This window comes from Paenibacillus sp. J22P169 (genome assembly GCF_059691995.1).
Window position 1 is genome coordinate 1,211,101 of sequence record NZ_JCAUAO010000001.1, and the last position, 57,671, is coordinate 1,268,771.

The window sequence follows — 57,671 nt, forward strand, 5'->3', positions numbered from 1 at the left end:
ATGATAGCCGCTAATGCTTACTGAATAGTAGTTCCGCACTTGATGATCAATGAAGTATTGCTGCATGTCGCCCATCATTTTCAGTGCAAATTCGGTTGAAAATAGGCAAGTATTCTGACCTTGATCTTCTTTTAAAATGTCCGCTTGAACGGTACCCCTTACCGTTTGAAGTGTCCAAGCTTTTATGCGCTCAAACTCCTCGTCAGAAGGTTGGCTACCGTTGCTCTGGACAAATTTCTCCACTTGCTGCTGAATCGCCGTGTTCAGGAACATCGCCAAAATCATAGGTGCCGGTCCATTAATTGTCATCGATACGCTAGTAGTAGGATGGCACAAATCAAATCCATCGAACAGCTTTTTCATATCGCTCAATGTGCATACATTCACACCGCTGTTTCCTATTTTCCCATAGATATCAGGTCGGTAGTCAGGATCATGCCCGTATAAGGTAACACTGTCAAAAGCTGTCGACAATCGCTTCGCCTCATCATTTTGGCATAAATAGTGGAATCGACGGTTCGTGCGCTCAGGCGTTCCTTCTCCGGCAAATTGCCGTTTAGGATCTTCACCTGTCCTTTTAAATGGAAATACGCCCGCTGTATAAGGAAAGTAGCCTGGCAGATTCTCCATCAACAGCCAACGAAGGATATCACCCTCATCTTCATACCTAGGCAAACTGACCTTCGGAATCTTCGTTCCAGAGAGTGACTCCGTGTACATCGCTGTTTTCAACTCTCGGTCGCGAGCCTTGCTGACAAGTTCAGCTTGTTTGTAGGATTGACGAATTTGCGGCCATTCTTGTATCAACGTCCTGCAAACTGGATCCAGCATGGTTGTATAATGAGCAATGCGTTCATTCAACATAGCCATGACAACATGCGAATCCCCTTCAATTTCCTGGTGATCTGTCAACAATATCTCTCTCGTTCCACGCAGTTGGTAAAGCTTTCGCGCTACTTTCACCTGCTCATTTGTAAACTTCTTGTATTGTCGAATCGTTTGTACAATTTCGCTGAGATAACCAGTGCGATCTGGTGGAATGATCACATTTTTTGTTGTAACAGGTTGCGTGTTTGCGATCTCGTCCATAGGCCAATCACTGCCTGTTTTGTCCGTAATGAGCTTCATGACTTTGGCAAATAGCACATTGGTGCCATGATCATTAAATTGACTAGCGATCGTGCCAAAGACAGGCAGTTCCTGCGCAGGTGTATCAAATAAGCCACGACTTCGCTGAAATTGTTTACGTACATCGCGTAATGCATCCTCTGAGCCGCGACGTTCAAACTTATTGATAACGATGATATCCGCATAATCAATCATATCAATTTTTTCCAGCTGCGTTGCAGCTCCAAATTCACTCGTCATCACATACATCGATACATCGCATAGCTCTACTATAGCGGAGTCCCCTTGTCCGATCCCGCTTGTTTCCACAATCACCATATGGTATCCAGCAGCTTGGAGGATTTGTATGGCCTCCTTCGTTGCGAGACTCAATTCCGACTTTGCTCGCCTAGTTGCTAAGCTGCGCATATAGACCCTAGGACTATTAACAGCATTCATGCGTATCCGGTCACCTAAGAGGGCACCGCCTGTTTTCATTTTGGAGGGATCGATAGAGATTATCGCGATGCTTCTATTCGGATATTGCTGGAGAAAACGCCTAACTATTTCATCTGTTAATGTACTTTTCCCAGCTCCTCCTGTTCCGGTAATTCCAAGCACCGGTGCGCTTGCAACAGTTGTTTGTACGTTTTGTAAAATAGGTAAAGACTGTGCCATCTGTCTGCTCCCAGCGGCTTCTTCAGCAGCAGTTATGGAGCTGGCAATGACTGCCCATAGGCTTTCTAGTGATAAGGGTAGTTGCTCTGCAAGCTTCCTTGGCGTTGGCTTGTCAACTTCTCGAATCATGTAATTAATCATGCCTTGCAGACCCAATTCTCGCCCATCATCAGGCGAAAAAATTTTAGCAATCCCATATTGCTGTAAGTGTTCAATCTCCGAAGGGACGATGACGCCGCCACCGCCAGCGAAAATCCGAATATGTCCAGCACCATTTTGCTGAAGAAGATCATACATATACGTCAAATATTCGATATGTCCGCCTTGATAAGAGCTAATGGCGATGCCTTGCACATCTTCTTGGATGGCGGCATAGACAACCTCATCGACGGATCGATTATGGCCTAGATGGACGACTTCAACCCCAGAGGCTTGCAGAATCCTTCGAATAATATGAATGGTAGCATCATGTCCATCAAACAAAGCCGCCGCCGTAACAAACCTTACTGGATTCTTGGGCCGATAGACTTCTGCGTTCACAGGAAACCCACCTTTTTGTCAAATTCATTCCTTAGGCTGCCTAGTTTCACCAGTGCTTTTCATACATTTTATTCCTTCCCCTTCATTGCAATCACTTTCATCATAAAATTAAGCAATTTTAACTATTATGTTCCTGTGACATGTTTTTTTGAGATTCAATGACCTCATCAAACAGATTTACACTCTCCGTATGTTTCTGTGGCTGATGTATAATCTGAAGTTGAGCTAATATTTTATCCAATTCTCCCATAGTTACTGGCTCTGCGTGCCTCATCAACTCGTATCCAAGATGACCGCTTATTTCAATTGTCGCTATTCTTACATCTGAGACAGACGTAATGCCTTTTTCCCTTAACCTTGTTTTTAATTGTTCTACGGATATTCGCAGTCTTTTAATATTGTCGAGCATAATTTCCCCGTCCTGAATAACGACCGTTGCTTTACCCATAAATATGAATTCAATCCATGGAAATTTTATTGCTAGGTACTGCACCGCAATTAGAACGACTACAAAAATTGTCAATATCAAAGTTGTTTTCCATAATCCCTCTGCAGAAATTGCATAACCTATAACTGACGCAATCGATAGTAGTGTAATGATCTCAAGACCCGTCATTTCAGAAACTGTTTTTTTGCCGGCAATTCGCATCAAACAAAAACCAACAAATAGTATGATCAAAGCTTCCCATATAAAGTTCATATTTCGGCATCCATTCTCTTGTTTTGTTTGTATATTTTTCCCAATTTATCAATTAAAAATTCTTCTTTAATCCAAGGGATTTTTTATTTATTAGCCCCGTATTTCTTAACCTGTTCAATGGACAGCATGTCACTTGTCATTTTCCAAAAAGTGAAATCATAAGCTGTTAATTGAACCACAGAACCATTCTTCGTGAGGCGGGTGAACATAATGTCCGAGCAGAACGATCATGGCGCAAAGTATTTCGAGAACATGCTGAATATCATCGATGTCGGTGTTCACCTGATTGATAACAAGGGAATCACTATTTTTTATAATGAGAAGATGGCTGAAATGGATGGTTTTAAGCGCGAGCAAGTTGTAGGAAAAAACGTCTTCGACCTCTTTCCTTCCCTCACAAATGAAACGAGCACCTTCATGAAAGTACTCCAGACAGGGATTGAACTGCGAGAGAAAATCCAGACGTATGTGAGTGTGACGGGGAAACGAATCACGACCATTAATAGCACGTATCCGCTCATGGAAAACGGCGAAATCATCGGTGCCTTAGAAGTGGCCAAAGATATCACTAGTATTGTTCATCTCCATGATCAAATCCTAGATCTTAGGCATCAAATCTATGAATCACCTTCAAAAGATAAAAAAAATACAAGTACAGCCCGCTACCATTTCAGTGATTTAATCGGGCAAAGCGAATCCTTCCAGCAAACCATCGCCTTCGCCAAAAAGGCATCACGTACGAGCTCGCCTGTATTACTATCAGGACCTACCGGCACCGGGAAGGAATTATTTGCCCAAAGCATACACAATGCCGGAGCCCGTCGAAGCAAGCTGTTCATTGCTCAAAACTGTGCCGCAGTTCCGAATGAACTGATGGAAGGGATTATGTTCGGTACGGCCAGAGGTGCATTTACTGGAGCTATTGATCGTGCTGGTTTATTTGAGCAAGCAAATGGTGGAACGCTTTTTCTGGATGAGTTGAACAGCTTGGATTTATTTCTGCAAGCCAAATTATTGCGCGTTCTGCAAGATGGGCTCGTTCGTAGAGTCGGGGGTAGTCATGAACAACAAGTCGATGTACGTATCATCACGGCGATGAATATCGATCCGAAAGAGGCGTTAGCCAAAGGACTGCTGCGAAGTGACCTTTTTTACCGACTCAATGTCGTGAATTTGCACCTGCCACCGCTTGTGCACAGGAAAGAAGACATTCCACTCCTCACTTCTCACTTTATTGAAAAGTTTAATCTGATGTTTGGCATGAAAATTATAGGTATTTCCGCATCTGCTTTGGCATGCTTAATGAACTATCATTGGCCAGGCAATATACGAGAACTTAGTCATGCTATCGAATCCACCTACAATATGATGGAGCTGGAATGTGAACAGATTGAAGACATACACCTCCCTGCTTATCTCATGGGAAATTCAAGCTTAACCTCGACACATACATTTCCAACTGCGATGTGGCGTGAAGAGCCGGAGTCCTTCACTACTGGTAGGTTAACTGATAAAGTGAAACAAATGGAAAAGGAAACAATTACGGATGCGCTAGCCTTCCATCAATATAACATCACGCTCACCGCGCAAGCGCTAGGCATTAAACGGCAAGCTTTACAATATAAATTGAACCGCTACGGCATTGTGAGAAAGCCTTAATTGTCAATTGAATACTAGGATTCTACTCATCCCCCATACTTCCTCAAGAAAGATTACAAAACGACAACGGTTTTCGAGCAACATCACTCTCCAAATCCTTTACGATATGAAAAAGGATTCATAGAGTTACTAGTTACTCTATGAAATCCATCGTTAAAGGAGGAAGTAACGTGGCAAACCAAATAATCAGTGATGAGGAATTGATGCTTCTGCTATCCCCCGTTTGCAATACAGCTACTAATGAATCACATTTGAAACCCAAGCTTACAATGAAATTACTATTCGAACTTATAAAAAAACTCAAAGAAGAGAATATGATTTTAACGAATCGTATGACTGAATATGAGCGTAAAATAGAAGAATTGCTTGAAAGTAAAAGCGAGGTCGCCAGCACCTTAGAAGTATCCATTCTCGAAGAACATGTTAAGACAACTGCAAATGTATCTGAGCCTATTTCCATTACTCCGATGAATTATCTAGTCCCTCGCTCTATACGTCATCCTGATCAAAGGAAAAGTCCGATGTGGTTCTTATTCGTGAAGTCGTCGATCCGATTTCTTTTTCGGCGTCGAAAGGGATATCTCTTTTAAACGATTGAAGCCACATGAATATGCCAATTTGCTCAGCTCAAGTCTATAGACTTGAGCTTTTTTTCATGCTCAGTTTAACACATTGAAATGTTGGCATCCTTTTTGCATCTTACTATACATAAGAAGACATCCATGCTGGAGGTGCAATGATGGAACGACGTGACTGGAAGCAAGTTGATCTTTGGAAAAATGTGACAGATGAGCAATGGAATGATTGGCTTTGGCAGCTGACCCATACCATTCGTACTTTAGATGATCTGAAGAAAGTAGTGAATCTTACCCCTGAGGAAGAAGAAGGTGTTCGCATTTCAACGCAAACGATTCCTTTAAATATTACGCCTTACTATGCATCTTTGATGAATCCTGATGACCCGCGATGCCCGATTCGCATGCAATCTGTCCCTATTTCCGCTGAATTGCTGAAAACCAAATACGATCTCGAGGATCCACTTTTCGAGGATGAAGACTCCCCTACCCCAGGATTGACACATCGCTACCCGGATAGGGTGCTATTCTTGGTAACGAATCAGTGCTCGATGTACTGCAGATACTGCACGCGTCGTCGTTTCTCCGGCCAGGTAGGTATGGGAGTTCCCAAGAAGCAATTGGATGATGCGATCGCTTATATCCGTAATACACCTGAAGTGCGGGACGTTCTACTATCGGGTGGAGATGGTTTATTAATTAACGACAATATTTTGGAGTATATTCTGAAAAATTTGCGGGCGATTCCTCATGTTGAGATCATTCGGATCGGCACCCGGGCTCCAGTTGTTTTCCCGCAGCGAATTACAGAGCACTTGTGCAATATTATCAAGAAATATCATCCTGTATGGTTAAATACGCATTTCAATCATCCATTGGAAATCACGGAAGAAGCGAAAATCGCCTGCGAAATGCTAGCTAACGCCGGCGTTCCGCTAGGCAATCAATCTGTGATCTTGGCTGGTATCAACGACAGCACCTATATTATGAAAAAGCTCATGCATGATCTAGTGAAAATACGTGTACGTCCGTACTACATCTATCAATGCGACTTGTCTGAGGGTATCGGTCATTTCCGAGCCCCTGTCTCTAAGGGTCTTGAAATTATTGAATCCCTCCGCGGCCACACTTCTGGGTATGCTGTACCAACGTTTGTTGTCGATGCGCCAGGCGGCGGTGGGAAAATTGCGCTGCAACCGAACTATTTAATCTCGCAGAGTCAAGATAAGGTCATTCTGCGCAATTATGAAGGTGTTATCGTCGGTTACCCTGAGCCGAAAAGCTATGTACCTGGCCGGGCCGACGAATATTTCAATGAGATATATGGCATTCAGAAGCAGCCAGAGAGCACGGGCATTATTGCACTTATGAAAGATGAAAAATTTAACTTAGTGCCAGAAAATTTGCGCCGAATCGGTCGACGGAAAACGTATCAGGAAACACCTGAGCACATGTCGCTGAAGGATCGTCGGCCGATGAGGGATGAAATGAAGGACAAATTGATGAAAGCACAGCATAAAGAGAAAAAAGCGAATGCAACAACAGAGGTGCCTGTTGAGTGATGGATTTTATGTAGTTAATGCGTGGAAATGTCCCCGAATGCGCAAGAATCGGCGGCGCTCTAACGCGAGCCAGTTGAGTAGATGGATTTTATGTAGTTAATTTAGCCAAAATAACCATTCTTAAGTAAATAACTGGATTTCCTACAGGTAAACTTGCGTCATCCCTCCCAAAGGCGACCAATTGGCTGAAATAACTGGATATTTTCCAGTTAAATTACAATTTCGTGGAAATCGCCTGAAATTAGCTGTAGATTTTACAGTTAGTTTGGTGGCGTATGTGTAACTTAGCTAAAAAGGCACCCGAATCGGGTGCCTTTTTCTACGCGGCATGTAATTTCATCGCAATCTCAGGGATAAGTGAACACACATCCCCCTCGCAGCTTATGTGCGCTTACTTTTTAAAACAAATCAATTTCATCTCCGTCAATTCACGTATCGCATACTTTACACCCTCACGCCCCGTTCCGCTCTCCTTCACACCCCCATACGGCATATGGTCTACTCGGAAGGTGGGAATATCATTAATCATGACACCTCCTACCTCTAGAGCTTCTGCTGCCGCAAGCGCAGTTCGGATATTTTCTGTGTATATGCCTGCTTGCAGACCGTATTTGGAGTCATTCACCTGACGAATGGCTTCCTCGATCGAAGAGACTTTATTAATCATCACGATCGGAGCAAATACTTCTTGGCACGAAACGCTAGCCGCAGAAGCAACATGAAGCAAGACGGTCGGGTGAACAATATTCCCCTCTCTCTTGTTGCCAGTCGCGACAGTCGCGCCAAGTTGTTCGGCTTCTGTGATCCACTGTATTGCACGATCAGCGTCTCGAGAGCCGATTAATGCCGACACCTCCGTAGCGGCCTCCAACGGATCTCCTAATTGAAGCTTCTCTGTCTGCTGCACGAATTTGCGGACAAATTCATCGAACAGCTGCTCATGTACATAGATCCGCTGAAGCGAGATGCACACCTGACCTGCATAGGAGAATGCCCCTGTAACCGCCCTAACGATCATTGCATCCACATCAATCCCTAGATCCACAATGAGAGCTGAATTGGAACCTAATTCTAGGATGACCTTTTTCAAGCCAGCCTTATTGCGGATAGCAAGGCCTACTTCAGGACTTCCCGTGAAGGTCACAGCCTTAATTCTTGCATCTCTAACCAATAGGTCCCCAATTACGCTTCCACTGCCAGTAACTACATTGAAAGCTCCTGCTGGTAGACCCGACTGCTGCAAAAGCTCCGCCAAATATAAAGCGGTCAACGGCGTTTGGCCAGCTGGTTTCAAGACAATCGTGTTGCCAGCCGCAATGGCTGGGCCCACCTTATGCGCAACCAGATTCATCGGAAAGTTAAAGGGTGTGATGGCCGCCACCACACCCAAAGGCTGATGAATCGTATACGCCACACGACCCTCACCTCCAGGAGCCGCATCCATAGGGATCGTTTCTCCTTGAATTCGCTTCGCTTCCTCAGCTGCAAACTTGTAGGTTGCAATCGTCCGCTCTACCTCTATTCTCGCTGTAGATATTGGTTTAGCGGCTTCAAGCGCAATCAATCGGGCGCACGTTTCCTTATTCTCGCGGATCAATGCAGACAGCTTCTCGAGAATCGCTGCCCGTTCATGCGCAGACATTCCTGCCATGACAGGTCTTGCTCGTTCAGCAGCAGCAATCGCAAGTTCTACTTCGGCTGATCCCGCAAATGGGATCTCAGCGATTTGTTCTCCGCTGTAAGGTGAGAATAAGGGGCGATACTCGTTCGCTTCCACCCATTTTCCATCGATAAATAGTTGCTTTCTCATCTTGTACTCCCCCCTTTCACATAGGTTCAAGAACATTATTCTTGTTTGAGACACGTCTTAACTGCCTGCTCTAGTACATCCAATCCCTCCGTAAGCTGCTCATCCGAAATGACCAGTGGACTTAGTATACGGATCACATTCCCGTAAATGCCTGCCCCCATGATGATAACGCCACGTTGATGCGCTTCCTGTAATATGCGTGTCGTAAGCTCTTTATCTGGCTTCTTCGATTCCTGATCCTTGACGATCTCAATTGCACTCATCGCGCCTAATGTACGCACGTCCCCAATGCAGCCTACTTCCTGTTGCAGCCGCAGGAACCGCTCGCTTACGGCTGCCCCAATGGAGACCGCACGTTCAGCCAGCCGTTCTTCCACAAGCATATCAATGACTTGTAAAGCAGCCACACAACCGAGCGGACTGCCTCCGTAGGTTCCACCGATTTCACCGATGCCTGGTGCGTCCATAATTTCTGCTCGTCCAGTCACGGCACTTATCGGAAGCCCAGCGGCAATTGATTTGGACATGGTCATTAAATCCGGTACAACGCCGAAGTGTTCCATCGCAAAGTTTTTCCCTGTCCTTCCGAACCCTGTCTGCACTTCGTCGGCAATAAACAAAATTCCGTATTTTTCACAAATCGCCTTCACGCCTTGTACAAACCTAACAGAAGGGATCACAAAACCCCCTTCTCCTTGAACAGGTTCCATGATAATCGCTGCAACCTCTTCACCTGGCACCTCAGCAAGGAAAAAATCCTCGAATTTCTGTAAAAGTTGATCATCTACTTCAGCTTGTGACAACCCTGAGGGAGCTCGATAGTAATAAGGATAGGGCATTTTGTACGTATCTGGTGCAAAAGGACCGAAGCCGTTCTTATAGGGTTTAACCTTGCTAGTTAGCGACATGGCCATATAAGTTCTACCGTGGAAGCCACGCTCGAAAGAAATCACTGCTCTTCGTCCCGTATATTTGCGGGCGATTTTCACCGCATTCTCAACAGCCTCCGCGCCGCTGTTCAAGAAGAACGTTTTCTTCAAATGATCGCCAGGTGTCAACGCATTGAGCTTCTCAGCCAAGGCCACATAAGGTTCATACATCATGACATGAAAACAGGGATGCAAGTAATGATCCAACTGGGCCTTCAGCGCTTCCACCACTTTTGGTGGACAATGGCCAACATTTAAGGAGCCGATTGCACCTGCCAAATCAATAAACGTATTCCCGTCGACATCCGTCAGAAGTGCCCCTTCCCCTTTGGCCGCAAACGTAGACACCGTATTGAAAGGACCTCGTGGAATACTCGCTAAGCGACGTTCCAACAACAATTGAGCCTGCGGCCCCGGAATCGCTGTTTTCATCTCAATATACTTCGTATGTTTTGAATTTCGATCCATCCTTATGCCTCCGTTCCCTCCAAACCACACCAATGAATTAAGGTCAATGCGATAATCTCAGCCACTTCGAATACATGTTCCAACACGATATGCTCGTTCGGATAATGGGCGACTTGTGTGATGCCTGGGCCAAAAATGATACAAGGCGTTTCACCAAGCTGCGTAAGCAAACCACCGTCAGTTCCCCATGGTGATGCTTCAATCGTGGGCTCTTCCTGTTTAACCTCTTGGAATTGCTTCATAAGCACCTTCATCAAAGCGTGCTCAGGATCAACGCTGCCCGGGACCCACTGTGCACCGAACCATTCCACACTAGGCGGATGCGATTCGAACCAAGGATCTTTCGCGCGAATACCGGCCATCCAACGGCACATTTCCTCTTTAGCCGTTTCCAACGTTTCCTCCGGCGCGACGCCCATTCGTCCTTCCAGCTTCACTGTATCCGATACAGACGAAGGCCAATTCCCCCCCTGAATGACACCAATATTAATTGGGATCGGAATCGGATTATTGGCGTACAATGGATCCACGACTCGCGCATTTCTAAGCTCCTCAAGCTCACGAATATGCTGGATGACAGTCATACTTTTCTCAATCGCACTCACGCCTTCATACCTCGTTCCCCCGTGAGCCGAACGCCCTTTCACCTCAATTCGGAACCACATGGAGCCCTGCTGCTTAGGGAATATGCGCAAATTGGTAGGTTCGGGAATGAGCGCCGCATCCGCCCGATAACCTCTGACAATAGCGGCCAGTGTCCCTGCTCCGCCACTTTCTTCTTCAATGACACTTTCGAAAATAACATCGCCTTTCAACTTAATTCCGAGACTCTGAACAGCCTCGATAGCCATAAGCAGAGAGACGTTTCCACCTTTCATATCCGTTGCCCCGCGCCCATATAGCTTCCCATCCATGATATGGCCGCTAAATGGATCCTCCTGCCATTGCTCCCGGTTCCCTTCTGGGACGACGTCCATGTGTCCATTAAGCAGCAGTGAGCGCCCCCCGCCTGCCCCCTTCAAAACACCAACAACATTAGGACTGCCCACAAAACGGTTTCGTGGGGAACAGAAATAAGGATGCGTCGCTAGCGCCTCTCCATCCGGCTCCCAAATGTCCACGTCGAGCCCCAACTCCCGCAATTTAGCGCCAATGAGGAGCTGCGCCTCCTGCTCATGGCCCTGCACACTCGGAAGCCTTACCAGCTGCTGTAGAAATTCGATGCTTTCCTTGCGATGAAGCCTGATCCAGTCGTGAATTTTCTTTTGCAGCTGAGCATTCTCATTGGACAAAGGAAATTCCTCCTTCCGGGTGTAGCCAAACACGTTTTAACCACCATCTATGGAATGTAACTAATGTTGTCCGGAATAAGTAAGGCCGCCTCCGTATGATGGATAACCTCCTCAACCGTATAAGGCAGCATGATTTCTTTCAAAACCAGACCCTGCTCCGTAACCTCCATCACAGCCATTTCCGTAATAATCAATTTCACACAGGCCACCGCTGTTAAGGGTAAGTCGCATTGCTTTTTAACCTTAGACTCCCCCTGCCGGTTCACATGGTTCATCAGAACGATGACTTTTTTGGCTTTTTGCGCAAGCTCCATCGCTCCTCCGATCCCCGCCACCCGCTTTCCTGGTACAATCCAATTGGCCAAATCCCCACGCTCGCTCACTTCTAGCGCCCCAAGAATTGTGATATCGATACAACCTCTGCGAATCATGGCAAAAGCAATGGCGCTGTCGCAGTAGGAAGCACCGCTAGCTATTGTGATGGGATATCCTCCCGCATTGCAGAGAAATGCATCTTCTTCCCCTGATAGCGGCGCGCCTCCTGCGCCCAATATGCCATTCTCCGCATGAAAAACAACATGAATACCTTCTGGAACATAATCCGCAACCTTCGTTGGGATCCCGATCCCGAGATTGACGGCCATGCCGTTCTGTAGTTCTTGAGCAGCCCGCTTCGCTATTCGGTCACGGGTTTCTTTTCCCATACCCATTCCCACGTCACCCCTCTGCTCAAAATCACCATATCTACGAAAATGCCCGGTGTGACAATACTTTCGGGGTCCAACTCACCAAGTGGAACAATCTCATCGACTTCGGCAATCGTTATCTTTCCGGCCATGGCGACGAGCGGATTCAGATTTCTACCGCTTTTATCATAGATGAGATTCCCGTACGGATCGGCTTTTTTCGCATGCACAATGGCCACGTCTGCCGTCAGAGCTGGTTCTACCAGATAGGTTTTATCGTCGATGGAAACGGTCTCTTTTCCCTGCTCCATGATCGTTCCGACGCCGACATCCACTAAGATCCCGCCAAGTCCAACGCCGCCAGCTCGAATTTTTTCACAAAGCGTACCTTGCGGGTAAAAGACGACCTCCATGGTTCCCTGCTCCATCATTTGACCAGCGTTAGGATTAGAGCCAATATGAGAGGCGATCACCTTCTTCACACGACCTGCGGTAACTAAACGCCCAATACCGATATGGGGAAATCCTGTATCATTGCCAATGAGAATTAAATCCTTAACACCCTTTTGTAAAACCCCCTCAATTAACGTTGGAGGCGTACCGATACCACCGAATCCTCCGAACATTAATGTGCAGCCATCGGTAATCGAAACAAGTGCTTCTTCTACAGTTCTAACTTTTCCAACTACGCCCCCAAGTGCATGTTCTTTTGGCACCATCATATCTCCTCCAATGCGGATGGGGTAAGCTCAGCCATGACTTCCCGAATGGATGTATCCAAAATCCGCACAAGCTGGTCGATTTCCTCCTCGGTTATGACCAATGGCGGGGCGATGATAATGGCATCCCCTTCGCCATCGACCGCACCTGCAGCAGGGTAAACGAGCAACCCCTTCTGAAAGGCATTTGCAATGATCCGAGAAGTAACACCTAACCCAGATGGGAACGTTCGCTTATCGGTCCGATCAACTACAAATTCGATTGCCAGCAGCATGCCTAGGCCCCTTACATCGCCGATGCTCGCGATCCCATCAGCCATTTGCCGTAACTTGCCCATCAAATAGTGGCCTTTGCTCTCTGCAGCGACGACTAGCTGATGCTTCTCAATATAGGCGAGTACTGCCAGTGAAACAGCCGCTGATTGCGGATTGGCACTATACGTATGGCCAGACATGATACTTTTGGATCCCTTCAAAATAGGAGCCATCACATGATCTTTGACAAGCGTTGCTGCCATCGGCGTGTATCCAGCGCTCATGCCTTTCCCTAAAGCCATCAGATCGGGTTCAACTCCAAAGTGCTGCATAGCGAACATAGCCCCCGTTCGGGCTATACCCGTCATAACCTCATCCGCGATGAATAAGATCTCATTCTGATCACAGATGGCCTTAATTTTCTTGTAATAGCCAACTGGCGGAACAATCGCGCCGCCTGCGGCTCCAATGATCGGCTCGGCAATGAATGCCGCAATATGCTCAGCACCGATGCGCTTGATTGCCGTTGCCAAATCATCTGCACACACTAAGTGGCAATCCGGGGAGGTTAAGCCGAATGGGCAGCGGTAGCAATACGGTGGAGCAACGACTGGATAGTCTTCTAATAAAGGGATAAATCGTCTTCTTCGCAGAACATGACCAGACATTGAAAGTGCTCCTAATGTGATGCCATGATAGCTCATCCGCCTTGAAATTACTTTATTCTTGCCTTGTCTCCCTTGTTCTTGCCAGTGCTGGATGGCAATCTTCATCGCCGTTTCGGTAGCCTCGGACCCGCTGTTCACGAAGAAGGTCCAGTAATCGTTGCCAGGAGCTTCGTTGCTTAGCTTCTCTGCCAGCTTCTCGGCGGGTTCGCTGGTAAACTGCGACCGATAAACAAAAGAAACTTTGTTCGCTTGCTCAAGCATAGCATCAACGATTTCTTGGACCCCGTGTCCGATTCCCGCTGTCACGGCTCCCGAGCAACCGTCTATATAAGCTTTGCCTTGATCATCGTATAGGAAAACGCCTTTCCCATATTGAATGGTGGGATAATGGTGATCCAAAACCGGCTTAATGATATGCTCCCGCTTCATAAGGCACCCCCACTGGTCACATTCGTTTCGGTTTTATTTGAGAAACATATTCTTTATGCGCGGAGCCTTCATCAAATCTTCATAGCGAAATGCGGTTCCTAGCGCGGATACATCATGCCAGTAAAGGGTCTCTTCGATTCGCTGTGCAGTGCTTTCTAATACGTAAGTACGGCAGGAGGCGCACTCGATCGCGGGGACTCCCAATATCTGAACCGCTAATCTCCCATCTGGCATGATCCAGTAGCAGTCCTTTACACTTTCTCGAATGTCTTCCCTATCACACCACATGCAATTCATATGCATCCGTCCTCCATCATATGGTATAGAACATTCTCGCGACGATCTGTTAATCATGCAAAATAGATGCCAACTTTTCGTTAAATGGGTATATGCTCCCCTAGCAGGTAAAATGTGCGGGAAAAGCTGCCGGATTTTTGGCAGTTGTCACTTTTTTTGCAGCAAAATGAGGAAGTAAGGGGGATGCTGGATGCCAAGTGATCTGCCAACCTATACGAATCATGTAGTCAATGGTACGGATTATACGATCATGTTTTGTCTTGATGGTAGGAATAAAAGATTACGGGTGGATGATTATCAGGGGAATATCGATGCCATTTACACGCGAATCCTTGAAATCGCCAAATCACATGCTTTGACCAAAATATTTATCAAATCACACGAGAAGGACTGGCAGTCTTTTTTATCGAAGGGCTGTATGCTGGAGGGAATTTATAAAGGATATTTTAATGGCAGCGACGCTTACTGCATGGCCGTCTATGATGACCTGGAACGGAGAACCAGCGATTATTGGATGGAAGAAGATCGCATTCTTCAGCAGGTTCACACTCTCCCTCTTAAGTCTGATCGACCCTTAGTACCGGTTCAATTTACACTGCGGATAGCTCGTTTGGAGGATGCAGATCAGCTCTCCCACTTATACAGTCACATTTTCCAAACCTACCCCACTCCGATGAATGATCCGCTCTATGTGGAGAAAACCATGCACGAGGGGACGATTTATTATCTCGTCGAATCCCAAGATCAACTGGTTAGCGCTGCCTCTGCTGAGATCAATTCGGTCTATGCGAATGCGGAAATGACAGATTGTGCGACGCTACCCGCCTATCGTAATCAAGGACTCATGCGACTTCTAATGCATGCTTTGGAAGATGAATTGATTATGCGGCACATTACCTGCGCTTATTCCTTATCTAGGGCGCTTTCCTTCGGTATGAATGCCGTATTTTACCAGATGGGCTATCGCTATTATGGCCGACTGACGAAAAATTGTGATATTTATGATAAATATGAAGACATGAACTTGTGGGTCAAAACGTTAACATGATCCCCCATTCTCCATGTATTCCAACTATATGCGTTTCCTTCGCACAGAAGAAGAAATTCCAAGCTCTTCTCTATATTTGGCTACCGTCCTACGAGATATATGAATGCCTTCCTGCCTCATAAGATCAGCCAATTTTTGATCGGAATACGGCTTACCAGGGCTTTCGTTGTTGATCCATGCCTTCAATTTCATCTTAATATGTTCGGAGGATGCAGAATCACCCATGTCCATTTGCAAACCAGAGGGAAAGAAATATTTTAGTTCAAAAATACCCCATGGTGTTTGAGCATACTTCCCCGCCGTAGCGCGGCTGACTGTTGATTCGTGCACCCCCAATTTATCAGCGATCTGCTTTAACGTCATTGGTTTGAGATGGGTAGTTCCATGCCAGAAAAAATCGGCTTGCTCCTCCACAATGGCTTGCGTTACTCGGAATATGGTCTTTCGTCTTTGCTCCAAACACTTCATGAAGAACTTCCCGGCATGTAATTTACCTGAAAGAAACTTGGCTGCTTCATTATTCTCAGTGTTCTCTCTGACCATTCGTTCATAATCACTATTAACCGAAAGTCTTGAAGATGTTGCTTGATGCAACAACACAACGAGTTGTTCGCCTGCCTTCTCAATGATCACCTCGGGAATGATATATTGAATAGCTTCTATATGAAAGGCTGCGCCAGGTCTAGGATTCAATCCTTTGATCACATCGATCGCAGCCTGAATTTCCTGTGGAGACACTTGCAGGTTCGTCGCTAATTTAGGAATGCGGTAAGCAGCAACATCCTTTAGATGGCTGCGAATTAACAGTGAAACTAACGGAAAGCATTCTGACAGAGACTGTACCTGAAGCAACAGGCATTCATGTAAATCTCTTGCTCCTACGCCGCGGGGCTCAAAACTCTGTAAAATACGTAATGCATACTCTGCATGGGTCGTATCCACCTTACAAATGTCAGAAATCTCAGGCAAGTTGGCTCCAAGATAGCCATTATTGTCCAAATTGCCGATCATGAAGGAGACAATTTTACGAATGGCTGGCGGTATTTTTTTAACAAAACTCAACTGCTCCTTTAAGTGTCTTTCCAAGGATACATCGTTCGAGGCGGCATATAGCAACGGGTCAAATATAGGATCATTACTTTCGATTCTTCGAAAGAACCTAGGAGTGGCGTTAGATAGTTCCCATTCGTTTCCGGCGAATTCCAATACGGGATTCTCCGCTAACTCCTGCTGGACAACCTCTTGTAATTCTGGCGTCGAGAGTTTGAGGATCATGATTGCTTTGCGAAGCTGAGGGGTTATCCGCAACTTTGCCGTTTGTTGTTGGAACATTCCGTAGCCTGGGCGCATGTGGATCACCCCTTTTCGTTGTTGCTTCTATATGTATTCAATGTTGACAACTTTTAAGATAATCTGTGTATATTGTCTCAGGGGAGCGGACATAATAATTTATGACGGTGACGCAGTGGTGAGGTGTTGTGTCGCAGACAATTTACACAAGGGAAGTTGTTATTGAATCCATATGGAGGCGAGGAGATGTGCCGCATTCCACTTACTGTAGTTTCAATACTGCAATGATGTGATGAGGTAGTGACCTAGCGAAGTAAGGTTCAAGGCAAGAGTACCATCAAATCTACTCACCGTCGAAGAGGACTCCGAAAGGAGTCCTCTTTTCTATTTCCATATATTAGTCTCTAAATTACGGACTTAAGGTATATATTTTCAACGAATTATATAGGAATTATCAGAAAGTAAGAGGTATATCTACATGAGGATAAAAAATGGATTCCTTCAAGGTGCGAAGATTACGATATTAAGCATAATTCTACTTCATGGGACGTCTGTACAAGCGGCCGAGAATGTCTCACCTTCCGTGTATTTGGATGGACATCCGTTGTCCTTTCAGACTCCTCCCGTTATTGAAAATGGCTATAGCCTCGTTCCCATGCGTGCCCTTTTTGAGGCAGAAGGTGCTAAAATCTCTTGGGATGAGAACACGCGAACTGTTACTGCCGTGAAAGAAGGCACTACCGTTACCTACCAAATCGGAGACATGTACGCTTATAAAAATAAAGAACGGCTAGAACTGCCCCTACCCGGCAAAATTATCGATGGATCTACCATGATTCCCTTACGATTTATTAGTGAAACGCTTGGCAATCTTGTGAAGTGGCATGACTACTCCCGCTCGATTACGATTTCATCCGTTCACAACTATGAAACCACAATTCAATATGGCGTCAACTTGCGCGACACGCCAGAAAAAGATAACGATACCCACATCCTTCGAATGATTCCGAAAACAGAAAAGGTTCACGTCATTCGAGAAATCAACTCGAATTGGTTGGAGGTACAAACTCAAGACGGTACAATTGGCTTCATCTCTGCTGCTTCGATGTATACCGATTACACGACCGCGGCTTTGGCTGCGAAGCAAGCGGATGCGATAATTGCTTTCGGGTCTCAATTTATGGGAACCCCCTATGAATTCGGTGCCGCGGCTGGTCAAACTAACACGTTCGATTGCTCTTCTTTCGTGCAATATGTCTTTGACAACGTATTGTCCATTGATTTGCCGCGAGTTTCCTACGACCAAGCGCTGAAAGGGAAAGAAGTCGGGATTAACGACATTCGTAAAGGGGATCTCCTATTTTTCACAGCTCGCGGGCTCGATATCGGTCATGTAGGCATTTATGCGGGAGATGGTAAGATCCTTCAAACCTATTCGAAAGAGCTTGGCGTTCATATCACTGCGTTCGATGAGAAATGGAAGAAGCGTTTTGTCACGGCCAGGAGATTATTCTAATCGGTTGAGCTATGTTAGTTTGGCAAGTGGGCCTTCAACATTTGAACTAATTCTGATTTGTACAGGTTAAGATCGAAAGCGGAATTGTTGACTCGTACTACCTTTACCTGTAATGGGTCCAGCAATTCTTGCTCCAATGCAGATCTCGCTTTTAGTACCTGTAAAGTTCCTTCTAGTCCAGTGCAGCCTCTCGCTTTGCCATAGCCTTGATTGGTGTAATAATGAATAAAACCATTTGACCATTCTGTGGATCTTTCATCAACGGCTTTACGAAACGAAAAATCCAGATCGGTTTGCTCTACATAAATCAATAGTGGATGTAATGGGGCTATGATTGTGGCTAGATTCTTTATCTGATCGATAACCTCTTCTCTCTTAGCATCATATTTGATCATCCCCAGCGTCACAGGATTTTGTATAAAGCAGCACTCAAATATATATACGATCTCGCTGTTTCTTGCCTGTTCCGTGAAATGTTTCCATCTCTCTGCTATCAATTGATTGCTCAACGTCAAAGGTAATTCATAGATGTCATGTTGATGAAATGAGCTGGATACTACATCAGGAAATTGTAGATCTAGCTCATTTTCAATTTTCCGATACGGTAAGAAATAACGATTTCCTTGTTCTACTACACGTTCCTTGCATATTGCTTTGACATCTTGTGTGCAAGCTGCCATGACATTTTCAAATTCACTTTTGGTAAAACAAGCTACTCCCTCATAATCAGCGGGATGGTCCAGATTACCTTCCATAAATAACTTGGCCTTAACGTTCATTTCCTGCAAAATATCAAAGATTAACTGTGCAGTCGTTGATTTTCCAGAGCCTGGTAATCCTTCAACGAGTATTAGTTTTGACTTCATATTCAAGTATCCCCCACATTTTCTAGCTTCCGTTGATGATATTGTCCCCTTTTTCAAAACAAAGATTAACTGTTCTTCCATTAGAACGCGTTCGATGCATGACGTTCTGGGGAATCGTAAACACCTCACCCTGTTTTAAAACAATAGTTTGGTCTTCGAAATCGATGATTAATTCCCCTTCCAATACAAGAAATAGCTCATCACAGTCTTCATGCTTATGCCAATGAAATTCGCCATCAATGACAGCTGCCCGCAAAACATGGTCGTTAATTTCGCTGACAACAAAGTTAGTATACTCGTTGATGTGCCTAGTGGCCTCCAAGAGATTGATCTTTTTCATTTGTCCAAGTTTCATAATTCTCTCACCTTTCGTTACAATATGAAATTAGTGATAGCCGTCTAGATAGCATTCTACTAATAAGCGTATAATCTGTAAAACGAATCTTTTGAATCGCACCAGCACAACCCTATCTGGATGAACAGAAGCTATTCATGATTCCCAGTGACTTTCAAGTCGAAATTCCCAAATTTCGGGTTTATGCAAGTTATTTAACGGATAAAATAGACCACACTAGCATAAAGCTAGGCTTAAACATGCTTGGCATGAATTAATCCGTTTGGAGGGAATGAAGATTAAACTTGTTCTTGGTTTTGTCATGTTCGTCTTGTACGCACTGGTAACCTTATTTGGGTTAGGCCCCGTGTTGTTTGCTGACGGCAGTCTGACTGAGCGAATGGTCACGCTAGCTGTTGTGATAATCATCTATCTCGCATTAACGATCATTACTTATCTCATTTTCCGGAAAAAATAAAGCCACGCCCGTGAAAGCGATCAGGGGTGCGGCTTTATTTTAAACGTAATTATTACGTATATATGTCAAATAAAAAGCAAACTTTGGTTTGCAGCACATCACGCTATTCAATAATTGCTATTCTTCTAATGCCTTCTTCAGTGCGTGGAGGTTGTTCGTCATAACGCCTATGTAATCTAAGTTTTTCTTCTTATCCTCTGCCGTTAATCCTTCAAGTGGATTCAGCACATCCGTTGTGGCATTGATTTCTTTGGCAATCGTAGTCGCAACCTTCGGATCCACTAACGTTTCAAAAAAGATCGTTTTGACTTGCTTCTCCTTCGCAAATTGAATAATATCCGCCATTTGGTCCGGTGCTGGTTCTTCTTCAGGTGACAGACCTGCGATGGGAATTTGCGTTAAGCCATACGCTTTGGCCAAATATCCAAATGCCGCATGTTGGGTGACAAACTCTTTGTGTTTCACAGTCGCAAGGGTTGCTCGAAACGTTTCATCAAGTGCTTTAAGCTTACCGATAAATGCATCAGCTTGCTTCCGATAATCATCTTGATGAGCTGGATCCGCATGAATCAGACCTTGTGCGATAGCTTCCACTTCTTGTTGAGCTAAAGTGGGGTCTAACCATACATGCGGATCCAAGTCATGGCCATCTTCCCCTTCTTCTGCTTGCAAACCTTGCATAAGATCAATCCCTTTACTTGCTTCAATGACGACACGCTTCGTATTCTCTGCGCTGTGCAGGGCCTGTTCTGCCCAACCTTCCACGATACCATTGTAAACAAATACATCGGCTTCCTTCACCTTTTTCATATCCTTGGCGCTAGGCTCCCAATCATGTGGTTCTGAACCCGCTGGAATTAACGCAATGACATTTGCATGATCACCAGCAACTTGCTTCGTGAATTCATACATCGGATAAAAACTTGTCACGACGTTGAGTTTACCATCGCTTGAGACGGGGTTAGATGTACATCCGGCCAAACATACAGCTGCTATAGCAGTAATTACAAGTGATTTTGTTACAAAAAATAATTTCATTCTAAAATTCCTCCTGATAGGTTTGAAATAATGGTAAGGAAACCTTATCTTCAACTATTGCTTTGTTTGTTGTCTTTCGAAACCGCACAATCACTTTCTGAATACTTAAGCCTACGATAAGTACGAGCAAGAGCATCATCGCTATCGTTCCTCCAGGCGGCGTACTGAAAGAATAGGAAGCGGTAAGTCCTGAAAACACCCCCAGTAATCCCACCCCTATTGCGATTAAAATGGAAGCCGTAAAACTAGGCGAAATGCGTATCGCTAAGGCAGCTGGCAGTACAATGAGTGATGAAACGAGAAGCACCCCAACAATGGGCATAGCCGCTGAAACAATCATCCCCGTAAGGACACTAAAGCCTAGGGATAGCCATTTCACTGGAATACCATTCGCTCTCGCGGTATCTTCATCGAATGTGATTTGATACAGTTGGCGACGGAAAAGAAAGAAAAATAGCCCGCCAATTAACGCCACACAGAACATAAGCACAAGCTCTGTTTCATTCACAGCTACAACAGACCCGAATAAATACGCGGATAAACCTTTGTTCATACTTGGACTCAGACTCATCATAATAACGGCCGACGACAGTCCGCCAATCATAATAATGGCGATCGAGATTTCACTATAGGATTTATAGGACCTCCTCACGTATTCAACAAGGACAGCCCCTAGTGATGCTACGACAAAGCCAGCCAATGTAGGATGGATATGGATTAAAGCACCTCCAGCCACACCGGCTAACGAAACGTGAGAGAGCATATCTGCCATTAACGCTTGTCGGCGCAGCATCAAATATACGCCTAGCACCGAAGCAATGATTGCTACTAGCCCACCGGCACAAAATGCCCGTTGCATGAAGTCGTAGTGCAGCATCTCCATCCGCCTTCCTCCTTTCTCTCTAATTCAATAACTCTGTCTATGTACGGAGTCACTTCCTCCAAATTATGAGTGACCATAACAACTGTTCTGCCAAGTACCTTCACTTGATAATGCATGAGTTGATACAAGCCTATTCGGCTTGCCTGATCCATCCCTGTTGTCGGCTCATCTAGTACTAGCATATCCGGCTCTTGCGTTAGTGCTCTAGCTAGGCAAATCCGCTGCTTCTGTCCACCTGACAGCTCGCCGATTCTACGCTTGCGCAAATCCCACATGCCCAATTGGCGGAGGGCTGCTTCGGTCACGGCATCATCTTCTTTGCGAAGCTTGCGGAGCCACGGTCCTCGGGCAAATCTTCCTGATTGTACAAACTCCCAGATGTTACTTGGGAATCCACTATTGAATGCCGAGATCTGCTGTGACACATAGCCCACTCGCAGTTGTTCTCCTTGCTTATTCGTCGGTGACAAGAATCTATGACCTTTCCATGGTTCAATCAGGCCCAACATGAGTTTAAGCAAAGTTGATTTAGCCGCTCCATTGGGACCAATCACTGCTACGAATTCGCCAGACTGAATGTCCATTTGTGCATCTTGGATACAGGGCATATCCGTATATCCGAACTCCACCTTATGCAAGGAAGCAATTAACATATCCATCAACTCCTTCTCGATAAATTAATGCGTAAATTTTACGATTGTGACATAGAATGAATTCAAAAGAAGATCGAATGCTTTCTATCGGAATTCAACCAGAACTTTTCCAATCCGCTTTTATTAATAGTAAAAATTACGTATTACACCAAGTAATATATCTTTCTTTTTCCACCCTGTCAATATCATGCTTGCAAGAAATGCCATCTTCGCTTATCATTTTAATCGTAAATATTACTTTTAATAACATGAACAATAAGATCATTTAAGGAGTTACCAACCATGTTAAGTAACGTATACCGAACAAGTATGTCGGTTCTTACAACGCTCTGTTTCATTCTCATTGTACTTCTTTTCAAAGAAATTGATTTCTTGTACAGCTTTTTTACCGTTGAGCACCTGCAATCCTTTAAGACCCTATTCATTAGCCTTATCCTAGAAGCATTACCGTTTATTTTACTAGGTGTCCTGCTGTCTTCTCTGCTTCAAACGTTCGTATCTGAGACAACGATTCGCCGATTTATTCCCCGAAACCCTGTACTAGGTATACTCTTTGCTTGCCTGTTAGGCATTCTTTTCCCTATGTGTGAGTGTGGCATGATTCCGATCGTTCGCAGATTTATCCTGAAAGGAATGCCAATCTACATCGCTGTCGTCTTCATTATTGCTGGCCCCATCCTTAACCCCATTGTCTTTGCGTCTACACTTATGGCATTCCGCAATCAACCTGCCATCGCCTATTCTCGAATGGGACTAGCTTTCATGGTGACCATGGTGATCGGGTTGATTCTTTATCGGTTAGTAAAACATAGTCCTTTACGAATCGCTCAAGGTCATCACCACCACCACCATCATCATCGTCAGCAGCACAGTGGTTTTTTAAATAAAGTAACGACATTTTTCGTTCATTCATCTAATGAGTTTTTTGAAATGGGCAAATTCCTTGTCTTCGGCGCCCTGCTAACCGCACTTATTCAAGTCTTTATGCAGCGAGAAAGTCTGCTTGCCATTGGGCAAGGCCCCATTTCTTCTCACTTCTTTATGATGGGTTTGGCCTATGTTCTTTCTATCTGCTCGACCTCAGATGCTTTCGTAGCGTCTTCCTTCCAAACCTCGTTTACCTCAGGTTCCTTGCTAACTTTCCTTGTCTTCGGGCCAATGCTTGATTTCAAAAGTACACTTATGTTGCTTTCGGTGTTTAAATCCAGATTTGTCTTGCTATTAGCTCTTTTAATTTCTTGCATGGTTCTTGTTTGTTCATTGATTTTGGAACATATTTAGGGGGGAATTCGTTTTGAATTACATTCAAGTAACTAGCTTTCATCATTTCTTTCGCACACTAATTTTGCTTGGATTTTCTAGCTATATTGTTGTCCTAACAAAATCCGATTCACTGCAGCTGTACATTGCCCCGCGTATGATGATTTACGTCAAAATGGCATCTGTTCTGTTGTATATCCTAGCTTGCTTTCAAGGTTTTATGGCATTACGCGCCTATTGGGGTAAACCAGTAGCCTGTGAATGCAGTCCGCCGGTTACTCGTTCAAACCTAAGAAATATGGGGGCCAATGGACTTCTCATTTTACCGCTAGTTCTCGGCTTCCTTCTTCCGGACACAGCTTTAAACAGCACGATGGTTGCAGCCAAGGGGATTAATCTTTCCGCTGCGACATCCAGTTTGGCTAGTCCCCGAGTAGAGCCCTACAATCTGTCGAGCTACTCTAAACCTGCCACTAGCAGCCCAACATGGCGGGCCACACAACCTGATACTCCACAAGTTACTATGTCAGAGTCTGATGTCGAGCAATTATTTCAAGCTCCTGATGAATGGAATGAGGATTTTGCCAAGATGGGTGTCATTCTTTATCACAAGGATCGTATTCTTGTTGAACCCGACATCTACATGGAGATCCTATCAACGATTGACCTCTTCAAGGAAAACTTTATTGGTAAAGAAATTGAATTAACAGGCTTCGTGTATCGCGAGGATAAAATGAGGACGAACCAATTCGTTGTTGGTCGATTTGCGGTGAGCTGTTGTTCAGCGGATGCATCGCCTTACGGGGTTTTGGTAGAGTTCCCTTCAGCGCAAACTTTCCCACAGGATATGTGGGTCAAGGTTACGGGAACAATTCAAAATGGGAACTACAAGGGCAACGAGATTTTCACGATTGCTGCCTCCCAAATCGAAAAAATTACGGCGCCAAATTCGCCATATGTTTACCCCAATTTCGAACCACTTTCGGTACTCAAATAGTTGGCAATGAATTAATCTTTGAACAGCTCATCTAAGATCGTTTTTCGATTTTCAAGAAATCGTTTGGTAATCATATAGTGCAGCGTTTCCTCATATTGAATTTCACTAATGGGTTGATCATCAAAACTTAGAATCTGCGCATCGGGATATCCAAGCAATATTGGAGAATGTGTAGCGATAATGAACTGAGCTTCCTTCTCTAAATCCTTGATAACACGCATTAGGGCCAACTGCCTTGCAGGAGATAATGCCGCCTCGGGCTCGTCGAGCAGATAAATCGCCTTTTTCCCAAATCGATGCTTGAAAAGTGATAGAAACGCTTCGCCATGCGATTGCTCATGTAACGAGCGCCCCCCATAATAGGGTAAGCTTTCGGGAATCGTGTCTAAATAGCTAGCAAAATTATAAAATGTTTCAGCCCTTAGGAAAAAACCATTCGTTATTTTGGGCATCCAAGAAAGACGTAAGTGCTCCCCCAGAATGGAATGAGCAGCATTGACGTCATATACATTGTTTCTACCGCCACTCGCCGTGTTAAATCCGCATTGGTACGCGATGGCTTCAAGGATTGTTGATTTCCCTGAACCATTCTCTCCGACCAGAAAAGTGACATTCTTCTCAAATGTAATCGAAGTCAGAGATTGGATGGATGGGATGGTAAAAGGATATTTCTCAGCATCGATATTCTCTTGCTTTTGAATTTCAAGTCTTCTCAGATACATGATTCATCAACTCCAAATGAAATTTCCAAGCCATACTTCTATTCTACGGTTTTCTAACTCGAAGTAAAGAAATGCGACACCCTGCTATAATTAATGTCATTAAGTATTCGCTAAATGATAAATGAAAAAGCCTGATTCCTCAGGCTCTTCCACCCTACTATTCAATTATCCTTTGTGCAGAACGCCTAACGGTCCCGTCCATTTCGGAAATTCCAATTCATCTTGAAATACGCCTTGCTTAATGAGTTCCTTGCATTCAGCATCCGTCATTGTAAGCGTATAATCCTCCCCATCTGGCCCAATAAGTCCCAATTGACTCTTCGCACGCTGAGAAACAACCTCTGGATCAAGAATGCTTCTCAACAGCTCTTCAAACTGAGCCAGCCGCTCCTCATACCCAGCTTCTTCAGCCAAATCCTTCAATTCCTGAGGATCTTCCTGGAGATTAAACAAGGATGGACGGTCATGCACATAGTAGGTGTATTTATAGCCATCCTTCACCAGCATATACCAATCTTGCTTGAAAAAGTTGCCGTGATATTCGGAAAATGCGTAGTCATTCCTTCCCTCTTGTTCTCCCTCTTTTATCAAAGGCAGCCAGCTCTTTCCAGGACGATCTGACTCTGCCTCTAAACCAACCATCTCCATGATGGTTGGATACAAATCAACGAGACTAACCGGATGATCAATTCGCTTGCCACTTGGCAAACCAGGTCCCTTCACGATTAAGGGCACGCCAACAGAAGCTTCATAGCTGCATTGCTTGTAAAACAAGCCATGCTCACCTAGATTTTCACCATGATCGGACATATAAACGATATAAGTGTTGTCGTATAGGTTCTGGGTCTTCAACTCGGCTATGATTCTGCCAATATTGTCGTCCAGTGCCGTAATCATACCGTAATACGCAGCAATGACGTTACGCAGATTGTCTTCTGTAATCTCTCCTAGCCCAAGTGCATTTTGCATATTGCGTACTTGTGGATGCAGATGATCATTCGGAAAATGAGCATCATGCGGCAGCGCCACGCGATCCGGATAATACATATCATAATAAGGCTTCGGTACTTTGTACGGCCAATGAGGAAACATGAGACCGACGTACATCGCCCATGGCTCCTGCTCTTCTCCCCCGCCTTTACGCTGTAAGAAATCAAGCGCCCAATCCGTCACAACGCGGTCATGATCGTAGAAGCCAAGATCCCGATTGTAGCCCGTATCGCCATCTGTCACAACATCTTCTCGAATGCCTGCATTGAGAATATGTTGTCGTTTATCCACGCGTACATGGCCTTCGAGTCGTGAGTATAACGGGGTCGTCCGTGGATACGGAGTAAACGCGGGGCGTTTCTTAATGATTTTATACTCGGTAAAACCACCGTCTTGATAGTCGCCGCAAAAATCCATTTTCCCAAACATGGCCGACGTGATTCCCGCCTGATCCAGTTTACGCGACCACGTCATCTCCTCAGGATCAAGTGGACAACCGAGAAACCAGCTATCGATCTGATGCGGGTATTTGCCAGTAATAAAGCTCATTCGACTAGGTGTACACACAGGGCAATTGCTATAAGCGCTTGTAAAATGCGTCCCGTCTGCAGCAAGCGAATCGAGATTCGGCGTTTGGATATAGGGATGATCACGGTATCCGGTAATCAATGGATGATGTTGATCACTGCAGATAACGACAATATTAGGCTTGCTCATCGGAAGACACCTCTTTCTGGCAGGTTAAATGCCGACAACTGAAAAGCTGCGATAATGCGTATGACTGCCCGCTGCATTCGAGAAGCCAATCATCCCAGTTAAGTAAGGCTGATCCTCATCCGTATACGCAAGATGCAATACGCCATTTACTGCGATTTGAAAGCGATTATTCTCGGCACTGACGGTAATCACCGCTTCATTCCCTAGTTCCCAAGCACAATCGGTTTCACTCAGTACGCGATAGCCGTTCTCATTCTTATACAACGTTAGCTTGCCAGTCGGCGCGAATCCAACGGCATAAGAACGAATACCTCCTTGCACACGGAAATTGATTCGATGGTGTTCGCCAAGCTTAGGAATGACGGTTGCGCTAAAGTCATAATTGTCCCATTCCAGTAAGCCCGTATAGGCTTCCGCTGTTTCCCCGGCATAACTTCCACTTAATTCGCCATCTTCTAGCGTCCAAATCCCGCGTAAATAGGATAATTGGCTAACTTCGATATGCAAACCTGTCCATTTCTCTAATCTTTCATTTGCAAAATGGATCTCATAATTCGGCTTGCCATTGAAAACGACGTCATCGATATAACAGACTAGACTAGGTCCCTTCTCATTTTTCCCGTCCATTGGAATGAGCTCAATGCCCGCATGCTCCAAGCAGGCGTCCGTTAATTTAGGAATCTGGAATTGCAGCTGCGTCCATTGATCCGCAATTAATTGCACAGCTTCACCATAATGATAGGCTCCGCTGTTGCCATCCTTCACGTACAGACGAGCTTTCACTCGCTGACCTCTCGCTTCAGGCAGAACCACCTTCGCTTCCATGGTCTGTCCTGGATATAAAATGGGTGAGAAACTCGGATCATACCGGCTGTCGTTGAAGTCGTGTGGTCGATAATAGGTTTGGTGATACACACGATAAGCGCAGCCCCCTTGCACATTATTGAAATGGACTTTCAGTGCTCGTTCACCGGAGGCTGATCGTATCTCTGAGTTTTCTAAGTAGCCCGTTACAGGCAAAGGATCCGTATGTTCGAGTCGAAAGGCATGGGTGGAGCCTGGGTATTCGAAGTGGAAATGGTTATGCTTTTCGGCAAAAATACTTGCCCATGGCTCAGGTGCTTGTTCGCCCGCAAGCTTGTAGCCTAGCTTGGCAATATAGGAAGCACACCAAGGAATATCGAGTATGTTGAGTGAACCGATGACGCTTGAGCAGCAAAGGAAATCATTGATCGGCTTCCGCCATTTCTCATCAATACACGCAATCCCCCCTCGAACGCCCATAATGGTAGCAATATTCGCTACGTTACAATCCGTATCCCACCCACACATATTACAAATGTTAATCGTTCTAGAGAAATCGCCTTCACCATATAGCAGAGATAGAATCATAACAGCCGAATTCGGAATGATATGACAATGTCCTGGATATTTATCGTAGCCATAGTTGTTTTTGACAAAATGAAAAGCATCCCGCCAATTGTCTGGGTTCTTCTTATAGAAGTCGATGACAGCGCGTGTAACCTGTGTATAGGCACAATCTTCAGGGATAACAGAAAGTCCTTGCTCAATAATTTGTTCAATGTCCTGCTCAGCGAAGGCAGCTGCAATGCATGCCGCAATAAACATGCCACCGTATTTCCCATTCCCGTCATGGGAGACGGAAGTGATTTTTTCAGCAAAATGTGCGGCAAGCTTGGGATCGCCAGGCGCAATAAGTCCCCAGACGTCGATAAAAATTTGTCCGCCAATTTGTTCGGCGACCGCAAGTCCGTTTTGTTCCGCTGATCCAGAGCGCGGTGCCATAATGCCATTTTTTAAATTCAAGTAGGCGGTATGTTCAGTAGATTTGCCGTAGCCCCCCCACCAATAGAATCCGTGGCCGTCAGGCGCATAATTCAGCCAGGTTAATCCCATTTGCCCCGCCGTAATACTCGTTCCACACACATAATCCTCTAAAGCACGTAAGAAAAAGATAGGTCCATTCGTATCATCATCCGCTGCAAAATTAATAAATTCATGCAGGTAGTCTGTAATTTCTCCAAATGTTCGTTCAATGCGTTCATACGTCCAGTTCTCGATGAGGCCACCATGCCTCACGCCAATCACCTTAGCAAGCCAACCTGCATAAACCTTTTCAATGTAATCATGCTGTAAAGCCATCTAACCTACCACCTTCGCTCATCTGGTATTGTTGATAAACGCTTCGACTTCATCCCTTGTGGGAATTGAGGCTTGTGCGCCATTTCTCGTTACGGAAATAGCTGCTGCGCCAGAGGCATATCGCAATGCGTCATGGACTGACTTGCCTGAACAAATCTCTGCGGCATAGTAGCCGATAAAGGTATCCCCTGCCGAAGTTGTATCCACGGTTTCCACGGAGAAAGCTGGCATGAATAGGTACGCACCATCGTCACCCATATAGAGCGAGCCGTACGCTCCAAGGGTTACGATCACCTCACGCACACCGTTTTCAATGCAGCTGCTTGCGGCAAGAACGGCATCTGCCTTGCTGTTGACAGGGCTACCGATTAGATAATGCGCTTCCGACTCATTTAAGACTAGCGTACCAATGAGGGGAAATATCTCTTTCGGGATCCGTTTGGCGGGTGCTGGATTGAGAATGACAGGAATGTTTCTCGCTTTCGCCATGTGCATTACATGTAGATTCGTTTCCCAGGGAATTTCATTCTGTAGGAGAATAACCTTGGCCGAATCAAATGCTGATGCGTATATGTCCTCTGGCTTCACTACTCCATTGGCACCTTCCGTCAGCACGATCTGATTTTGACCGGCATCATTCACCATGATATAGGCCAAACCTGTTGGACCTTCTTTGACAGCAATCGCCTGCGTATTCACATCCTGCATCTGCAAGGCCTGCAACACCTCGCTCCCCAACGAATCCCTGCCTACAGCGCCAATCATCGCAACAGAACCACCAGCCCGCTTGGCTGCTACAGCTTGATTAGCACCTTTTCCACCGTGGTAAGTCACGGTAGATTTGCTTTTCAGCGTTTCTCCGGGTATGGGGAATTTCTCGACACGACTTACCATATCCACATTAAGGCTGCCAACGACGACAATTTCATTCATCGACATTTCAACTCCTCCTTATGGGATCCATCCTTGCGATTAACCTTTCACAGATCCCATTAACATGCCTTTGTTAAAATATTTTTGCAAAAATGGATACACAACCAGCAACGGTAATGCGGTTAACACGATCGCCGCCATTTTGACAGCGGGACTGAATTCAAAGCCTGTCGACATATTTTCCAAGCTATTGTTGGCTTCATTCATCATCTGCCGCAAGAACACTTGCAAGGGCCATTTCGACGAATCGTTAATATACAGAACCGCATTAAAGTACGAATTCCAGTTCTGAACCGCATAGAAGAGTGTAAATGTCGCAATAGCTGGAAGTGATAATGGGATGATAATGCGCCAGAACAATCGCAGTTCACCACACCCATCGATCCGTGCAGATTCCTCCAGCTCGGCAGGAATATTCTGGAAGAAGCTGCGCAGGACAATTAAGTGGAAAGGTGCTATTGCTGTGCTTAGAAACAGCGCCCAATAGCTGTTCAAGAGATGCATACTTTTGACAACCAAATACGTGGGAATGATGCCACCACTAAATAACATGGTGAACAGAACCATGAAATTCAGAACTCTTCTTCCTTTGAGCCATCGCTTTGAAAGCCCGTAAGCCATCAGAGAAGTCAGCACCATATTGACAGTCGTACCTTCAATCGTAATGATGACGGCGTTTTTGAACGATTCCATAAATTGCGGGCTGGTCATCAAATATCCGTACGCATTAACTGTCCAATCATGCGGAATGAGGAAAAATCCTCGTGTTAGAATCTCTTCTCTTGATGCAAACGAAGTCATGACGACGTAGAGAAATGGAAATAGAACGACGATCAAGCTTAGCACCAGCAGGGAGTTGATGATCAGTGTAAATAGGGGATCTCGGCCTCGCGCATTGTACATTTGCATGCTAATACACCCCCTCCTGCCCAAATGCTTTCGCCAATCGATTGGCCATCAGAATTAAGACCAAGCCAATGAGTGCTTTAAAAATACCAACTGTTGTAGAGTAACTGAAGTTGCCTTGAAGCACCCCATTGCGGTACACATACGTATCAAAAACATCGGCAACACTCAGATTCACTGGGTTTTGCATGAGCAGGATATGCTCGAAGCCTAGTTCCATGACTTGACCTAACCGTAGAATGAGCAGGATGACAATCGTAGATTTCAATGCAGGCAAGGTGACATGCCAGACCTGCTTCCATCGATTCGCTCCGTCCACTACAGCTGCTTCGTAGAGCGTCGGATCAATGGCAGCCAATGCCGCTAGAAAAATGATCGCGTTCCAACCTGTTTCTTTCCAAATATTCTGACCAACATAGAGCATGCGGAAGAAGCTCGGATCTGTCAGAAGCTCAATCCGGCTATATCCCATACTATCCAGTAAATTGTTAATGCCGCCATCCTGCGTTGCAAACAGGACGACCGTAATACTCATGACGATGACCCATGACAGGAAGTGTGGCAAATAGAGAATCGTTTGCACGGTTTTACGAAACCAAGCACGACTGACCTCATTCAGCAAAACTGCGAATAGAATCGGTGCTGGAAAAAATAAAAACAAATTCAGCGCGCTGAGTATCAGCGTATTGCTGAGCAGCGTCAAGAAATCTGGATCTGTAAACAACCGTTGGAAATTGTCCAAACCAATCCATGGACTTTCTCTAAATCCTACGAAAGGATCAAATTCTTGAAAGGCGATCACGAGTCCAGCCATGGGGATGTATTTGAAAATTACGAAAAACAGAAAACCTGGCAAAATCATCAGATACAAAGGAATTCCGCGCTTCCATGCTGCACTCCGCATCCATCTCCTGCCTTGTGGAAGAGACGGTGGTCGAAAGACATCTACTTGATTTTTACTTTTCATAAGTCTCCTCCTCGGAGCCGTGATGACCTATCAGGGAGGGGTCCTTACAAAGGACCCCTCTTGACCTTATTTGGTTTGCAGGTAAGCGTCGTTATATTCCTTCGTAATCTGATCGCCGCCATCTTTCTTCCATTGTTCAACTGCTTGATCAATGGTATCGAGCGGTTGCTCACCCATAATGACCTTGAGCAGTGTCGTCATGAATTTCTGATCGATGGTTGCCCCACTCTTCGTGTCTGTTGGAGATTCTAAGCCAGCTGCCAGATTCGGCCATTTAAACGGTTCACTGTTCTTGAACCACTGATTCACATTATTCACCATCGTCGTGTCATCCCAAAGTCGAATTTGGGTATTCACATCGAATCTTCGTAAATACCAAGCAGAGATTAAGATTGGACGTTCCTTATCGAAAGCTTCCAATTTCGTATACTTATCGCCTTCTTTTTTATAATGGACGCCTTCAATCCCATTCTTCGTCAAGGTATTCCCTTCGTCCGAAACTAAATAATCAAACAGCTTCATCAAGCGATCCTGCTTCTTGGCATCACTCTTCGCATTGATTACAATGCGCTGTGTGATGGCATTCGTTGCCGTTCCTTGAAGTCCTGTCGGCCCTTTTGGCGGTAAGAGCTGGATCGTTTCAGCTTTAGGATCAATTTTCTTCAAATTCGGAACAATGGTCTGATAAAATACATTCGGCACGACATCATCGACACCGATTTTGCCTGCTTCATATTTATCCTGCGGATCTTTTACTTTATTAATCGCAATATCTTTGTCCAGCACGCCTTCCGCGTATGCTTTGGCCATATAGGCAGCGAAATCTTTTAGTTCTTTATTTTGCACATGCCAGCTAATCAGCTTACCATCCTTTAGTCCCCACACATCTACTAGACCGAATGCCGCTTTCAGCTGATCAACGTGCTTGAAATCTGTCTTGTTCGCCACCAATGATGCTGAGAAGCCGTACGTATCTTGCTTGCCATTGCCATCCGGATCCTGAGTTGCAAACGCTTTCGCAACCTTGTAAAACTCATCCGTGTTTGTTGGCATTTGCAGCCCAAGCTTATCCAGCCAATCCTTTCGAATACCTAAAGAGGTTTGGGTTTCAATTTGATAATAAGGTACACTGTAGTATTTGCCTTTCGGACTCATGAATTGCAGTTGTTCTTCGCCGCCTAGCTGCTTCGCTAAATTCGGATATTTGCCTAAGAGTGGTTTAAGATCAAGGAAAACGCCTTTATCCCGCCACTTCAGGAAATCTTCTTTTAGAAGCAAGAAGGAATCTGGAAAGTCGCCAGAAGCAGCCAATACATTTAACTTTTCTTTATAATTATCTTGCGAAATCCATTGAAACTTCAGATCAATATTGAATTTTTTGTTTAAGAAATCAATCATCGAGTTGTTGGCTGGCCATCCTCCGCCCTCATAGCTGATCGTCATGATATTGAGCTCCAGCTTCTCTTTCAAATCGTCTTGGGGACTGGCTGAAGCTGTGGGTGTGACTGCTGCAGTTTCCTTAGCGGTTACCTTCGGGCTTTCTGTTGACGAATCTGTCGACGAATTGCTCGAACACCCGGCAACCACACTCGTGGATAGCAGAATGGCAAACGAAATAGAACTCCATTTTTTCACTCGTATTCCCCCTATTTGCATCGTTATTGGATACTTCTTTATTATAATTCGCGCATAGGCTCATTTCCTTGCCTGAAATTACGATTTCCAAATGGATTCTACTAAGTTTACGAAGTACGTATGATCCGATCTTCTGATGAAAGCTGACGGGGAAGAGGAACCCGCAGCGAAATGACGGTTCCCCGCCCTGGGAATGAATCAATATGAATGCCATAGCCCACACCATATTTCAGCACAAGCCTCGTGTGAACATTGGTGATCCCTAACGATTCACTTTCCTCATAGGGAGGTATTTTCAAATTAGAAATATTATTCAGTCTATCATCCATTTCTCTTAACTTCGCTTCATCAATCCCTGGGCCGTTATCGGCAATTTCAATGACCAAGTCCTCCTTATCATCATACGCGCTGACGATAATAGCACCCTTGCCTTCCATCGGCTCAATGGCATATTTAACCGCATTTTCGATAATCGGCTGCAAGATCAATTTAACGACAGGACAGGAATGGAACTTCTCATTGACATAGAGTCGACTTTGGAAATTGTTCGGGAAGCGGATATGAATGATTTCTAAGTACTTTTGTAAATGCACCATTTCTTCACGCAATGTCGTTTCTAGCCCACTATATCGTGCGGTATACCGGTAAACGTCTGCTAAATTACCAGCCATTTTCTCAATCATCGGCATTTGCTCCAAATAAGCCATACTTTGAATTATGCCAAGCGAATTGTATAGCAAATGGGGATTAATTTGATTCTGCAGTGCTTTAATCATGGCTTCCTTCTGCAGCAGCTGTGACTGCACTTCTTTGACGCTAAGACTTACATTCGATTCAAAAAGCTCCTCTAAACGACTCACCATGATATTAAAGCTGTGGTTGAGCTGTTGAAACTCATCTAGTCCGGGAACAGGTGCAGAGCGTACGCTCAGGTCTCCACCGGCCACACGGCGCATTAAGTTTTTCAAGGTTAAAATGGGTTCTACGAATCGTGCGGATAAGAAGGGCACGATGAATAAAATAAACAAAGCGATCACGCCTAGAATAGCTAGCGTCGAATTCGTTGCTAATTGCAGCTCCCCTGCCATTTCCTCAAATGGGACCAGTGCAACGATTCGCCAATGCGTGCTGTCTGAAATAACGGTTGCGATTAAGTAATCTACGCCATGAAAGGTTTGAATCGCTGCACCTTGTTGTTTCGATATCTGAAGCGAGTTCAAGTCCGTCTTGGCGATCAATAATCCATTCCATTGATGATTCGCATGATACACAATCGTATCATTGTCAGAAAGAATGAAAAAATCGCCGGTTTCACCCAGCTTGGAGCGTCGGAACGCTTGATCAATTTCCGTTAACGAAATATCAATGACCAAATTTCCGATGAGATCTGTAGAATCAATGCTGAAGATCGGAAGAACAATCGACAGTACACCTTCACCCATACTGCCTGGATATTCAGCTAAATGCGTTTGTATGATCGATTTCTTCGATTGCAGGGGCCGTCCAAACCACGGTTCTGATGAATAATCATTGTTTCCCACATACGACTGCCGAATGGATACAACCTTATGATCGCGGTTAATGAGAAACATATTCTGAATTTCAGAGAAATTCAGCGCGACATACCGCCTAAGCTCTCTTTCAATAGCTTCGACATTATCCAGATTCTGTTCATTGGGCTGAACTTTGTTATCTAACCAATTTTGCACCGTATTGCTTTGCATCAACGTACTTGAGGAGCGTTGGAATTGTTTGAAATAATAATCCAAGAAATAGTTAAGCCGATTCGTCGCCTCATTCGAAATATTGAAGAAATCCTTCTTCACCGCTTGGCTGTAGTAATAGTGAGAGCTGAGTGCCAGTAAAAGCACAGAGGCAATACTGACACTTAGAAAAGCGATGACCATTTTGGCCCTTATGGGCAACTGGTGTAACCATCGTGTTGTTCTCATATGCCGAGACTCTTTCTATACTCCAGAGGCGTTAAGCTCGTTATTTGTTTAAATGTACGGTTAAAATAGGGCAAAGAAGTAAAGCCCACTTGGTCCGCGACCTCGTAAATTTTAATTTCGGGAACGAGCAGCAGCGCTTTCGCCTTCTCGATCCGAAGTTGATTCACATAATTCAAGTACGTGAGACCCGTTGATTTTTTAAATAAGGCACTGAAATAAGATACACTTAGATGAGCCATTTCTGCGGCTTCTGACAACGTATACGTAAGAGCATAATGCGTATCCAGATGATCACATACCTTGCGAATAGCCATTTTCACATGATGGTTCGCATATTGCGGGTAGATTTCGTTCCAAGCTTCTAGGAGTCGTTTGAAGTGACGATGAACCTCCTCTTTGCTGTCTCCAAGCAATGGCAAGCATGTGAAATCTCGATTCACACCTTGAATCAGTTCATTTAATCGACTTGAAAGCATGTGGAAAAGGTTCTTCCTTACATCTGGTGAAATGCGAAGTTGAAATGTATCTTGCAGTACGGCTTCCATCTGATTAGGTAATTCTTGTTGCGATAGCTCCGGGAGTGATTCTGCAAAATGTTGTAACCGGGTAATGGTTTCCCTAGTTCCTGACATGCTGGATAAGCGCTCTGCGGTTCTGCGTAATGCACCATGGAGCTCTTCCTCGTTCAGCGGCTTTAATAAATATTCGAAAATGCCAAACCGCATAGCTTGCTTCGCATATTGAAAATTATCATAGCCGCTGACGATAATCGTAGCCATCGGCAGCTCATGATTATAAATTTGTTCGACTAACCATAAGCCATTTTGTCGAGGCATCATGATATCTGTAATCAGAATGGACGGCCAGCTTTCTTGAATAGACTGCCAGGCATCTTCTCCGTTTCCAACTTCTCCGACCACATGGAATTCAGGGCTAAGCTTCTCGACCATTTCACCGATTGCGCTGCGAATCCAAAGCTCATCTTCTGCGATTAAGACATCGAACAAGGTTATGCACCTCATTTCATTTTAGTTTCTTTGACCTCAGGCTGTAGTCCTACTCGCTCATATTGTTCAGATGGAGCATCACTCTCTTGCATGATTTGCAGCATATGCGTGATCATTTTGGCCTCAATGCTCTCGTCTTGTAAAGGTTGCTGTTGCTCTGGATCTTCCTCCGTATCAAAAAGCAGCGTCCCGAACTTATGTAGTTCATTATGTGGATTTGCGTTGATTTTCATGGTTTTCAGCTGTTTCGTGAAGGAGAATGGTTGAGCAAGCTCCAGGCTTTTCAACTCATCGATAGTGAAAAGTCGCCGCATGTGTGATGGCATTAATGTGTAATTGTAGAGTGGTCCATTTTCCGGTGCTACTGGTGCTTTCATATACACATAGCGGCCATCCGTACAGTTGATGTGTCCACCATGAATGCCGAATAATGCCGCATCTCTGACGGGGTAATTCGCTGCGATCGTCTCTTTCAACGATTTCCCCTGCATATCTTCTGGAACATCAACACCAAAGAATTCCAATAAGGTTGGAGCCATATCAATCATTTGCACGAGGCTATCTCTGCGCTCCCCTGCTTTCTTACTCCTTGGATCCCATATGAAAAGTGGTGGTCTTGCAATTTCATTGTAGAAGGGTTGGATATTTTTGGCCCACCAGTCATGCTCGCCCATGAGGAATCCATGATCAGAATTGACGATTAGCATCGTATCCTTCCAGAGATCAAGTTCATCCATGAGATCCAGTACTTTGCCCAAATGATAATCGCACATACTGACGAGAGCTGCATATTCATAACGAACATGCTCGACTTCTTCAGGCGTTTCCTCAATCGCTCGGTATGGCGGCCAATCGAAATGTACACCCTGATAGTCATGCGGATACATCTCGCGAAATGATTGATGCGCAAAAAACGGTTCATGAGGATCAAAGGTTTCGAGCTGCAAAAACCAATTATCCTCAGCCACATTCTGGCGAATGAATTCAGTACCTAGATCAAATGTCAACGCCTGTGGAAATTCAGGCAAATCCTTGACATATTTACGATTGATCCAATCCTGTGTAACCATTCTTCCCGCACTATGTCCACCAAGACCTGTCGTATGTCCGCCTTTGTAAGCTGGGGTTTCCGGATCTGCAATCTCCCCTTTCCACGGATCACCTTCCTGACCTCTTATGAATTCATACGTATTATAACGATTGTGATACGTTGCCCCTCCGTCCTCCCAATAATGCTGATGGTCTGTGACGAGATGCGTGTAGACACCATTTTGCTTTAAGATCTCGGGCATAGAATCATCGAACGGTTCCAAAGGTCCCCAGCTGCGATGCAAAAAATTATATCTCCCCGTATGCAGCTCTCTCCGCGCTGGCATGCAAGGCATACTGCCCACGAAAAAGGTATCGAATATCACACTTTTCGCAGCAAGTCGTTCAAAGTTTGGCGTTTTGATCCATCCCCCATAGGGTGGGAGCATGTGACGATTCAAGGAATCAAACATAATCATGATCGCTTTCATTTGCGTTTCGCGCAGGTGAACATAATGAGGAAATAATAGCCTGCGCTCCTCCTTTTCATTTGTTGGATGAAGCATGAAGTTATGTAAGCGCGTTCAAATGTATTGTAGCATAGACTCTTTCTGCGTATACAGACTAAATCTTAGAATTGACTTACTCTCCCGTATGTCTATGTCGCGCTCCTGTAAGGAGAAATAATCGACTTACTCAACTCCGTTTGCCCATGTCGTGCTCCTGTAAGTCGAAATAATCGACTTACACTCCCCCGTATGCCCATGTCGCGACTCGGTTACTCCCCGGGCACAGTTTAGTCCTAAACAGCCGAACTAAATCGACTCAAATAACACTCACACAAGGAAAATGAGTGAATAATTCGGCAAAATCGGACTAATGGTCTTTTTTTACAAGTAACCCTCGTTTTAGTTCGGAGATTTCGGACTAACGCAACTTTTACTGCGAAAAGCAAAAAAGCTAAGCGCCATTTAAGCAGCTTAGCTTTTTTTCAATAAATCCTTAAAGTTCAATAATTTTAGTTGCAACATTGTCGCAAAATTCCCTATCATGCTCCACAAATAGCAGGGTTGGCGCGTATTCAAGCAACAATTCTTCAATCTGCATACGCGAAATCACATCAATAAAATTAAGCGGTTCATCCCAAATGTGCAAATGTGCTTGCTCACTCAAACTTTTGGCAATGAGTACTTTCTTCTTCTGACCGCCGCTAAAAGCGGAGATATCCTTCTCAAATTGAACTCTGGCAAAATCAAGCTTTCTTAATATGGCTTTAAATAGGCTTTCATCAATCCCATGTTTCTTCGCGAAATCCGTCAAATTACCATGCAAATGCGAGGTGTCTTGTGACACATAGGATATTTGTAGCTGGCTTCCCTTTCTAAACGTTCCCGTATAGGTGATGTTCTGACCACAAAGCAGCTTGATTATACTTGATTTGCCCGAGCCATTTTTACCTGAAAGCGCAATTCGCTCGCCTTGTTCGATCGTAAAGCTAACATCCTGGCAAACCATCTTCTCGCCGTAATAAATCGAGACATGTTCAAGTTCAGCTAATTGGTTTTTGTGATACGACAGTTGGGTAATCTTCAAGTCATCTGCACTTTCAATATTTCGAAGGAGCTTTGACTTCTCCTCTAATGCCGATTGCTGCCTTTGCTCGATGGATTTAGAGCGTTTCATCATTTTTGCAGCTTTGTGACCAATATAGCCTTTATCTACCTTGGAACCGGAATTTCTTGTACCGTTTTTCGTTTTCTCGACTTCATGTGACCAGTCGCTCGTTCGTCTAGCAGAATCGGATAATCGTCTAATATCCTTCTTCAGCTTTTCGTTTTCAGCGAGCTCGAAGTGATCTTGCCTCTGTTTATTTTCCCACCAATCCGAGAAATTCCCTTTTTGAATTTGAATATTCGTCTTGTTGATGGAAAGGATGTGATCTACGCAGTTATCTAGAAATGCTCTGTCATGAGACACTAATATAAACCCGCTCTTGGTTTTGAGATACTCACTGACCAGCTTTCTAGCCTTCATGTCCAGATGATTGGTGGGTTCATCGATTAGCAAAAAACTATTCTCCTTCAGAAATAACGCAGCCAACAACACTTTCGTCTGTTCTCCGTTGGATAACGAATCAAAAGGCCGATAAAGAACATCCTCAGAAACCTTCAGTAACGTAAGCTCACGCATTAATTCCCAATGCTGATAATCTTCTAAAATGTCGTTGATAATATCAAGCGTGTTATGGTCCTTGTTGTTCACATGAAAAGGAAAATATTCAAAACTGACACTCGCGGAAATATGTCCGCTGTATTCATATTTACCAAGCAGTAAGCTGAGAAAAGTTGTCTTCCCTCTCCCATTTCGTCCTGTAAATCCTAATTTCCAATCGGTATCGATATGAAAATTGACGTTCTCAAATATATGATCGTAGCTGCCGTCGTAGGCAAACGTTAAATTACTAACTTTAATTAATGACATGTATGGATCCTCCTAAGCAATGCATGATGCATGAAATCATCATATCATAATAGGATTTACCATTTCGAAGGAAAGGATAACTATAGATAAACTATCCTCCTCATTACAGTTCCTTTAAGTGTGAAAGGATATCCTGCGGCTCCATTCGCGTCATGAAATCCGGGTTTACATGTGCGTAACGGATGTTACTATCCATATCAATCAGGAAGATTCCTGGGATGGGTAAGATCCACCGGTCCGTCTCATTGAATGCAGAGATATCTCTTCCAAGTGTATGTTTGAACGTGTGTTGAAGATAGTCAGGCATTTCAAACAAGAGGTTATAGCTTTCCGCAACATGACCGTTTCGATCGCTCAGCACCTGGAAAGTCAACTGCTCTTTCTCCTGCTGGGTTAGTGAATGGTCGGGGCTTTGCGGTGTAATAGCAATGAGTTCAGCACCCTGCGCTTGAATCTCGGGCAGAATTTGCTGATAAGCTCTAAGCTGGATATTGCAAAAAGGACACCAGCTGCCGCGGTAAAAGGTAAGGATTACGGGACCACGGGTAAGCTCGTCATATAACGTTATTTGCTTTCCGATCGGATTGGTCAAAACAAAATTCGGAGCTTTGTTTCCTTTTTTTAAACCAAAAACAATGCCTGATTGCTGTTGTTCCATGATGTGACGCATAATCTGTGTCTGCGCTTCATCAGGCACCCTAGCGATAAATCCAGCCTTAGCCTGCTCCAATTGTTCTTTTAGCGACATGGTGCATCTCTCCTTTAGGCCATGGTAATATCTCTCCATATTTTTCATACAGGTTCTGTTAATGCAAATAAAAGATACCGTATGGTATCTTTTATTTTAACATATATCCATTTATTTACAAGTGCGTATTTTCCCAACGGAATCGAAAATTACATACATTTGTTTACATTCAGTTTAAAAATGTAAGATACAATCACGTTATCAATTGTTATCTAGGAGGAATCATATTGGATGCTTCACAAAGAAAAGGATTAGCGCAGCATGGCGATTGGGCCGTCGAGGCGCATGGACTTGTCAAAACCTTTGGAGAAAATCGTGCAGTCGATGGTGTGAATTTGAATGTGAAGGCTGGGTCGATTTACGGCGTACTTGGTCCGAACGGAGCTGGCAAAACGACAACAATCAATATGCTGGCAACTCTACTTAGACCCGATGCGGGCTCAGCAAAAATCTTCGGATACGATGTCGTGAAGGAGTCCCAGATCGTCCGTCAATTGATCGGTGTAACCGGTCAATACGCATCCGTCGATGAATCGTTAAGTGCTACAGAGAACTTAATCATTTTCTCCCGACTTCTCGGACTAAGCCGCAAAGAGGCGCGACAAAAGTCAGACGAATTACTTGAGGAATTTGGATTAACAGAGGCTGCTAAGCGACCATTGAAGAATTTCTCCGGCGGTATGCGACGCCGATTGGATCTTGCTGCCAGCCTCATTGCGCAGCCTCCACTCATCTTTCTAGATGAACCGACGACCGGTTTAGACCCGCGTACGCGTGCTCAGATGTGGGACACGATCCGTCGTTTGGTGGACACTGGTTCTACCATATTACTTACAACCCAATACCTGGAAGAGGCAGATCAACTAGCTGATCGAATCGCTGTTATCGATCGTGGACGCGTCGTTGCTGAGGGTACGGTTGATGAGCTTAAAGCTTCCGTTGGTACGTCCTCCTTGCATCTTAGTGTCCAAAATCCACTAGACATTGAGCAAGCTCGTAGAACCGTTGAGCAAGTTCTTAAGGTATCATCAACCGTGGTTGCTGGTAAAATATCAGCTCCAATGGCGAACGCCGATCGTGTGACTGACCTCCTCATCTCCCTGCGCGAAGCTGGTATTCACTTAGCTGAGATGAGTGTCCAGAAGCCGACATTGGATGAAGTATTTTTAACCATAACAGGTCATGGCGTCTCAGAGAACGAGACAGCGACGTCTGAAGCTTCGAGTAACAAACAGGAGGCACGAGTATGAGTACATCCATTAAACCCGTTTCCGAGCGTCATCTGAGAAACCACACCAGCTTCCGCCAATCCGTGCGCAATTCCTTGACGATGGCTTATCGCGGCCTGCTGAAGATTCGCCGTACACCTGAACAATTGTTCGATGTCACGCTGCAACCCATCATCTTCACCCTGATGTTTACCTATATTTTTGGCGGAGCCATCTCCGGTGACGTCGTGAGTTATTTGCCTGTCATTATTCCAGGTATTCTCGTTCAGACCGTAATCACAACGTCCATCGTGACCGGCGTCCAGCTGCGAGAGGATATGGATAAAGGTGTGTTTGACCGGTTCAAATCACTGCCCATCGCGCGGATTGCTCCACTCGCCGGGGCCCTATTAGCGGATACCATACGCTATACCATTGCGACAGTACTTACTTTCTCCATGGGATTCATCATGGGCTATCGACCTGAAGGCGGCTTGGCCAATGTTGCAATCGCCGCGTTGCTTGTCATTTTCTGTTCATGGGCAATTAGCTGGATCTTCGCATTCTTCGGCGTCATTGCACGCACAGCATCAAGTGTTCAAGGGATCTCCATGCTTGTCCTATTCCCACTTACGTTTCTTTCTAACGCATTCGTTCCTGTCGACACCATGCCTAACTGGCTTCAGTGGTTTGTTAAAATCAATCCAATCTCACACCTCGTCTCTGCGGTTCGCGAGCTTGCGAATCAAGGAACGGTTGGTTGGGATCTAACGATCTCCCTGTTCGGAGCTATCGTTATTGTGGCGATATTTGCGCCAATCACGGTTATCGCTTATATGCGCCGGACCTAGTCATCGACCAAATAGAAATAAGCCGCCAATTAGGCGGCTTATTTCTGTTCTATGTACTTGCCCTCTTATTTTACATGAATCATAATTTTCCCCACGTGACGTCCTTCTCCAAAATATCGAAAAGCCTCAGCCACATCGCCTAATGGGTAATGCCGGTCCATCACCGGTACGATTTGGCCAGCTTCCCTAAGCACCATCAGATCATTCTGATCCTTCTTATTCGGTTTGTGTATCAGGAGCCCCATTTTCTTGGATCCAAACATTGAAATAAATGGACCTACCAACATGACTTGAAAAATACGATGCATAGATCCACCGACCATGACATATTGGCCATTCGGGCTTAATGCTCGCTTGTAGTCGAAGATCGATCGTGTTCCAGCTATATCTAGAATCAAGTCATAACGTTGTCCATTTCTGGTGAAATCATCTTTTGCATAATCAATGACCTTATCCGCACCAATCGCTTTCAGCTTAGCCAATTTCCCCGCGCTGTCTACGCCAGTTACTTCAGCCTCGAAGTATTTGGCAAGCTGTATCGCAAATGTACCGACGCCTCCACCCGCACCATTTACTAATACCTTATGCCCTTTCCGAATAAGTCCTTTATCACGTAGACCTTGCAAAGCGAGGACTGCAGCTTGTGGCATAGCCGCAGCGTCTTCAAAGCTAATGTTGGCAGGTTTCAGTGATAACGATTGTTCTCTCGCACAAACATACTCTGCAAACCCGCCCCAGCTGCATCCGGATATGTCTCCAAACACCTCGTCTCCGGGTGCAAATTGCTTGACATCTCTGCCAACCGCTTCAACTCGTCCCGCGATATCTGCGCCTAGGATGTTAAATTTGGGCTTTAGAATGCCGCCTATCCGCACTAAGAATGGTATGCCACGGAGAAGATCCCAGTCCCATGAATTAATAGAGGCTGCATGTACATTGATCAGCACTTCATCATCCTTTGGCGTCGGTTTTTCAACTTCCTTGAGGTTCAGTTCATTCGGAGTACCATATTTAAGGTAAATGATTGCCTTCATGGAGAATCCTCCTTGCAGATGTGGTGCTTACTTTATCAGCTTATGTTAGGCTTACATGCCTAAGTATACGCTTAAGTTATTGGAAATACATAGCAAAAAAGCTGAATCAAGGGTCCCCCCCTAATCCAGCTAATTACTCAATCCCTTTCTGTTTCTTCGCCTTTGCCACATCAAGCATGCAAGCATTCCGAGTGAAATCATTGCTCCTGCTAATCCAAGTCCCATGTCTTTATGAGAATCGAAAACATCCCCTTGCATGCCGACATATTCCTCCCCATATTGCCCTGCCACAAAAGCGGCACCCATTTCAATAATTTCAAAAAAGGCACTGCAGCTAAGAACAACAGCCATGGTAATGGCATATGACCAAAAGCCGCGCTTTACGGCCACCCGGGTAAGCAATTCACGGAATGGATATGCCCAGAACAGACCGAATGCGAAATGAACTACGCGATCATAGTAGCTTCTCTTCGTATGCAGTGTTGCTTTCAGCCACGAATCGAATGGTGTACCTTGGTAGGTATAATGAGCTCCGTAGGTGTGTAAGCAAAGAAATATAAACATGAGCAGATAGGATACATTCGAGAATCGGAAAACTTTATAGGTAAAAGTAAGGACCAGCACGACCCCAACAGGAAGCAAACTCTCCATTAACCACTGAATGCGATCCGTTGGTGAAATAGCCATGTATCCCCAGTACACGGTGAAAATGAAAATCATCACATGCAGAGGCCAATTTCGAGAAAATGATACCTCGTGTTTCGTTAACATAATAGTGTCCAACCTTTTTCAGTCAATTGGGTTAGCTCTCCTAGTGTTGACAAAGATCAATGCAATATACTCATTATCCCAATGTATATGACAGATTAAAAGTCTACAGCATGCCGATACTACGATCTCTTTTTCAACATCAAAGATTCGACTTTCCCATCTTTGGTCGCAGCATTGACGTATAATCCATACTCACCAACTTCGTAATATACGCTCCAGACACCATCCTCGCCATTTATCTCACTCTTGGGGGCTCCTAAAGCTTTCTTTACTTCAAGTAATGTGTAATCAACAGATTCACCGAGAACTCGAATAGCACCAATCCGACGATCTAGCGGCCCAAAATACAATTGATACTGATGCCATCTCTGAAATTCTACCTGCCTAGAACCGATTTCATGAGGTTGGCCCCATTTGGCGATTACTTCATCCTGTGATGCACCGATGCCGAATTCTACGCCTAGAATTTTCCCCATAGCTGCTAGCTCCATAAATTTCGGATTCAGCACAATGTTGTTCTTCAAATGAGCGATCGTACTTTCATCACCAGGCACAGGCTCCTTACCATCTATTAGCGGGAAATTAGAGTACGTATTAGTGAACGTTACATCTCTTATACCTGAATTCTTTATTTCCAACAACATGTAATCGTTGATCAGATCTTTCTCGCTATTCACGGCATATTGATACGACTGATAAGCAATAAAGACTTCTCCCGCCGAAACCATGACATCTTCCAACTCCACAGAATCGGAATACGACGAGGATGACTTGATCAAAGCATACGTTCGATCTCCGAATGTTCGATATTCCTTTTTCCACTCTGGCTGCTTCAATATAACTTCGGCCCATTCCTTCACTTCACCCGGAGCTTGAGCGAGTGGAATCGTTGAATAGACATCGGGAAGTGAATTCCCTTGGGGAATATAATCCATAAATGCATGCACGAGCCATATCCCATCATGCATGTAATCTTTTCTCAGATAGATCATATAAGCACGTTGATCCGCGGTTGTAATGAGCAAGGAACGCGGATTTAGAGGTTTGCCTATCGTTTGGAAGGACGTAATTTCCTGCTTCAAACGTGTTTGAACGAACTTTTGTAGAACTTTGCTATAATCTTTATTTTCAGGATTGGCCTGAAGTTCCTTACGTTGAGCTTCCGTATATTCGTATCCTTCTGTACTATCATGGACTCTTGACAGCAGGTGTAACAATGTATCCCTATCCTTCAATATCGTGCTAGGCTCCGCAGGAATAGGGCTAGCTATTACTGGACTTGGACTCGGAGCAACTGATTCACTCGCTTCATTTGGTGAATTGTGTCTCGGGATTGCATAACCCACACCAGCACCGATTAGTAAAGAAAATAGAAGCATGATCATATGTTTGAATCTCATCCTATTCCCCGTCCCCTCTCCACGATCATAAACGCCCTATTGGGTCAGGATTTTGTAAATAGATGATTGTATCTTCAAAAGATCCTACAATCTCTGCTTGCTTTGGCAATATTACGCTTTTCTCAAAGCGCGGCTTTTGAATACGAAAGATATAAGTACCTGTGAAATCATGCATTAAGTAGTTGTCTTTACCGATTCTCCAAGCGACATCAATGGCATGCTCTGTGTTAAAAAGTTTCTCGCTTTGGTCTTTTCCGAGATCGTATCGAAACCATTCAGGGTTATTAGGATCACCCTTTTGAAAAATAACTTCACCATCTTGTAAAAAACGCAACCCATTCGTAATCGTAAGCCCATTTAATTCGGAGATGATTAAATCTCTCCAATTAAGTTTTTGCAATTTATAATCCCAATGACTTCCATCCTTCACAATGAAATTATTGGAATAACAGATATACGTACCATTAAACTGAAAAGTAAATGAACTATTACCTCTTTTTGAAACATTCTCAACCATTCTTGGAGACCTGTCATATTCATTTTCAAAAAAATATAAATCAACATTCCCGATATCCATTGTCGCCCCAAGATGATAGAGGCTAACGACTAATCTCCCTGTTTCAGGGTCTAACTCCAACCCATCAATGTTGTAGAAAATCGCTTTATCATTTTTGTAGGGCGAAGTCCAAATCACGGATGTTTGTTGTGTCATAGGAGTATAGCGAAGGATTGAATCTCCTGAAGCATAGACAAACGATTGCCCGTCTGCCAACCAATGCGGATATTTCGCTTGACCTAAATGTTTGATGACCTCCCCCTTTGCACTAAGCAAAGTTAAATTAGGTATAGGAAATTCTCCTTGATAGTCATCCTGCACCTCTTTGGCCAAATAATAATTTCCGTCCGATGATTTATCCAACGTTTGGTACCGCGGCAGCATATGAAATAAAACATCAACTTTACCTGTTCGTACATTGATTGTTCCATATTTCATCCTCTCAGTAATAACACCATGAAGTGAATCCGTAGAAGTCACAACATAACCATCCTTACTTTTGACCCCGTATAAATTAATAAGAAATTTTTTATCCACATCGTGAGGATGCGTACGTAAAGCTATGGTTAAATCTTGGTTACTCTCCCATACTGTAGACCAATCCAATTGGTCAAATTGATTAAGCAAAGCATTCATTGCGTCTTCTTTATTTACGTCAAGTGAGAAATGAATCTGAAATGTATAAGTTCGATCTGGCTCAACCCGATAATAAGTACCTGCGTTCATCGCATAATAGTTCGCTTCTTTATCTTCGGCACTGTGAATTTGATATGTGAACATCGGCATATATTCAAATGTAAATTCTTTGGTGGATACGCCATCTAGTGAGTGAAATTGGACGATCAAATCAGCTTGTGGAGCCTGTTTCAGTTGAATGGATATGGCTTGACTGCGCGTTTCTTCAAAAGCAACAACCGTAAAAGGAATTGGCTTCTGATCAACTTTCGTTTTTACAATGATTTCATTTTTGAGCTTTATGATTTCTAATTGCGATAACTCATGATCATGACGATAAAAAAATTCAAGAAGTGCATCGGCTTTATTGAAAAACAAACGATCTGACGGCTTATACATCCGCTGCATACCATCTTCCATCGTACTAATGCCAAATTCTTCGGAATTACTCAGTCCTATGAACCATTCCTCCTTGGGCATTGAAGTAGTCGAAGGGCTAACCTCGGTAATGGATGGTGGAGAAGTTTCTCTCTCATCAGGATCGTTACTCGGCTCCATGAGGAGAAAAACAACGAACCCTATACATAGGCATAGTAAGCTACCTAATAGCCATCTTCTCATGTCATCCCTCCAGCTCATTCCATATCAATTAGACGTGAGTGATGTAGGAATGTTCTGTGTTAAATTGGATATTTGGAAATTTATTTACAATTACACCTAACTACACATGTACAAAGTTCTGCGATTCCTACTTACATAAATCCATCATTATTGATTCACAATAGCCTTGAGGTGTCGAAATGTTATCCATACGAAATTATTATTATCTAGGTATTTCGGTGTTACTGGCCTGTACCTTGTTGCAAATAAAATCCGATGCAGAGGCATCTATGTATCTTCCTATAACCAACGAGGAAGTACACAAAAAGCAAACAGATGAGCTCGAAACTCGGCTTAAACGTCTTGAACCCCCGCTCCCAACACATATGGATGAACTTCCGTTTCAAACCAATCTCAAGAAACTGTACCCTTCTCGTACTGTTTCCATTAGCGATGTGGTCAATAAAGGCACAAGAATTCCTTTTTCACTCATAAAAAATATGCCCAGTTACATAAGACCCGTTTACGAACCGCATTGGCATAGTACATACTGGGGTGGCAGATGGAGTTATATACCTTCACGTATTTATTACGCCTCGCATCGCTTGTTTACCAATTATGATATCGGACTTTCCGGTTGGATGAATTTCGAAAACGACATGGGGTTTGGCATTGACATGTTTCAAAATGAGACGGCTCTGGACTTGTATATTGTGGTTTTTCAAACGGAGGTCACAGCCGTTTATGCAGAAGGAAATCAAGTAGTTGTCGTGGGTAATCCAAAGCGTGACGGCGTAGAAGTGATCACAATTAAAACAGGTGATCTCCGACCTGCGAATAAGGAGGAAATGCTGCTTGTTCAATTAGCTACCGATACAGGTCATGAATTAGATTATTCACTTATTAACTATGAGCCTCCTGATTTTTGGTTGAAGCAAAAAGCCAAGCATAACTAACAAATCAGAACGGTAAAAAGGCGCTTTTACAAGCGCCTGCCGCGTTAGATACGATTTTTCCGTACTTGCTTTTTCAAAAGCATGATTTGCCCAATATGATACGCGTTATGGATACATAGATTAGAAATCACACCCCACCACTGCGCATTAAAATAGGAGGGTATGCTTTTCTCTAATTTCGCATCCTCACAGCTCGCAATAGCCTCTCGCCATTGCTCAAATCCATCGCTTAGCCTCTGAATCGTCATCTTCCAATTCTCTTCATCTTGATTTTGTCCTATATCGAAAGTTTCGTTGTTAGTTAACTCACTTTCTTCAAAGGGAGCATCTTTAACGAATCGATTTAACCACATCTCATTCCAAAAAATAAGATGGCTCGTGATCTCCCAAATGGATTGCAGATTGTCATCAAATTTCAGAACAGCCTCATTTACAGATATATCCTTTAAAATCGTTGTCGAAGATTTGAACCAACTCTCATCATTATGACATGCAGCTAGTTGATCGAGTAGTACAAGTTTCATGCTTGACAGCAGGACCACCTCCACGAAAATAGGACTTCCACCCTAAAATAATTTCATTTTCCATTTATTACACCCTTCCAATTTACACTTTCATGACGAATTTATGTTTTAATTAAATAGTGAAAGTAATTTTGGAAGTAAAGGAGCGATACAAAGTGGAAATTAAATCGTTTTTATTACCTAAGGACAAAGTCTCCTACCTGACGACTTCAGCTTCAATGAAAGAAGCGATAGAGCGTCTGGAAGCCTGCCATTATACAGCGATTCCGATTATCGACGAGGAAGGGAAATATGTCGGCACTTTATCCGAAGGAGATTTGTTATGGAAGCTGAAGTGCACTCCAGGTCTATCTTTCGATAATATGCACGAAATTTCTGTGACTAACATCCGCAAACGGATATATAATGAGTGCGTCGCCATCAATGCACATATGGAAGATATGCTGGCGCTAGCTGCGGATCAGAATTTTGTTCCCGTTGTAGATAAAGACCGCGTATTCCTCGGCATCATTCGACGCAAGGATATCATTGAATATTATACGAAAAATATTACGGATTAAACGTTACTCAAATAAGCAGCGGATAAGGTTAGGGCTTTTTTGCCCCTTTCCTACTATAACAAAAACCCCAACCATGGGGTTTTTCGTCTTTAAACGTATATCGTTCTCTCACTAATATTATCGATCATGACATGAAGCGAGGTCGATAAATCAATTTCATAAGGTGACTTTAACTTCTCTCCTCGTTCGTTTTTAAGCACTCTGACCACTGGTCTAGATGGAACATAATAATTTTGTCGACAGACAACGCCTATTTCCCCTGTGCTTAACTTAACACCTTGCCCAACTGGGAAAATGGCAACTTTATTTCGAAATTGCGTTACTTTCTTAATATCATATAAACTTCCTGCATGCGCATAAAGTATTTCCAACGCATAATGCGGCGCTATGGAATTCCGGTATGCTCTTGGATGGGTCATAGCATCGTACGAGTCGAGCATCCCGATCCATCGCGCATAATCATGAATCTGCGCTCCTTTGAGATTATATGGATAACCGCTTCCGTTGATACGCTCATGATGCTGTAGGGCACATATTGCTGTTAACAATGGAATACCAATATCCTCTTTGAGCATGTTAAAGCCTAATTCTGTATGTTTCTGGATTTCCATATACTCACTGGAAGACAGCTTAGCACTACTTAACAGTAACTTGGCTGGGATCTGTATGTTGCCCACATCGTGAAGCAGCGCTCCTAGTCCTAGTTCCGTTAACTCCTTTTGTGAGTACCCATACAACATGCCAAGCTTGGTAGCATAGACGCAAACATTGATCGCATTTTGACAAAAATGCTGTTCCAACGTGGTTGCTGGAGCCATATTTAGAGTGGTTATTGAGACAAGATTCTGTCTCCCCTTACTCATATCATCAATCACTCTAGACATTCCATCGAAAAGCAATCGCGATATATCTGTGGAGTTCGTCGATCCACCTAATGTTGAAGTTGCGCTAAATTTCGCGAAAATCTTGGAAAGTGCCATCCGCAGCAAAGCGCGTGTCTCTTCTTGGATCGATTCTTCTATCGGAATGTCTTCGGTTTCTCTATCTTCGATATACAAGAAATCAAGTCCCATGAGGACTAATTTTTTAATCATAAATTGTGTAAGTTCTACGCGATGCCCAAGCATTACTCGTCCATGTTCGGACAAAACGGCTTTTCCAACCCGCATGCCCGGTTGACACAGGGCCGTAGGAACTATAATCATGTACGCTACCTCCGCCAAAAGATACATTTATCTGTATTCTTTCTAAGTATACGGAGAGGAATTCAAAAAAACTGTCGAACACTGCAAGCGATGAAAATTTTTTTTTAAAACTAACGTACTTATAAAACTTTATTTCAATTTTTGATTTCACCATAAAATGTTTTTACCAGTGAATGAGTCATGCGTTAACTTTTATGTTCAAAAGTCTGGTTTTGGTTACCATGCCAGCACTCTCTAAAGTCCGCTTCGAAGGTTCATTATAATACCAGCATCCACTGATCGGCTTCAAATCGTGGTTATAACACCATGATTTCAATTTCAGAATGATATTCCGCCCAATGCCTTGCTGTCTATACCTCTCATTCGTAAACATGCCAATGCTTGCATGACCACTTATCATTTTACTTTTTTCAAGAACTCCAATGCCAAGCAATTCAGAACCTCTATAGTACGTGAAGAGCTCGCCTTGCTCAATTCTTTCATCATACCGATCTAGAAAATCCCCACACATTTTTTGAATATGTAAGAGATCATCTAATACCGCGATGTCCAAAAGGTCGCTATTTATTGAATCCATCTCTTGTATATTTATGTAACTATCTTGAAAGAAATAGGCTTGCTTGGCAATCATCAATTCTTTGTCTAGAGCTAAACTTATAAATAACTCATCGCAGGTTGGAACGAAAAGATTCTTCACACCGTAATTTGCTATGACTTGACTAAAAAGCTCCTGAGCGTGCTTTTGGTAGGTTGGGCGGATGAAAAACTGGGTTAGCAGCTGGTGATTATGAACAGCGAAATAACCTGCGTCTTCCAAGTTATCAACGATAACGTAAAACGTTGATTTGAGAATATGTTCCTCTAAGAAAGAATCAAATGGTGAAGACAGCGAATCCAAATAAACTTGAATGAGATGTTGTACCTCATTAATGTGACACTTTTTAAAAATCACATAGATCACCCTCTCCTGATATGTCCGGACTCTTTTTCACCTTATCAAAATCTAAGAATCCATATCAACGGAGTGTTTAATTATAGTTAAATTGGAACTAATGGAGGAGGCTACTTTCTTTCGTTATTGGACATTTGTTTTTATTTTCCGCTTGCCCCAAGGCTTAAATACGGACAGTAAAAACATAGTAAGTAAAGAGAGCAGCTGAAGTCCAATGCCTATGAATAGCGTTAATGTGTTGGCCACGTAAGCACCTTGATTCGCGCTTTCTATACCTACATCAGTTAGTAACGAAATTCCTTTCAAGGTCCAAACATACATGCCAAACGGTCCTAAGATAACCGCTACTATTGTGAGTACTTCTTTGGCGATGATCCAATAGTATTTGACCAAGCCCCAGTGAGTTCTTAAGGAAAGGAGTACGCCTGTCACGATGGTCCCAATTACCGAAGCGCGAACAGAAGTACCAGATAATACATGCATGGCCTTATAACACGCAAGTACTAATCCCGAATCTTGGGTACTCACGGCCGTTATACTCAATATGAGAAACGTTACACTTGTACCCAGCATGATCGCTGAGAAAACAATATGCAGGCTCAAAAGCCACTTTTTATTTGTCATGCTAATGGTTTTCATTGTTCCACAATCTCCCTTGTTATCCTTCATACCTCTAAGATAATCAATTGAAATTAACTAGATGTAAACCATTTCTTAAATATTCCTAAACTTCGCGCTATCCCTTCTTCAAGCTTTCCCACAAGCGAACGAATACGTCATGATCAATTTTGAAAAATACGTTAGCAGGCGTATACCTTACATAACCATCCTTATATACGTCCAAGCGAATTTCAGTTTGATCTTTGAGTTTAAGGTAGACGAACTTTTGGGTTTCGTTACCTTTGTTAGTCATTCCTTCGTTATATAGCTTTTCCCACGCGATTGGGGTTGCGGCGTACAAGGCATTTATGAACTCCTCAAACCGTTCGTTCATCGGTAAGTTTTGATACTGCTTCTTGTCGTTGTTCCAACTTTCAAAGTCCTCCCAGCTAGCAGCGTTAACATTTCCACTAACTTTAAGCTTTTTGAATAAATCCGCCCCGCTAGCAATTGTAATTCCATTCAATGACTCGTAGAATTCCGTCCAAATTTGACCATCAACGACCTGGTAGGTCATGAGACGGAAATCACGATCATACCCCTTGACCGTGTAGACATCTTGTTCACCAATAGACGAGGCTAGCTCCTGGGCATATTCCTTTTGACTGCTCCATTCGTCAATATTTCCTTTGGTGCGGCCAACCTTCTCCCCTAAGACAGACTTAGCTGCTTCGGGAAGGATGTGAGATGAGGTTTGGGTATAAATTCTACCTTGGTAGACGATTAATCCAATCATGTCCATCATGCCTGTTGATTTCTTAGGTAGCTCGATCTTCGGAATGAAGACGGATTTCTCGGTTGACGCTTGGTTAGCAGGTTCAGAAGCAATTGGCCTCTTTTCGCCTTGATGACCAGCAATCACATACATCCAGACACATAATGCTGCTACAAAGCTCGCAGTCACAGGAATAACGATTCTCCGTATACGTCCAAATGCAGGAGATCTTCTACGACTATGTTCAGTTAAATTCCTTGCCAATTGTTGCTCAAACTGTTCATCCGGCTTCATATTGTCGAAAGCTTGCTTATACAGGTCCTTATTCATTTAGTCCTCCTCCAATTCGAGCCTCAACATCTCGCGGCCGCGCTGCAATCTCATTTTAACAGCGGACTCACTAATCTGAAGCACTTCAGCAATTTGTTTGACAGCGTAATCTTCATAGTAGTACAAATGGATCACCGCTTTATACTTAAAAGGTAACCGAAGTACATTCTCTATGATCTCTGAATCTACGGAAGTGTAGGCATACGCCTCTATCTCTTCCATCTGAACTACCCGTTTTCGCCACAAGCTTCGGGTCATGTTTTTGCAAATATTGATCACAACACGAATGACCCATGCCTTCTCATGCTCGGAATCTACAAATGCTGGCGCCTTATACATCAACTTGATGAAAGCTTCTTGAACGGCTTCTTCAGCGTCACTTTTATGACCAAGATGAATCATAGCAATCTTAAATAACATACTTCCATACATCTTAAACTTTATATAAAAATCTTCGATTGGAAGCGAACGGGTTTGCATAAGTCAGAAAACCCTCCTTTCACTACTAACACAACGAAGCAAGCACATTCGTCACATCCTTATTATGGATAACTTTATCCTATACAAAACGGGTGCTCCCGCCAAGATGGCAGGAACACCCGTTAGTTATTCGTTAGAAGACTTGATTAAATCAAAAGCTTCAGTAATGCTTCTTTCAACGTTAACTCAACAGCGTGATCAAAGCTTGCAGCCATCGCAAAGTAAAACGTTGATTCGTGAGTCTCGTATCCACCTTCATCCAGTTGCTGAGCGGTTGGGATGTAGCCAAACATCCCATTCGTGTACCCCAATGGCAGCATCTTTCCTTCTGTTATCCGCTTGATAAACAACCCATACTCGACCACAACTTCGGCATTCATGCCGATAAATGAGAGATTATCAGCAAGCTTCAACACGGTTAACTCAAGCGGAATGCGAGGCGATAAGCTGTCCAATCGCGCCAGCATGAGGCGGCTCCATTCGCCAATCACGCCTGGCAACAGGGCGGATTTCAATAGCTGCTCGCGCTCAGGAAGATGAGCTAACGGCAGTTCTATCACTGTCTTGCTCCATTGCACGTGAGAAGGTGTTACTTGACTCTGACGCTTCTCTAGCGTTTCCATCACGCAATGAGCAAAATCTTTCCCGATTTGCAGGACCACATCGTTATTTCCTCGTATGACCTGCGTTCCGTCTCCGGGGTTAATATCTCCGCAACTTCCTTGCAGGAAGGCAGCTATGGCGCCTCCACCAACCGATTGCTCCAAGATCTCCATGGCAACCCCTGGATATTCGGATGAAACGTAATTGTCCCTCGTAATAACAGGGTGACAGGCATAATGAACAAGTAGCCCCTTTGTGCTCCCATCCTCTTTGACAAAACGAACAACTCGAAGCTCATGATCTACAGGGCCCGCTTCTGGTGGGGATTTCGCAATACCGCGCCGATTAATGCCAAGCGGAGATACCCCGGTGCCTTGCTCCATTCGAACAGGCTCATCTTGAAATAAGGCGGCTTCAACGCCTTCTATTATCCGTAACTCGAGAGCATTTACATAGCTTTCGTCCATGACACCTAAGTACGAAGTAAACAAGCCACTCGTTTGGGGACCGGAATGCGTGTGGGTTCCGTGAAGAAGAATAGCATCTTCTGCTATGCCGCAACGAGCATGAATGCGTTGCTTGAGTCCCGGAACTCGATCACTTCCCCACCAAAGCAAATCTGCAGAGATTAGTACTGCTTTGGATTCTTTTGAACCGTCATGGGTTACAAAGACAAAAATTCGAGCATACAAGGTATGCGAAATGCTCTCAAAAGCACCTAGCTCACTTCGAACTGCAAACCCGGCAAGCGGAACCGGAAAAACAGGTGTAATATCAACTTTACTTACCCCTAATCGCATAATCGGCTTCGGTACCATACTCACCATACCTACCCTTTCCCTGCTCACGATCATCGTGAGCATAAGGTGCTAATACGATTCGATAACTTTCCGGATAGCTGCCGCAATGTCATACATCGCTTGCTCATCGGCGAGCAGTACATGCTGTCCAAGCCAAAGAACTTCCTTGTCACTTAGCCGTTCGCTGACTGGACAAGCATACACGTTGTCCTCCCCTGTCAAGACGCGTGTGGCGTTCACAATCGCTTCGTTTCGATTCAGTGGCACATATCCGGGGCTGATCGGAATACCCTCGGCATTCACTTTGTCAATGAAATCTGTCTTATCGATCCGATCAGTCAACGCTGAAGCGATCCTGAACATATATAGGTGATTCGCATGCCGTGTGATGCGACTATCGGACTTCACAACCGTGATGCCGTCGATTTCGCTTAATAATTCGGTAAGCAGCTTCGCATTTGTTTCCCTAAGCTGCATCTGCGCTTCCAATCGGCTCATTTGAGCAAGCACGATAGCAGCTTGCAGTTCGGTCATGCGGTAGTTTTGTCCGATGCGATCGTGCTGGTACCAAGCTCCCGTTCGCGAGCGACCGACATTGCAAAGAGACCACGCAATTTCCGCCAACTCCTCATTATTGGTGAGTATGATGCCTCCTTCACCGCTATTCAGATTTTTGCTCGACTGCAAGCTGAACGTTCCGAAATCTCCGATTGCCCCTACACGGCGTCCTTCCCAACTCGCCCCAACGGCTTGAGCGGCATCTTCGATCACCCGAAGCTTATGCTCGGCAGCTACTTCGTTGATTCGCGTCATATTCGCTGGAGCACCGGCAAGATGAACAGGGATGACAGCTTTCGTCCGTGAAGTGATCGCTCCAGCAACCTTCTCCGGGTCGAGGAGGAGTGTATCTTCTTCAATATCTACGAATACAGGGATAGCCCCGAAGGAAAGTGCCGCCGCAGCCGTTGCAATAAATGTGTAAGGCGGTACGATGACCTCATCTCCGGGCTTAACACCTGCGGCTTGTAGTGCTACCGTAATGGCCACAGTGCCATTTACAACACTGATTGCATGCGCCGCATGGTGTAACTCTGCAAATTTACGCTCCATCTCAGGAAGCTTTGGTGTATATTCAGGTGAAAGGACAGTACCTGTACCGCCCCATTTGCCAGAACGAACGACGTCTAGAATAAGCTGCTCTTCCAATTGCCCGAATATCGGCCAAGCGGGGAACCCTTCTGTTCGAACGGGCACTCCACCTTCCAACGCTAATGCTTGCTTTTCCATCTTCTCACCCCTCTTGAATTTCTACCTTTGTATTCACGACAGCTTTGCGGCAAGGGATACCGAAATGTAACTCGTGTCCTTCATCAGGTAGAAATACTTCCGATGACGTCATCGGGAGCCAAATGACAAGCCCATCGACAGCTTCGTTCGCTTGCAGCTCAACGTTTCCGTTGGGATCGACTGCTTGAATACGAACCGATCTGCGCAATCGCGTCCAATCTTGAATTTGCTTCGATTTCCAAAATGTGAAGCCCATCGCTCTCGCTTTTGCCACGAGCATCAGAATCACATTTCGCACTTCCTCGCGTGTGTAGATGTGCACCTGATGGAAAAGAAAATGTGCAACACCATTCACTTGCTGTGTTTGCGTCAGAAAGGGTTCAATAACCTTATTGTCCGCAAGATGACCGAGATCCAAATCCTGCGTCAAAAATCCAATTTCAAGCACCTGATAGATGCGATTCTGCTCATCAAACAACGCCATTGGAAAATAAGGATGACAGGTTCCAAATAAGAA

The 57,671-nt window shown here is 44.3% G+C and carries 52 protein-coding genes (2 of these 52 only partly in view); 12 read left to right on the forward strand and 40 right to left on the reverse strand.

Going from position 1 to position 57,671, the window contains the following annotated elements; all coding sequences use genetic code 11:
• Positions 1–2,325, reverse strand: the 5' portion of a protein-coding gene (gene icmF / locus AC58QG_RS05670) for a fused isobutyryl-CoA mutase/GTPase IcmF (RefSeq protein WP_497361124.1). 942 nt of this gene lie to the left of the window's left edge; only the first 2,325 of its 3,267 coding nucleotides appear in the window; it begins with the start codon at positions 2,323–2,325; its stop codon lies off the left edge, out of view.
• A gap of 118 nt (positions 2,326–2,443) precedes the next feature.
• On the reverse strand, positions 2,444–3,025 hold the full coding sequence (locus AC58QG_RS05675; protein ID WP_497361125.1) for a DUF421 domain-containing protein: 582 nt from the start codon (positions 3,023–3,025) through the stop codon (positions 2,444–2,446).
• Between the two features lie 210 nt (positions 3,026–3,235).
• Between AC58QG_RS05675 and AC58QG_RS05680 the strand changes: the two genes are divergently transcribed.
• The 3 genes from AC58QG_RS05680 (at position 3,236) to kamA (ending at position 6,821) form a co-directional block, all read left to right on the forward strand.
• Positions 3,236–4,684, forward strand: coding sequence for a sigma-54 interaction domain-containing protein (locus tag AC58QG_RS05680; RefSeq protein WP_497361126.1), 1,449 nt, complete (start codon positions 3,236–3,238; stop codon positions 4,682–4,684).
• 170 nt (positions 4,685–4,854) lie between these two features.
• Positions 4,855–5,274 (forward strand): hypothetical protein, encoded by a 420-nt coding sequence (locus AC58QG_RS05685; RefSeq protein WP_497361127.1) that lies wholly within the window; start codon positions 4,855–4,857, stop codon positions 5,272–5,274.
• 146 nt (positions 5,275–5,420) lie between these two features.
• The gene (gene kamA / locus AC58QG_RS05690; RefSeq protein WP_497361128.1) at positions 5,421–6,821 is read left to right on the forward strand and encodes a lysine 2,3-aminomutase; all 1,401 of its coding nucleotides are present in this window, start codon (positions 5,421–5,423) and stop codon (positions 6,819–6,821) included.
• 391 nt (positions 6,822–7,212) lie between these two features.
• Here the strand turns inward: kamA and AC58QG_RS05695 are convergent, their stop codons facing one another.
• From AC58QG_RS05695 to AC58QG_RS05725, 7 genes are read right to left on the reverse strand one after another with little or no spacing between them, the layout of a single operon-like run.
• Positions 7,213–8,631: an aldehyde dehydrogenase family protein gene (locus AC58QG_RS05695; RefSeq protein WP_497361129.1), complete on the reverse strand. Its 1,419-nt coding sequence runs from the start codon at positions 8,629–8,631 to the stop codon at positions 7,213–7,215.
• 35 nt (positions 8,632–8,666) lie between these two features.
• The gene (gene gabT / locus AC58QG_RS05700) at positions 8,667–10,028 is read right to left on the reverse strand and encodes a 4-aminobutyrate--2-oxoglutarate transaminase (protein WP_497361130.1); all 1,362 of its coding nucleotides are present in this window, start codon (positions 10,026–10,028) and stop codon (positions 8,667–8,669) included.
• Positions 10,029–10,030: 2 nt separating this feature from the next.
• Entirely contained in the window at positions 10,031–11,320 is a 1,290-nt protein-coding gene (locus AC58QG_RS05705) for a peptidase (protein ID WP_497361131.1), read from the reverse strand.
• Positions 11,321–11,367: 47 nt separating this feature from the next.
• Entirely contained in the window at positions 11,368–12,030 is a 663-nt protein-coding gene (locus AC58QG_RS05710; protein WP_497361132.1) for a 3-oxoacid CoA-transferase subunit B, read from the reverse strand.
• Positions 11,997–12,725, reverse strand: coding sequence for a CoA transferase subunit A (locus AC58QG_RS05715; RefSeq protein WP_497362789.1), 729 nt, complete (start codon positions 12,723–12,725; stop codon positions 11,997–11,999). Before AC58QG_RS05715 ends, AC58QG_RS05710 begins: the two co-directional genes overlap by 34 nt.
• Positions 12,725–14,077 carry an aspartate aminotransferase family protein gene (locus tag AC58QG_RS05720; protein WP_497361133.1) on the reverse strand — a complete coding sequence of 451 codons (1,353 nt, stop codon included), beginning with the start codon at positions 14,075–14,077 and terminating at the stop codon, positions 12,725–12,727. The genes AC58QG_RS05715 and AC58QG_RS05720 overlap by 1 nt, the downstream gene beginning before the upstream one ends.
• A gap of 33 nt (positions 14,078–14,110) precedes the next feature.
• Positions 14,111–14,374, reverse strand: a complete 264-nt coding sequence (locus tag AC58QG_RS05725; RefSeq protein WP_497361134.1) for a YokU family protein — start codon at positions 14,372–14,374, stop codon at positions 14,111–14,113.
• 190 nt (positions 14,375–14,564) lie between these two features.
• Here AC58QG_RS05725 and ablB point away from each other — a divergent pair, with 190 nt between their 5' ends.
• Positions 14,565–15,422, forward strand: coding sequence for a putative beta-lysine N-acetyltransferase (ablB, locus tag AC58QG_RS05730; RefSeq protein WP_497361135.1), 858 nt, complete (start codon positions 14,565–14,567; stop codon positions 15,420–15,422).
• A 24-nt stretch (positions 15,423–15,446) separates the two neighbouring features.
• On the opposite strand, the gene rpoN is transcribed toward ablB, so the two are convergent.
• A complete protein-coding gene (gene rpoN, locus AC58QG_RS05735; protein WP_497361136.1) occupies positions 15,447–16,754 on the reverse strand; it encodes an RNA polymerase factor sigma-54 in 1,308 nt (435 codons plus the stop codon).
• Positions 16,755–17,190: 436 nt separating this feature from the next.
• On the opposite strand from rpoN, the gene AC58QG_RS05740 reads away from it, so the two are divergent.
• Positions 17,191–18,228, forward strand: a complete 1,038-nt coding sequence (locus AC58QG_RS05740; RefSeq protein WP_497361137.1) for a stalk domain-containing protein — start codon at positions 17,191–17,193, stop codon at positions 18,226–18,228.
• A 14-nt stretch (positions 18,229–18,242) separates the two neighbouring features.
• Here AC58QG_RS05740 and AC58QG_RS05745 read toward each other — a convergent pair whose 3' ends face one another.
• Both AC58QG_RS05745 and AC58QG_RS05750 read right to left on the reverse strand, forming a co-directional pair.
• The gene (locus AC58QG_RS05745) at positions 18,243–19,094 is read right to left on the reverse strand and encodes a P-loop NTPase family protein (RefSeq protein ID WP_497361138.1); all 852 of its coding nucleotides are present in this window, start codon (positions 19,092–19,094) and stop codon (positions 18,243–18,245) included.
• Positions 19,095–19,116: 22 nt separating this feature from the next.
• Positions 19,117–19,434, reverse strand: coding sequence for a cupin domain-containing protein (locus AC58QG_RS05750; RefSeq protein ID WP_497362790.1), 318 nt, complete (start codon positions 19,432–19,434; stop codon positions 19,117–19,119).
• A gap of 286 nt (positions 19,435–19,720) precedes the next feature.
• On the opposite strand from AC58QG_RS05750, the gene AC58QG_RS05755 reads away from it, so the two are divergent.
• The gene (locus AC58QG_RS05755) at positions 19,721–19,906 is read left to right on the forward strand and encodes a DUF6954 family protein (RefSeq protein WP_497361139.1); all 186 of its coding nucleotides are present in this window, start codon (positions 19,721–19,723) and stop codon (positions 19,904–19,906) included.
• Between the two features lie 117 nt (positions 19,907–20,023).
• On the opposite strand, the gene AC58QG_RS05760 is transcribed toward AC58QG_RS05755, so the two are convergent.
• Genes AC58QG_RS05760 through AC58QG_RS05770 form a run of 3 tightly spaced genes read right to left on the reverse strand, consistent with a single transcriptional unit; the run spans position 20,024 to position 22,480 of the window.
• On the reverse strand, positions 20,024–20,944 hold the full coding sequence (locus AC58QG_RS05760; protein WP_497361140.1) for a metal ABC transporter substrate-binding protein: 921 nt from the start codon (positions 20,942–20,944) through the stop codon (positions 20,024–20,026).
• A gap of 1 nt (position 20,945) precedes the next feature.
• Positions 20,946–21,827 carry a metal ABC transporter permease gene (locus AC58QG_RS05765; protein WP_497361141.1) on the reverse strand — a complete coding sequence of 294 codons (882 nt, stop codon included), beginning with the start codon at positions 21,825–21,827 and terminating at the stop codon, positions 20,946–20,948.
• Positions 21,773–22,480, reverse strand: coding sequence for a metal ABC transporter ATP-binding protein (locus AC58QG_RS05770; protein WP_497361142.1), 708 nt, complete (start codon positions 22,478–22,480; stop codon positions 21,773–21,775). Before AC58QG_RS05770 ends, AC58QG_RS05765 begins: the two co-directional genes overlap by 55 nt.
• Positions 22,481–22,762: 282 nt before the next feature.
• On the opposite strand from AC58QG_RS05770, the gene AC58QG_RS05775 reads away from it, so the two are divergent.
• Together AC58QG_RS05775 and AC58QG_RS05780 are read left to right on the forward strand one after the other, a co-directional pair.
• A complete protein-coding gene (locus AC58QG_RS05775) occupies positions 22,763–23,761 on the forward strand; it encodes a permease (protein ID WP_497361143.1) in 999 nt (332 codons plus the stop codon).
• 13 nt (positions 23,762–23,774) lie between these two features.
• The gene (locus AC58QG_RS05780) at positions 23,775–24,737 is read left to right on the forward strand and encodes a TIGR03943 family putative permease subunit (protein ID WP_497361144.1); all 963 of its coding nucleotides are present in this window, start codon (positions 23,775–23,777) and stop codon (positions 24,735–24,737) included.
• Positions 24,738–24,748: 11 nt separating this feature from the next.
• Here the strand turns inward: AC58QG_RS05780 and AC58QG_RS05785 are convergent, their stop codons facing one another.
• The 12 genes from AC58QG_RS05785 to AC58QG_RS05840 all read right to left on the reverse strand — a co-directional run bounded on the left by AC58QG_RS05785 (position 24,749) and on the right by AC58QG_RS05840 (position 40,987).
• Entirely contained in the window at positions 24,749–25,459 is a 711-nt protein-coding gene (locus AC58QG_RS05785) for an AAA family ATPase (RefSeq protein WP_497361145.1), read from the reverse strand.
• Positions 25,460–25,624: 165 nt separating this feature from the next.
• Positions 25,625–27,166 (reverse strand): sulfatase family protein, encoded by a 1,542-nt coding sequence (locus AC58QG_RS05790; RefSeq protein WP_497361146.1) that lies wholly within the window; start codon positions 27,164–27,166, stop codon positions 25,625–25,627.
• A 24-nt stretch (positions 27,167–27,190) separates the two neighbouring features.
• Positions 27,191–29,329 (reverse strand): ADP-ribosylglycohydrolase family protein, encoded by a 2,139-nt coding sequence (locus tag AC58QG_RS05795; RefSeq protein WP_497361147.1) that lies wholly within the window; start codon positions 29,327–29,329, stop codon positions 27,191–27,193.
• 18 nt (positions 29,330–29,347) lie between these two features.
• Positions 29,348–30,268 carry a ribokinase gene (gene rbsK / locus AC58QG_RS05800; protein ID WP_497361148.1) on the reverse strand — a complete coding sequence of 307 codons (921 nt, stop codon included), beginning with the start codon at positions 30,266–30,268 and terminating at the stop codon, positions 29,348–29,350.
• A 33-nt stretch (positions 30,269–30,301) separates the two neighbouring features.
• Positions 30,302–31,171, reverse strand: a complete 870-nt coding sequence (locus AC58QG_RS05805; protein ID WP_497361149.1) for a carbohydrate ABC transporter permease — start codon at positions 31,169–31,171, stop codon at positions 30,302–30,304.
• Between the two features lies 1 nt (position 31,172).
• Positions 31,173–32,135: an ABC transporter permease gene (locus AC58QG_RS05810; RefSeq protein WP_497361150.1), complete on the reverse strand. Its 963-nt coding sequence runs from the start codon at positions 32,133–32,135 to the stop codon at positions 31,173–31,175.
• Positions 32,136–32,201: 66 nt separating this feature from the next.
• Positions 32,202–33,770, reverse strand: a complete 1,569-nt coding sequence (locus tag AC58QG_RS05815) for a type 2 periplasmic-binding domain-containing protein (RefSeq protein ID WP_497361151.1) — start codon at positions 33,768–33,770, stop codon at positions 32,202–32,204.
• Between the two features lie 107 nt (positions 33,771–33,877).
• Positions 33,878–35,722, reverse strand: coding sequence for a sensor histidine kinase (locus tag AC58QG_RS05820; RefSeq protein WP_497361152.1), 1,845 nt, complete (start codon positions 35,720–35,722; stop codon positions 33,878–33,880).
• Positions 35,719–36,729, reverse strand: a complete 1,011-nt coding sequence (locus AC58QG_RS05825; protein ID WP_497361153.1) for a response regulator — start codon at positions 36,727–36,729, stop codon at positions 35,719–35,721. The genes AC58QG_RS05820 and AC58QG_RS05825 overlap by 4 nt, the downstream gene beginning before the upstream one ends.
• 11 nt (positions 36,730–36,740) lie before the next feature.
• A complete protein-coding gene (locus AC58QG_RS05830; protein WP_497361154.1) occupies positions 36,741–38,324 on the reverse strand; it encodes a sulfatase in 1,584 nt (527 codons plus the stop codon).
• A 436-nt stretch (positions 38,325–38,760) separates the two neighbouring features.
• Positions 38,761–40,239, reverse strand: coding sequence for an Lsa family ABC-F type ribosomal protection protein (locus AC58QG_RS05835; RefSeq protein WP_497361155.1), 1,479 nt, complete (start codon positions 40,237–40,239; stop codon positions 38,761–38,763).
• Between the two features lie 103 nt (positions 40,240–40,342).
• Positions 40,343–40,987 carry a peroxiredoxin-like family protein gene (locus AC58QG_RS05840; RefSeq protein ID WP_497361156.1) on the reverse strand — a complete coding sequence of 215 codons (645 nt, stop codon included), beginning with the start codon at positions 40,985–40,987 and terminating at the stop codon, positions 40,343–40,345.
• A gap of 224 nt (positions 40,988–41,211) precedes the next feature.
• On the opposite strand from AC58QG_RS05840, the gene AC58QG_RS05845 reads away from it, so the two are divergent.
• Positions 41,212–42,237: an ATP-binding cassette domain-containing protein gene (locus AC58QG_RS05845; protein WP_497362791.1), complete on the forward strand. Its 1,026-nt coding sequence runs from the start codon at positions 41,212–41,214 to the stop codon at positions 42,235–42,237.
• A complete protein-coding gene (locus AC58QG_RS05850) occupies positions 42,234–43,046 on the forward strand; it encodes an ABC transporter permease (RefSeq protein ID WP_497361157.1) in 813 nt (270 codons plus the stop codon). The genes AC58QG_RS05845 and AC58QG_RS05850 overlap by 4 nt, the downstream gene beginning before the upstream one ends.
• Before the next feature lie 65 nt (positions 43,047–43,111).
• Here AC58QG_RS05850 and AC58QG_RS05855 read toward each other — a convergent pair whose 3' ends face one another.
• From AC58QG_RS05855 to AC58QG_RS05870, 4 genes are all read right to left on the reverse strand, one after another.
• Complete coding sequence (locus AC58QG_RS05855) at positions 43,112–44,080, reverse strand: NAD(P)-dependent alcohol dehydrogenase (protein ID WP_497361158.1); 969 nt, start codon at positions 44,078–44,080, stop codon at positions 43,112–43,114.
• A gap of 129 nt (positions 44,081–44,209) precedes the next feature.
• Positions 44,210–44,851 carry a DUF2238 domain-containing protein gene (locus tag AC58QG_RS05860; protein WP_497361159.1) on the reverse strand — a complete coding sequence of 214 codons (642 nt, stop codon included), beginning with the start codon at positions 44,849–44,851 and terminating at the stop codon, positions 44,210–44,212.
• Positions 44,852–44,970: 119 nt separating this feature from the next.
• On the reverse strand, positions 44,971–46,236 hold the full coding sequence (locus AC58QG_RS05865) for a DUF4309 domain-containing protein (RefSeq protein ID WP_497361160.1): 1,266 nt from the start codon (positions 46,234–46,236) through the stop codon (positions 44,971–44,973).
• Positions 46,237–46,276: 40 nt separating this feature from the next.
• The gene (locus AC58QG_RS05870; RefSeq protein ID WP_497361161.1) at positions 46,277–47,860 is read right to left on the reverse strand and encodes a hypothetical protein; all 1,584 of its coding nucleotides are present in this window, start codon (positions 47,858–47,860) and stop codon (positions 46,277–46,279) included.
• 422 nt (positions 47,861–48,282) lie between these two features.
• Between AC58QG_RS05870 and AC58QG_RS05875 the strand changes: the two genes are divergently transcribed.
• Positions 48,283–49,038 carry a hypothetical protein gene (locus AC58QG_RS05875; RefSeq protein ID WP_497361162.1) on the forward strand — a complete coding sequence of 252 codons (756 nt, stop codon included), beginning with the start codon at positions 48,283–48,285 and terminating at the stop codon, positions 49,036–49,038.
• Positions 49,039–49,082: 44 nt separating this feature from the next.
• Here AC58QG_RS05875 and AC58QG_RS05880 read toward each other — a convergent pair whose 3' ends face one another.
• Positions 49,083–49,562, reverse strand: a complete 480-nt coding sequence (locus AC58QG_RS05880) for a DinB family protein (RefSeq protein ID WP_497361163.1) — start codon at positions 49,560–49,562, stop codon at positions 49,083–49,085.
• Positions 49,563–49,717: 155 nt separating this feature from the next.
• Between AC58QG_RS05880 and AC58QG_RS05885 the strand changes: the two genes are divergently transcribed.
• Positions 49,718–50,122, forward strand: coding sequence for a CBS domain-containing protein (locus AC58QG_RS05885; RefSeq protein ID WP_497361164.1), 405 nt, complete (start codon positions 49,718–49,720; stop codon positions 50,120–50,122).
• Between the two features lie 89 nt (positions 50,123–50,211).
• On the opposite strand, the gene AC58QG_RS05890 is transcribed toward AC58QG_RS05885, so the two are convergent.
• The 8 genes from AC58QG_RS05890 to AC58QG_RS05925 form a co-directional block, all read right to left on the reverse strand.
• Positions 50,212–51,327 carry an HD-GYP domain-containing protein gene (locus tag AC58QG_RS05890; protein ID WP_497361165.1) on the reverse strand — a complete coding sequence of 372 codons (1,116 nt, stop codon included), beginning with the start codon at positions 51,325–51,327 and terminating at the stop codon, positions 50,212–50,214.
• A gap of 178 nt (positions 51,328–51,505) precedes the next feature.
• On the reverse strand, positions 51,506–52,279 hold the full coding sequence (locus AC58QG_RS05895; protein WP_497361166.1) for a GNAT family N-acetyltransferase: 774 nt from the start codon (positions 52,277–52,279) through the stop codon (positions 51,506–51,508).
• A gap of 123 nt (positions 52,280–52,402) precedes the next feature.
• Entirely contained in the window at positions 52,403–52,918 is a 516-nt protein-coding gene (locus AC58QG_RS05900) for a hypothetical protein (RefSeq protein WP_497361167.1), read from the reverse strand.
• 97 nt (positions 52,919–53,015) lie between these two features.
• Positions 53,016–53,984: a hypothetical protein gene (locus tag AC58QG_RS05905; RefSeq protein ID WP_497361168.1), complete on the reverse strand. Its 969-nt coding sequence runs from the start codon at positions 53,982–53,984 to the stop codon at positions 53,016–53,018.
• Positions 53,985–54,464 carry an RNA polymerase sigma factor gene (locus AC58QG_RS05910; protein WP_497361169.1) on the reverse strand — a complete coding sequence of 160 codons (480 nt, stop codon included), beginning with the start codon at positions 54,462–54,464 and terminating at the stop codon, positions 53,985–53,987.
• A gap of 146 nt (positions 54,465–54,610) precedes the next feature.
• Complete coding sequence (locus AC58QG_RS05915) at positions 54,611–55,921, reverse strand: neutral/alkaline non-lysosomal ceramidase N-terminal domain-containing protein (protein WP_497361170.1); 1,311 nt, start codon at positions 55,919–55,921, stop codon at positions 54,611–54,613.
• 15 nt (positions 55,922–55,936) lie between these two features.
• Positions 55,937–57,154, reverse strand: a complete 1,218-nt coding sequence (locus tag AC58QG_RS05920) for a DegT/DnrJ/EryC1/StrS family aminotransferase (protein ID WP_497361171.1) — start codon at positions 57,152–57,154, stop codon at positions 55,937–55,939.
• Between the two features lie 4 nt (positions 57,155–57,158).
• Positions 57,159–57,671: the final stretch of a polysaccharide deacetylase family protein gene (locus tag AC58QG_RS05925; RefSeq protein ID WP_497361172.1), read on the reverse strand. 1,224 nt of this gene lie beyond the right edge of the window; the window shows 513 of its 1,737 coding nt (coding positions 1,225–1,737); the start codon falls outside the window, past its right edge; it ends in the stop codon at positions 57,159–57,161.

Excerpts from the sequence above, each read along its gene's own strand:
- AC58QG_RS05675 (WP_497361125.1), bottom strand. The coding sequence starts at position 3,025 with ATGAACTTTATATGGGAAGCTTTGATCATACTATTTGTTGGTTTTTGT.
- AC58QG_RS05680 (WP_497361126.1), top strand. The coding sequence starts at position 3,236 with ATGTCCGAGCAGAACGATCATGGCGCAAAGTATTTCGAGAACATGCTG.
- kamA (WP_497361128.1), top strand. The coding sequence starts at position 5,421 with ATGATGGAACGACGTGACTGGAAGCAAGTTGATCTTTGGAAAAATGTG.
- AC58QG_RS05695 (WP_497361129.1), bottom strand. The coding sequence starts at position 8,631 with ATGAGAAAGCAACTATTTATCGATGGAAAATGGGTGGAAGCGAACGAG.
- gabT (WP_497361130.1), bottom strand. The coding sequence starts at position 10,028 with ATGGATCGAAATTCAAAACATACGAAGTATATTGAGATGAAAACAGCG.
- AC58QG_RS05710 (WP_497361132.1), bottom strand. The coding sequence starts at position 12,030 with ATGGGTATGGGAAAAGAAACCCGTGACCGAATAGCGAAGCGGGCTGCT.
- AC58QG_RS05715 (WP_497362789.1), bottom strand. The coding sequence starts at position 12,725 with ATGGTGCCAAAAGAACATGCACTTGGGGGCGTAGTTGGAAAAGTTAGA.
- AC58QG_RS05720 (WP_497361133.1), bottom strand. The coding sequence starts at position 14,077 with ATGAAGCGGGAGCATATCATTAAGCCGGTTTTGGATCACCATTATCCC.
- AC58QG_RS05725 (WP_497361134.1), bottom strand. The coding sequence starts at position 14,374 with ATGAATTGCATGTGGTGTGATAGGGAAGACATTCGAGAAAGTGTAAAG.
- ablB (WP_497361135.1), top strand. The coding sequence starts at position 14,565 with ATGCCAAGTGATCTGCCAACCTATACGAATCATGTAGTCAATGGTACG.
- rpoN (WP_497361136.1), bottom strand. The coding sequence starts at position 16,754 with ATGTTCCAACAACAAACGGCAAAGTTGCGGATAACCCCTCAGCTTCGC.
- AC58QG_RS05740 (WP_497361137.1), top strand. The coding sequence starts at position 17,191 with ATGAGGATAAAAAATGGATTCCTTCAAGGTGCGAAGATTACGATATTA.
- AC58QG_RS05745 (WP_497361138.1), bottom strand. The coding sequence starts at position 19,094 with ATGAAGTCAAAACTAATACTCGTTGAAGGATTACCAGGCTCTGGAAAA.
- AC58QG_RS05750 (WP_497362790.1), bottom strand. The coding sequence starts at position 19,434 with ATGAAAAAGATCAATCTCTTGGAGGCCACTAGGCACATCAACGAGTAT.
- AC58QG_RS05755 (WP_497361139.1), top strand. The coding sequence starts at position 19,721 with ATGAAGATTAAACTTGTTCTTGGTTTTGTCATGTTCGTCTTGTACGCA.
- AC58QG_RS05760 (WP_497361140.1), bottom strand. The coding sequence starts at position 20,944 with ATGAAATTATTTTTTGTAACAAAATCACTTGTAATTACTGCTATAGCA.
- AC58QG_RS05765 (WP_497361141.1), bottom strand. The coding sequence starts at position 21,827 with ATGGAGATGCTGCACTACGACTTCATGCAACGGGCATTTTGTGCCGGT.
- AC58QG_RS05770 (WP_497361142.1), bottom strand. The coding sequence starts at position 22,480 with ATGTTAATTGCTTCCTTGCATAAGGTGGAGTTCGGATATACGGATATG.
- AC58QG_RS05775 (WP_497361143.1), top strand. The coding sequence starts at position 22,763 with ATGTTAAGTAACGTATACCGAACAAGTATGTCGGTTCTTACAACGCTC.
- AC58QG_RS05785 (WP_497361145.1), bottom strand. The coding sequence starts at position 25,459 with ATGTATCTGAGAAGACTTGAAATTCAAAAGCAAGAGAATATCGATGCT.
- AC58QG_RS05790 (WP_497361146.1), bottom strand. The coding sequence starts at position 27,166 with ATGAGCAAGCCTAATATTGTCGTTATCTGCAGTGATCAACATCATCCA.
- AC58QG_RS05795 (WP_497361147.1), bottom strand. The coding sequence starts at position 29,329 with ATGGCTTTACAGCATGATTACATTGAAAAGGTTTATGCAGGTTGGCTT.
- rbsK (WP_497361148.1), bottom strand. The coding sequence starts at position 30,268 with ATGTCGATGAATGAAATTGTCGTCGTTGGCAGCCTTAATGTGGATATG.
- AC58QG_RS05805 (WP_497361149.1), bottom strand. The coding sequence starts at position 31,171 with ATGCAAATGTACAATGCGCGAGGCCGAGATCCCCTATTTACACTGATC.
- AC58QG_RS05810 (WP_497361150.1), bottom strand. The coding sequence starts at position 32,135 with ATGAAAAGTAAAAATCAAGTAGATGTCTTTCGACCACCGTCTCTTCCA.
- AC58QG_RS05820 (WP_497361152.1), bottom strand. The coding sequence starts at position 35,722 with ATGAGAACAACACGATGGTTACACCAGTTGCCCATAAGGGCCAAAATG.
- AC58QG_RS05830 (WP_497361154.1), bottom strand. The coding sequence starts at position 38,324 with ATGCTTCATCCAACAAATGAAAAGGAGGAGCGCAGGCTATTATTTCCT.
- AC58QG_RS05835 (WP_497361155.1), bottom strand. The coding sequence starts at position 40,239 with ATGTCATTAATTAAAGTTAGTAATTTAACGTTTGCCTACGACGGCAGC.
- AC58QG_RS05840 (WP_497361156.1), bottom strand. The coding sequence starts at position 40,987 with ATGTCGCTAAAAGAACAATTGGAGCAGGCTAAGGCTGGATTTATCGCT.
- AC58QG_RS05850 (WP_497361157.1), top strand. The coding sequence starts at position 42,234 with ATGAGTACATCCATTAAACCCGTTTCCGAGCGTCATCTGAGAAACCAC.
- AC58QG_RS05855 (WP_497361158.1), bottom strand. The coding sequence starts at position 44,080 with ATGAAGGCAATCATTTACCTTAAATATGGTACTCCGAATGAACTGAAC.
- AC58QG_RS05860 (WP_497361159.1), bottom strand. The coding sequence starts at position 44,851 with ATGTTAACGAAACACGAGGTATCATTTTCTCGAAATTGGCCTCTGCAT.
- AC58QG_RS05865 (WP_497361160.1), bottom strand. The coding sequence starts at position 46,236 with ATGATCATGCTTCTATTTTCTTTACTAATCGGTGCTGGTGTGGGTTAT.
- AC58QG_RS05875 (WP_497361162.1), top strand. The coding sequence starts at position 48,283 with ATGTTATCCATACGAAATTATTATTATCTAGGTATTTCGGTGTTACTG.
- AC58QG_RS05880 (WP_497361163.1), bottom strand. The coding sequence starts at position 49,562 with ATGAAACTTGTACTACTCGATCAACTAGCTGCATGTCATAATGATGAG.
- AC58QG_RS05890 (WP_497361165.1), bottom strand. The coding sequence starts at position 51,327 with ATGATTATAGTTCCTACGGCCCTGTGTCAACCGGGCATGCGGGTTGGA.
- AC58QG_RS05900 (WP_497361167.1), bottom strand. The coding sequence starts at position 52,918 with ATGAAAACCATTAGCATGACAAATAAAAAGTGGCTTTTGAGCCTGCAT.
- AC58QG_RS05905 (WP_497361168.1), bottom strand. The coding sequence starts at position 53,984 with ATGAATAAGGACCTGTATAAGCAAGCTTTCGACAATATGAAGCCGGAT.
- AC58QG_RS05910 (WP_497361169.1), bottom strand. The coding sequence starts at position 54,464 with ATGCAAACCCGTTCGCTTCCAATCGAAGATTTTTATATAAAGTTTAAG.
- AC58QG_RS05915 (WP_497361170.1), bottom strand. The coding sequence starts at position 55,921 with ATGATCGTGAGCAGGGAAAGGGTAGGTATGGTGAGTATGGTACCGAAG.
- AC58QG_RS05920 (WP_497361171.1), bottom strand. The coding sequence starts at position 57,154 with ATGGAAAAGCAAGCATTAGCGTTGGAAGGTGGAGTGCCCGTTCGAACA.